Origin of the sequence: Bradyrhizobium sp. BR 10261, from assembly GCF_019455395.1 — a bacterium.
In the GTDB taxonomy this organism is placed as follows: Bacteria; Pseudomonadota; Alphaproteobacteria; order Rhizobiales; family Xanthobacteraceae; genus Bradyrhizobium; species Bradyrhizobium manausense.
In genome coordinates this window covers 1-55287 of the sequence record NZ_JACOFQ010000024.1, presented here as the reverse complement: position 1 = coordinate 55287, position 55287 = coordinate 1, and the positions used below count along the sequence as shown (strand labels likewise).

Genomic DNA, 55287 nt, shown 5'->3' with positions numbered 1-55287 from the left:
GGGCGGGCAAGTCACGCTCAAGCTGGCAGGCAAGGAACGAGAGCTGAAGGCTGGCGGTTTCGCCTATCTGCCGCCGGGATGCGCCTGGAGCCTGCGCAATCGCGGGACGGCGCCGGCGCAGCTGCACTGGATCCGCAAGCTGTACCAGCGCGTGCCTGGTCTGGCCGACCCCGAGCCGATCGTGACCAACGAAGACTCGATGACACTGGTGCCGATGCCGGATACGGACGGGCGGTGGGCCACCACACGCTTCATCGATCCCTCGGACATGCGCTATGACATGCACATCAACATCGTGACGTTAGAACCGGGAGCAACGATCCCCTTCACCGAGACCCATGTGATGGAGCACGGGCTGTACGTCCTCGAAGGCAAGGCGGTCTATCGCCTCAATCGCGATTGGGTGGAGGTGGAGGCCGGCGATTACATGTGGCTGCGCGCGTTCTGCCCGCAGGCCTGCTACGCAGGCGGCCCCGGCCGCTTCCGCTATCTGCTCTACAAGGACGTTAACAGGCACATGAATCTGCGGCATGGCGCGCCGCTGATTTGACGTGGCGTGCGCCGGCGGCTGTCGTCAGCGCTCCCGCAGCCTGTTTTTGGCACTCCCCTTGCTCAGTCCGCACCAAAACCAGGCCTCATCGGAGAGGCCGTTTCAGGTTGAGGCAAGTGATGCAGGAAATGTTCCGTTCTGGTGCAGTTGGAGAGCTCAAGCTCGACGCGTTGATCGCCGATTTGTGGTGGCGCGTTCGGCTGCTTAACACCGACATTCTGGAGGAAGAGGCCAAGGCCGGGGTGTTTGACCCGCAACAGCCGACCTATCCGCCGCTCGCGGCGAGCCTTCGCACGCGACGCGACAATCTGGTCGCGACGCTCGGCATGCTCGAGCAGCGCGCGGCGTCGGCACACGAGGCGGCTTGAGACCGCATCGCTGCCTTTCCTGCCCCGCCCTCGTCAGGTCCGCCGCCAGCTCATCGCTTCGGACCGGCTTTGTCGTAGCGCCAAGCCAAGATCCGTTCCTTGGCGGGCCTGCACTCAGGACCCCACAGCGCGCGGGGCAGCCTTCCGGTTCCATGACGGGTGTTTCGCACCACTCGTGTGCTATGACCGCTGCGCGCAACGATGCGAGGTCGACATGCTCCCCATTCCCGCCGACATCTTCACCGAGCCCGAGGACGTTTCCCCCGATAGCCTTGCCAATCTCGGGCCGCTGCGCGGGCTCGCCGGCACCTGGCAGGCCGACAAGGGCATCGATATCAATCCGAAGGCAGAGGGACCGGAGCGGCGGACCTTCATCGAGCACGTCAGGATGGACCCGATCGACCCGCAGGCCAACGGGCCGCAGCTGTTTTACGGCCTGCGCTATCACATCCACATCAATACACCTGAGGAAGACATCACCTTCCACGACCAGGTCGGCTATTGGCTCTGGGAGCCGGCGACCGGCTTGATCATGCAGACACTGGCGATCCCGCGCGGGCAAGTGCTGCTCGCCTCGGGCCATGCCAAGCCGGACGACAGGACCATCTCAGTTGCAGCGAAGCGCGGCGACACGACCTACGGGATCTGCTCGACCGACTTCCTGGAACAAGCCTTCCGCACTGATTCTTACCGCTGCGATATCACCTTCAACGACGACGGCAGCTGGAGCTATCAGATCCAGACCGCGTTGTTCGTCCGCGGCGCCCCGTTCAATCATCACGACAGCAATACGCTCAAGCTGGTCGCGCCGCCAAAACTCAATCCGCTCGCGCTGATCGTGAACGGTCGCGAGAAGGGCAACCAGCCGGCTTGAGAAGCTGTCGCGGAGAATGTGCATGAAGCCTTACGTCATCTGCCTGATGCATGCGAGCCTCGATGGCCGCACCCATCCCAGCCGCTGGCGCCCGAAGGGCGGCCACGGCGACTGGTTCGAGAAGATCCATGACCGGCTCGGGGGCGATGCCTGGGTGATCGGCCGTGTCACCGGCTCGGAGTTCGCCAAGGGCAAGCCCTATCCGCAAACGTCGGGCGAAAAGTTCCCGCGCGAAAACTGGTTCGCGCGGCGCGATGGCGACACCTACGGCGTCGTGCTCGACGCGCATGGCAAGATCGGCTGGGGCCGCTCGGATATCGGCGGCGATCCGATCGTCGTGGTGCTGACCGAGAGCGTGCCGGATTCGCATCTCGCCGGCCTGCGCGGCGAGGGCGTGTCCTACATTTTCGCCGGCAAGTCCGAGATCGACCTCGCAATGACGGTCGAGATCCTCAATCGCGAGCTGGGCGTCAAACGCCTGCTGGTCGAGGGTGGCGGCGTTGCCAATGGCGCGTTCCTGCGCGCCGGCCTGATCGACGAGTTCAATTTGATCCTCAGCCCCGCGATCGACGGTGCCAGGGGCGCGCCCTTCGTGTTTGATTCGACCGAGGCCGACAGCGACAAGCGCGCGCCGCTCAGCGCGATGACGCTGGAGAGCACGCAGGATCTCGGCGGCGGCGTCCTGTTGCTGCGCTATCTGATCCAGAACGATCCCGCGCGCCATCTGCAGCATGCCTGACACGTCCGAGCACATCGTCATCGTCGGCGCGGGCGCTGCCGGCCTGATGGCGGCGCGCGAGCTCGCGCGCGGGGGAAGACGGGTCACGATCCTGGAGGCGCGCGAGCGCTGCGGCGGGCGCATCCATCCGCTGCCGGCGTCGGAGTTCGGTTATGCCGCCGATGCCGGTGCCGAGTTCGTCCATGGTGAGGCGCCGGTGACGCGCGGCCTGGCGCGCGAGGCAGGGCTGACCGTGCGCACGATCGGCGGCGCGCAATGGAGCTTCGACGGCACGACATTCTCGCGCGAGAACCCGCGCGAGCCCTACGGCGAACAGCTCCATGCGGCAGTGAAGGACTTGAAGGACGATCTCACCGTCGCCGAGTTCCTGCGCCGGTATTTTGCCGGGCCGGAGTACGCGCGACTACGGCACGCGGTCGAACGCATGGTCGAGGGCTACGATGCGGCCGATCCCGCGCGCGCCTCGACACTCGCCCTGCGCGATGAATGGATGAACGACGGACATGCGATGCAGGCGCGCCTCGACGGCGGCTATGGCGGCCTGATCGATTTTCTCCTCGCCGACTGCCGGAAGTCCGGCGTTGTCCTCCACCTCGGAGCCGTGGTCACTGACATCGAGGAGGAGGCAGGCAAGGTCATCGTCCGCTGTGCCGACGGTGAGTTGCAACACTGCGATCGGGTGATCCTCACCGTGCCGCTGCCGCTGTTGCGCGAGATCGCGCTGCCCGCGGCTGCTCGTGCGAAAGCGGCGGCCGCAGACGACGTCGGCTTCGGCGGCGTCATCAAGATCCTGCTGCGGTTCAAACAAGCGTGGTGGCGCGAGCAGCGCGAAGAGCTTGCCGACATGCTCTTCCTGCTGTCGGACGAGACCATTCCCGTGTGGTGGACGCGCCATCCGGATCAGCATCCCGTGCTGACGGGATGGTTAGGCGGTCCGCGAACGGCGGGGCTGGCGCATCTCGATCGGCAAGGACTGATCGATGCCGGCATCGCCTCGCTCGCCGCCATCTTCGACCTGCCGCGCGAACATATCGCGCGGGACCTCGTGGCGGCGGCCGCCGCCAACTGGGCGAATGATCCCTTTGCACGCGGCGCCTATTCTTGGGCGACGCCCCGGACGCGGGCGGCGCAAGAGATTCTCGCGCGCGCCGATGGTTCGATCTTGTTTTCCGGTGAGGCGCTCTATCGCGGGCGCGACATGGGAACGGTCGAGGCCGCGCTTGCGAGCGGCCTGGAAACGGCCGGGATCATTTTGCAACGTTGAGAAAGCAGGCCCGCATCTCTGCGGGCCTGGGGTCTCACCAGCGGCTGCCGCCGTAGCTGAATGTCACGCCGGGACCGCGACCGCCGTAATAGCCGTAGGGGCCGCCTCCGTAATAGCCGTGGTGCCGCGGGTAATAGCCATAGCTGCGATGGTGCCGGCGATCATAGCCGTAGTGATGCGGACGCCAGTGGTGATGGCGATGACCGTGTCTGTGCTGCGCACTGATGTCGGTTGATTGGCCGAGTTGCGCGTTCGGCCTGGCCTTTCCACCACTCGCCGCGTTGGCCGCCGACGCGGTGAGTGCAGCAGCGCCGATGGCCATCGCGACAAAGAGATATTTCATGTCATCACTCCAGTTGAGATATCGCGTGACAACAGATGGGGGCTACCCGCGTTCCGGCGAGAGTGGGCGTCGAAACGACGCATGCGATCGTCGCGAAATCGCGCTGAGATTTATTGTCGCACCGCTTTGAGCGAGGCGATCACCTCGTTCGTGGTCACGATGCGGGCAAATTCGCCGTTGAGATTCGACAGCGTCATCGCATGGATCGATTCGGCCGCATGCGTTTCGCCATCGGCGCCGATGCGGTCGAACGTCCAGGTCGCATCGCGCACCAGTTGCGCGTTGAACCCGAGATTGCCGGCCATCCGTGTCGTCGTCTCCACGCAATGATTGGTGGTGGCGCCGCAGATCACGAGCGTGGCGATGTCACTTGCGCGCAGGCGCTTCTCCAGATCTGTGCCGATGAACGCGCTGTTGACGCGCTTGACGATCACGGACTCGCCGTCCTGCTCGCGCGCCTCGTCCTTGACGGCGTAGCCGGAGCGCGAGGGCAGGAATGTCGAGTTCGGCTTGGTGCCTTCGTGGCGGATATGAAAGATCGGCGCGCCGCTCGCCCTGAACGCGTCGAGTAGGTCAACGATGCGCGCAACCGCATCCGGATTGTTGCGCCGCTTGCCCGCCGCCTCCCATTCATCGAACGCGCGCTGGACGTCGACGACGATGAGGGCGGGAAGGGGATCGGGCATGGCGACGGATTCCGCAATTTTGCAGACTATGCCGGGCGCTCGCCGGCTCAGGCAATGCCGATTATCCCTCGTTTCGGGACGGCATCACGGATGCGGCTCGGGAAAGCCGTGGCGCTCCGACAGCGCGGCAATGATGGCATCCTTGTCGTTGATGAAGGCGCGCCCCTGATGGCTGCCGGTCTGATGAGGCGAGGTTGTCCCGTCAGCGAGGACCAGCACTGGCAGCCACTGATTCTCCTCGCCGACCAGTGCGATCACGTCCTGCCGAGGCTTCGGCCACGCGATGCGCTCGACGTCCAGTTTTTGTGCAAGCGTCGGAAAGGAGGTGAGCAGGCCCTCGATCAGCGCACAGTGCCAGCAAAAGAAATGGCGTCCGGGAAGGGCAGGGTCTTCGAAACCCTGGCGCAGCAAAAACAGGCGGTCACGCGTCATGGGGCGCTCCGAGAGAGAATCGAGGCCGTCGCGAGAGAACTCCATGCCATGGCCGCCCAGCCAACGGCAAGGCGTGAGCCTTCACTTCGATTTGAAACGCACCATCCCCGGCACTTGATCCAGCGCAACTTTCCGCGTCGCTATCAGATGCAATGTCGCGCCGATCAATCGGGCTGCAATCGAGGCAAGGCATGAAGGCGTATTTCATCGGCGGTGGCGTCGGATCGCTCGCAGGCGCGGCGTTCCTGATTCGCGACGCGAAAGTGTCGGGACGCGACATCATGATCTATGAGGCGCAGCCGCTGCTCGGCGGCAGTCTCGACGGCGCGCTACTTCCGAACGGCGCCTATTCGCTGCGTGGCGGTCGCATGCTCACCACCGACCATTACGAATGCACCTGGGACCTGCTGTCGGACATTCCCTCGCTCGAACGTCCGGGCCACAGCGTGCGCGACGAAACCGTGGCGTTCAACGAGGACAACCCGGCGCATTCGCGTGCACGCCTGGTCGACCGGAACCGCTTCAAGATCGACGTCTCGCATATGGGCTTCACCGCCCGCGACCGGCTCGAGCTGTTGCGGTTCACAGAGGCGTCGGAAGAGACGCTCGGGAACAGTCGTATCACCGACTGGCTGTCGCCGGGATTCTTCAAATCGAATTTCTGGTACATGTGGCAGACCACCTTTGCCTTCCAGCCTTGGCACAGTGCGGTCGAGCTGAAGCGCTATCTGCACCGCTTCATGAACGAATTCCCGCGCATCGAGACGCTCGGCGGCGTGAAGCGTACGGTCTACAATCAGTATGACGCGATCGTGCGGCCGCTCGAGGATTGGCTGAAGCGGCAGAGCGTGCAATTCGTGCGAGGGACGCGCGTCACCGACATGACCTTCGAGCAAGCGGGCGAGAAGCTGCGGGTAAGCCAGCTCGTGCTGGACCGCGACGGCCGCACCGGCAATGTCCGTCTCGAGGACGGCGATCTCGTGTTCTTCCAGAACGGCTCGATGACGGATGCTTCGAGCCTGGGCACCATGAGCGAGCCCGCGCCTTCCCTGACCAAGGACGACAGCCAGGGCTGGGCGCTCTGGGAGTCGATTGCCAGGGGGCGTCCCGAATTCGGCAATCCGGCGGTGTTCAACAGCTCGATCCCCGAATCCTACTGGCTGTCCTTCACCGGCACATGCCGCGACCCGCGCTTCTTCGACCAGATGGAAGCATTCTCCGGCAACAGGGCCGGCACCGGCGGGCTGGTGACATTCAAGGATTCCAACTGGCTGATGTCGGTTGTGCTCTATCACCAACCGCATTTCGCAGGCCAACCTGACAACGTCCAGGTGTTCTGGGGCTATGCGCTGCATCCTGACCGCATCGGCAATTTCGTCGCCAAGCCGATGTCGGATTGCGGCGGCGCCGACATCCTGAGAGAGCTCTGCGGTCATCTGAATTTCGACCGCGCCATATTCGAGGACGCGATCTGCATTCCCTGCCGCATGCCCTACATCACCAGCATGTTCATGCCGCGGCATCTGACCGATCGGCCGCTGCCAGTGCCGAAAAATTCGGTGAACCTCGCTTTCGTCAGCCAGTTCGTCGAGATTCCCGACGACGTCGTCTTCACCGTCGAATATTCCGTGCGCGCAGCGCAGATGGCGGTCTATCAACTGATGAAGATCGACCGCCGGGTCCCCGCCGTGACCCGCCACGACAAGTCGCTCGCCGTGATCTTCGCGACGCTGGAGAAGGCGTTCGCCTGAGCGAACCATCCCGACGCGACCAGCGGCAGGCTGATGTGAAAGACCGCGCCGCCCGAGGGCGTATTCTCGGCCCAGGACCGCCATGCGCCTCGACGATGGTGCGCGCGATCGACAGGCCGATGCCCATGCCTTGCGCCTTGGTCGTGAAGAACGGCTTGAAGATCTCGGCCAGCTTTCCGGCAAGGATGCCCTCGCCCGTATCGGCAATGGAGAGGATGGCATGATTGCCCTTGGCGAGGCTGGTCCGACCCTGGACGTTCGGCACCGCCTCGATTTGCAATCGGCCTCCTCTTGAGGACGCGCGAAGGAGGATACCCAGCTGAGGCGGAGTTTCAACGGACGCAGGCACGTCGCGCCCCGATGAACAGGCGGTGCGACGAGGGGTCGTTACTTGAACGGATCCTGGATCGAATGCGACGACTGCCTGATGCGGCGCACGCTCACCGGCTTACCGTCGGAGACGAACAGCAGTTCATATGTCCGGCCTTCGCTGTCGGTCGCCGAGCAGGTGACGTCGTTCACCTTCCTGGCGGCGAAATTGCCGGTCTGGCGGCAGGTGCCGATCGAGGCCTGCGCAGCCGGCACCGGCAGACCGTCGACCTTCGGCCGGTTCTTGGAATTGAGCAGCATGCGATCGACCGGCAGCTCGTAGGAATTGTCGTCGGCGCGCTTGCCGTTCTCGCCGGAGAACGACACGACGTGGTTCTCGTCGCTGGGGTCGTCGACGGCAACGGCGAAATTGACCCGGCCCTTGTCGTCATGGGCGAAGGCCACGGTCTTGCAGGCAAAGCGACGGCCGGCGACCTTCAGCGTCTTGCAGTGGCCCGACATCAGCGCCAGCATGTCGACAAGCGAATTCTGCTGGGCCGGCGGATTGTTCACCGGGATCGCGGTGGAAGGCTCGGCAAAACAAGGGCTTGCGAGAGAGACGAGGATTGCAGCCAGAACCGGTCGGGGCAGGCGCATCGTCAGGCTCATGTGCCATGGGGCCACGGACGGGCGTGAGTTCCGTCCACCAACCATCGAATCGCAAATTGGTTGCGATCCCGTTTGCTCGACCAGCCGCTCGACAAAACCCGTCTGGAATACCACCGCGCCACCCATCGGCGATTCTCCCCCGGTCGCCCCAACCGTTCTGGCGGACACTTGTCGTCAGGCCGATGTTTTTTTCGTGGCAGGGAGGGGAGAGGCGTCAGGCGGCCTGCATCATGGTCAGCGCAAAGGCCGGGTAAGTCTCGGCCAGCTCGTCGAAAATCCGCCCAAAGCAGCGCCAGCGTGGCGGTATCCGGCCGCTTCGTTTCGGGCTCGACCTCCGGGCTGTCTCCGCAAGTTCACGCTGTCCGCGCGCGACGTCCCTCGATCGGGTAGGCGGGGTCATTGTAGCCCGGTGTCGAGGGATGGCCCGGCACCACCAGCCGGTCGATCAGCGCCTCGTCCTCGGCGGTGAAGCGATAGTCGAGCGCGCCGATATAGCCGTCCCACTGCTCGTCAGTGCGCGGCCCCGCGATGATCGACGAGACGAAGGCGGAGTTCAGCACCCAGGCCACTGCGAACTGCCCCGCAGTGATGCCCTTCTTCTCGGCGAGAGTCTTGATCTCCTGCGCCAGCTGCAGGGACTCCGGGCGCCACTCGGTCTGCATCATGCGGGCATCGTTGCGGCCGGCGCGCGTGTCCTTCTCGGGGGCAGCGTCGGGCTTGTACTTGCCGGTGAGCACGCCGCGCGCCAGCGGGCTATAGGGCACGATGCCGAGGCCGTAATAAGCGCAGGCCGGAAAATGCTCCACCTCGGGCATTCGGTTCATCGCGTTGTAATAGGGCTGGCTGACCACGGGACGGTCGATGCCGAGCCGGTCGCAGATGTTGCAGATCTCGGCAACGCGCCAGGCGCGGTAGTTGGAAACGCCGAAATAGCGGATCTTGCCTGTGCGGATCAGATCGCCCATCGCGCGCACCGTCTCCTCCAGCGGCGTCGCATGGTCTTCCTTGTGCAGATAGTAGATGTCGATATGGTCGGTGCCGAGCCGCGTCAGGCTCTCCTCGGCCGCCTGCAACACCCAGCGGCGCGACAGCCCGGCGCGATTGGGATCGTCCCCCATGGGGTTGGCGAGCTTCGTCGCGAGCACCCAATCGTGACGGTTGCCGCCGATCGCGCGTCCTACGACCTGCTCCGAGCCGCCTTTCGAATAGGCGTCCGCCGTGTCGATGAAGTTGATGCCGGCGTCATGCGCCTTGGCGATGATGCGCGTCGAGGTCGCCTCATCCGTCGGCCCACCGAACATCATGGTGCCGAGGCAAATCGGCGAAACCTTCAGGCCAGAGCGGCCGAGCTGGCGGTATTGCATGGGCTGTTTCCTCAACAGTTCTGTCGTGAGACACCATAGCCAGCCGCGCTCGTCATTGCGAGCGTAGCGAAGCAATCCAGAGATGCGTCCGCGGAGGGATGCTGGATTGCTTCGCTGCGCTCGCAATGACGAGATGAGCACACCCATGCCACACATCAGGTGTCATCGCCCGACTTGATCGGGCGATCCAGTATTCCAGAGGCAGTCGAAACAGAGTCGAGCCGCCGCGGCGTACTGGGTCGCCCGATCAAGCCGGGCGACGACAGCGGACGGCGCCGATTGCAGCGCTGGCCCTGATCGCGGCCTACGCCGGCCCCTTCAAGATCTTGAACACGCCATTGGCCATCACGATGCAGCGGTCGTCAACGGTGACCTCGGTGCTCATGAAGATCAGGCTGCGCGTCGAGCGCACCACGCGGGGGCGGGAGATCAGGATGTCGCCGATCTGGCCGGCCTCGACGAAATGGGTGTCGAGCTGAACCGTCGCCATGTACTCCTTGCCGGCGACGTAGCGGGCGGTCATGCCGCAGGTGCGGTCGGCGAAGGTCATCATCACGCCGCCCTGGACCATGCCGCGACGGTTGTGATGCTTGTCTTCGGTGGCGAGCGCGAATTCGTATCGGCCATCGACCTTGCGCTCCCACAAGGGGCCGACGAGGTGCATGAAGCCCGTGGTTTCCAGGATGGTCCAGCCGTCTGATTTGAGCTTTGCTGCGGCCTTGCTGGTCATCGCTTCATCCATCCTGGCAACGCTTGATCTCTCCTCGTTTCATCAGATGCGGTCCTGGTGTAGTCAAGCATCATGAGAGCTTTCGACGATGCCACCAGACGGAATATCGAAGCCGCCTGCGCTTCATTTGCGCGGCTGCCCGATGCGACTGAACCGTCGGCGCTGAAGCGCGCCGCGGTGGTGCTGGCGCTGACGGCATCCAACGACGGCGACGACACGGCGTTTCTGCTGACGAGGCGCGCATCGAGTTTGCGCTCGCACCGCGGTCAATGGGCGCTGCCGGGTGGTCGCTGCGATACCGGCGAGACGCCGGTCGAGGCGGCGCTGCGCGAGCTCGACGAGGAACTCGCGCTCAAGCTTCCACCCGATGCCGTGCTCGGCCTGCTCGACGATTACCCGACGCGCTCCGGCTATCTGATCACGCCCGTTGTGGTCTGGGCTGCGAACAGCGCTGCGATTGCCCCGAACCCGGACGAGGTCGCCTCCGTCCATCGCATCGCGCTCGACACGATCGAGCGCGACGATGCCTTCGACTTCACGGTGATTCCCGAAAGCAGCGGCCGCGTGATTCGCTTCCATCACCAGATGAGCCTGATCCACGCGCCGACCGCGGCGCTGATCTACCAGTTCCGCGAAGTGCTGGCGGGGCGGCAGACCCGCGTTACCGACCTGGAACAGCCGGTTTTCGCCTGGAAATGAGATGGTAAACGGCGTGTTAACGTGACGGTTACCGGATGCCTGCTAAGAGGGCGGCATGCATCATTCGATTCGAACCCATCTGGCGCTGGTTCCACTGGCGCTCATCCTGCTCGTCCCCGCCGCGCGTGGCGGGGAGTTCGACGCGCTGCCGCCTGCCGTCAGCAATGCCAACGCTCAGCTGCTCTCGCAGTTTTTCGGGCAAGGCGGCGCCTCGCCGGCCGTGCTCGAATATCGCCGCAAGCTCGCCGAGTATCAGGCTATCAGGGGCGCCTTTGACCAGGAGGCCGCTGCCTATTGGAGCCAGGTCTCTGAGAAACGCAAGGGCCGCAATGCCAAGCGGCGAAGCGGGCAGCAGATCACGCTCGACGATTACGTGCTGGAGCAGCCGCCTGTCTATACCGGGCCGAAGCGGCCGGTGAACCCGGAGCCGGAGGAAACGCCGGAGCGACCGCCCCGCAAGCCGTTGCCGGTGGCCTCCGATCTTCTGCGCGCAGCGCAGGATCTCTATCAATTCACGCCGCAGCGGCCGACGAGCGAGGTCGAGTTCAAGCGCGCCTATGCGCGCTACGCACTCGCCTCGGGGCTGACGCGGGAGCAGGCGGTGCGGGTCTATTCCTTCGAGACCGGCGGCACCGGCAATTACGACGTGCAGGCGGGCATCGAGAATGGCGGCAAGCGCGCGATCTCGACCGCGATGGGCTACAACCAGCTGCTCACCACCAACAGCGTCGAGCTCCTGGCCGAGCAGGGCCACGAGTTCGTCCGCGCGCTCGCCGACAAGGTGGCGCGCACCTCAGGGCCGGCGCGCCAGGCGCTCGAGCACAAGCTCGCCGTTCTGAAGAAGATGGTGGCGCATGCGAAGTCGGTGCCGGACACCTGGTCCGAGCACGAGAAGATCGGCGACACCGCGCAGGGCTGGGCCATGCATGCGATGGTGCTGGACATCGACGTCGGGCCGATGCTGCAAACCCACAAGCTCTTGACCTCGGTGCTGTTCGCCCGCGCCAAGGGCTACACCCGTCCGCTGACGGCAGCCGAGCTCGAGATGATGAACCTCACCGGCGACGGCACCGGCCTCGACATGGTGACGATGCCGCTGGCGATGCGCGAGCAGGTGCCGACCTCGAACTTCTTCCAGCGCAGCGGCTACGAGCGCAATCCCGTCGCGATCCGCCACAACACGGTGGCGAAGCTGCTCGCGGTGACGGATGACCGGATGGACTCGAACAGCAGCAAGCCCGGCGCAAGGGAACTGGCAGCGGCGTTCTAAGCCGCTAGGCCTGCCGCATTCTCTTCTGTCATGCCCCGGCTTGACCGGGGCATCCAGTACGCCGCGGCTTCTCGGTTCGATCACAACGGACTCTGGAATACTGGATCACCCGCTTTCGCGGGTGATGACACCGAGAGTGTGGCGACGCCGTCGCCTGCCGCTTTCGTCCTCTACTGGTCCGGCCCGAACTTGAACCTGCCGTCGCCTTCCAGATATTGGCCGCTGCGCATGTAGAGCTGGCCGTTCTGGCCGATGAAGAACAGCGTGCCCTTCGGCACTTTCTTGGCGCCCTTCAGCAGCTCGCCGGCATTGCTGGTGCCCATCTTGTAGGAAAAGGTCTTGCCGTCCTTGTCATAAGCATAGCCGGTGTCCGGTTTGAGCTCCCACGGCGTCGCCGCGTTTTGCGCGAGAGCGGGCGCGGCGAACGCACCCAGCACGGCTGCGATTGCAAATGTCTTGATTGAAAATGCCATCATCCATCCTCCCCATGTCGGGGTGCCCTTTTGAACAAATCACGAACGATGTATCTGGGTCAATCTGCGAAGACGCCGCAGCGCATCACGTCTAGACCAGCAGTTTGTGATTTTCCGTTCGTCCCCTCGCGACTATGTTCCGCTTTCAGTCTAGAACGCAACACGACAAAGATATTGGTGGGGATGATTCGAATGCGTCACGTCGTAAAAGCTTGCGGGATTGCCTTGATGTCAATGACGGCGGTGGCGCCGGCGGCACGGGCGGATGACTACCAGCTCAGCCACAACCAGCGGATTTCGTGCAGCCGTGGCCTTGCCCCGGGCAAGCTCAACACCGCGACCTGCAAGTCCTACACCTATCTCTTCAACACCAGGACCTCGGAATATTTCCGCTGCCAGGTCTCGCTGGCGCTGACCCGCGACAACAAGGAGGTCATCAACGTCCAGACCGACGGCGGCTGCACCAAGAGGCCGCGCATCTTCGAGACCGACGGCCACTACGATTTCGACGCAACCGAGACCGAGCCGCCGAACACCAACTCGTTCTTCGGCCCGGGCGGCTATTCGATCTGGGCCGCCGACATGACGGCGCAGAAGATCCGCGGCTGCATCACCATCTCCTCGGGCCTCGGCTCCGACATCTCCAAGTGCCTGGACATGACGTTCCAGTGACGGCTTGCGAATGACGCGTAGCCCCGGATGGAGCGAAGCGAAATCCGGGGACTGTGAACCCGGATTGCGCTGCGCTCCATCCGGGCTACAAGAATAACAATCAGGGAGAGTGCGATGGACCGGCTCAAGGGCAAGGTTGCGATGGTGGTGGGCGCCGGCTCGATCGGGCCGGGCTGGGGCAATGGCAAGGCCACCGCGGTGACCTTTGCGCGTGAGGGTGCGCAGGTGTTTTGCGTCGATCGCAACGGCGCGGCCGCCGAGGAGACTGCCAATATCATCACCGGCGAAGGCGGCAAGGCGACCCCGTTCACGGCCGACGTGTCGCGGCCTGCCGAGATCGAGGCGATGGTTGCCGCATGCCTGAAGGCCTATGGCCGCATCGACGTGCTCGACAACAATGTCGGCATTGCCGAGATGGGCAGCGTGGTCGAGGTCACCGAGGAGAGCTGGGACCGCGTCTTCAGCGTCAATCTCAAGAGCGCCTATTTCGCCATGAAGCACGTCATTCCGGTCATGGTGAAGCAGGGCGGCGGCTCGATCATCAACATCTCCTCGATCGCCTCGATCCGCCACATGGGCATCTCCTACGTCACCTACGGCACGTCGAAAGCGGCGATGAACCAGATGACGCGCACCACCGCGATCGAGTTCGCGAAGCACCATGTGCGGGTGAACGCGATCCTGCCCGGCCTGATGAAGACGCCGATGGTGGAGCATTCGGCCGGTCTCGCCAACAGCTACGCCAAGGGCGACGTCGAAGCGATGTGGCGCGCCCGCGATGCCCAGGTGCCGATGGGCCACATGGGCGACGCCTTCGACGTCGCCAATGCCGCATTGTTTCTGGCGTCGGACGAGTCGAAATATGTGACGGGGATAGAGCTCGTGGTCGACGGCGGGATCACGTGCAAGGCGGGGGCTTAGGGTCTAGCTGTCGCCTCAAACTCCACTGTCGTCCCGGACAAGCGTGCCTCAGGCGCGCGCAGATCCGGGATCCATGACCACAGGGCGTGGTTTGGCGCGAAGCTGGTGACTCCGAATCTTCGCAAAACTGTTGCTTAGGCGTATGGATCGCGGATCGGCGCGCGCTTTTGCGCGCTTGTCCGGGACGACAAGCAGGGTTTGCCGCGCGATAGCGCCTCATCCCCCCGCGCTCAGCTCAGCCCGATCGAGCTCTTCCTCGAGCCGGTGAAACGCGTCGTCCCCGATCACCTCGGTGGCACGGAGATCGAAGATTGACTTGCGCGCGGCCTCGATGGCGCGGCGGCGCAGGGGATCGGCCGGCAGCTCGCCGTTGGGAATGCCGCCATGCGGATCGTCGCCCGCCTGCATCAGGATGGCGCGGTATTCGAGCCTGAGGATTTCAGCCTCTTCCGACGGATCGTCCTCGATCGCATCGAGTGCGGCACGATAGGCGATGGCGCGGGCGCGCGCGACCTCGATGCCGACGGGATCGTCATCCCTGAGGCCGAAGGCCAGGATCAGCGGCCGCAGCGTCAGGCCCTGGATCACCAGCGAGCCCAGCACCACCGCGAAGGCGATGAAGACGATGAAGTCGCGATAAGGGAAGTTCTCCGGCAGCGCGAAGGCGGTCGCGAGCGTGACGAGGCCCCGCATGCCGCACCAGGAAATGATGAGACCGCCCTGGGGCGAAGCGACCTGGTTCGGATCCTTGGGGTGATAGATCCCGTGCGCGATCAACAGGCGCAACGTGGCACGGTAGAACGTGACCCAGAGCAGCCGCACCAGGATGACCGTGAGCAGAATCCAGCCCGCAGCCACGCAATATTCCCAGCGCACGTCCGCATCCAGCTTGGTCCAGATCGGCCGCATCTGCATGCCGATCAGCATGAAGGCGAGCACGTTCAGCACGAACACCGTCGTTTCCCACACCGCATAGGACGGTACCCGCAGCCGCGCCGGCATCCGCGCCGGTGCAGCGCGCGCCATCGTGATGGCGAAGACCACGATGGTGAGGATGCCCGACAGGCCGAGATGTTCGGCACCGATCCAGATCAGGAAGGTGGTGGCGAACTGAACGATGATCGAGCTGGGAGCCTCGGTGATGCGCTTGAGGATCAGCGGGATGATGCGGCCGGCGATGAGGCCTGCGACGACACTGCCGACAAGTGCCAGCGCCATGGTCGGCGCGACCTGGCCCCACGTCAGATGCTTGGTGGCAACCGCGCCGACGGCGATACGGTAGATCAGGAGTGCGCTGGCGTCGTTGAGCAGGCTCTCGCCCTCGAGCACCTTGACCATGCGATAAGGCAGCTTCACCTGGCTCAGGATCGCGACGGCAGCCGCCGCGTCCGGCGGCGCGACGATGGCGCCGAGCGCCACGGCGGCGGCCCAGGGCATGTCGGGGAACAGCCGGTGCGCGACATAGGCCACGCCAGCCGTGGTCAGGCCGACCGCGACCACGACAAGCGTCGAGACCGGAACCCAATTCTTGCGCAGGTCGCGCAGCGACGTATCGTAGGCCGCATCCAGCAGCACTGGTGCGACAAAAAGGGCCAATGCCAGGCCTGGATCGAGAGACCAGGACGGGCTGTTTGGCACGAAGGCGATCAACGCTCCGCCGATGGCGAGAAAGGTCGGGTAGGGGACCTTGATCCGCCGCGCCAGCGCCGATAAGGCAACGGCGCCGAGCAGAAGCGCGATGATCCATTCGAATGTCGACACGACGATCCCCGAAACCGGTGTGAGCGGCGCCACAAGCTAGCACCAATCCGGCCGTATGATGGATAGTGCGGCCTCAAGGCAAGACCTTCCAACTGCAACGAGCATGCGTTTTCACAAACTCATCCAGATGTCGGCAGCCGTCGTGCTTGCAGCGGTCTCGCCAGGTGCGGCCCATGCCGCGACCGGCGGCGAGCCGGCAGCGGTCGCGCCGATCGACGTCGTGGCATGCCTCACCGCTGCCGCTGCTGATGATATGGACAAGGCGGGTGCGGCCTGCGCCGCCGTGATCGACAACGACAGGACGGCCAAGCCCGATCTGGTCAAGGCGCTGGTCGCGCGCGGCGCGCTTTATGCCCGTCATGACCAGATCGATCGCGCCGTCGCCGACGACAGCCGTGCTCTGCTGCTCGATCCGACGCTCGCCGACGTCTTCAACGCGCGTGGCGAGCTGTGGCTGAAGAAGGGCGACAAGCCCAAGGCGGTGCAGGACTTCGGCGCCGCGCTTCGGATCGATCCGAACCACGACAAGGCCAGGGCCAACCACAAGGCCATCGCGCGCGAGCTCGAGCGGATCGGTGCCCAGATGGCGGTTGCCGGCAAGCCGAGCTTCAACTGCGCCGGCGCGCGGCGCCCGGTCGAGAAGGCGATCTGCGCCAATCGCGAGCTCGCGGATCTCGATCGCGAGGTCTATGCCGCCCATGCGCGCGTGATCCGCGAGGCGCGCGATCCAGGTGAGGCCAAGAAATTCCAGCACGAGCAGGATGACTTTATTGCTCGTCGGAATGCCGGATTCGGCCGCCCGGGATATGATCTGAAGAAGACGATGCAGGAACGGCTGCAACGGCTGAATGGAGTGGACGGGTATTGACGTCTTCGCTTCATAAGAGGTCGTTATGCCCGGGCTTGTCCCGCCTGCGCGGCCGAAGCCGCTTCGGCGCGGCGAAGGCCCGGGCATCCACGTTCCTTCGGGGCAAGCCAAGACGTGGATGGCCGGGTCAACCCGGCCATGACGGCTGAATTGAACCCACACTCCCCCCGCCGCGACAACGGGAAAACCTGATGTCACGGAGCTTTACACCATGTGCGGCACGCGTTCTTCCGCGCAAATGTCCTCGATCACACATAGCCGGCTGCGCACCTTCCTCCTCAGCGCCGCGCTCAGCCTTGTCCTCGCCGCCCCGGCATCGGCCGCCGATTGCGTGATGGACAGCAAGGCCGCTCCAGCGGACATCATCTCCGCGTGCGGCGCCATCATCGACCAGACCTCGAATCCGAATTCCGACCGCGTCGCGGCGCTGCTGGTGCGGGCCGATGCCAATGCGCGGATATCCGGCGGCCTCACGCAGGCGCTGCGGGACATCGACCGCGCCATCGCGCTCGACGGCAAGAACGCGCGGGCCTGGCGGCTACGCGGCAACCTGTTGCGCGAAGCGGGCGGCGATCTCAACCGTGCCACGTCCGATCTCAGCAAGGCAATCGAGCTCGATCCGAAAGATGCCGAAGCCTATGAGCAGCGCGGCGTCGCCTACACCAACCAGCACCGTTACGATCGCGCGATCGCCGATTACGACCAGGCCATCAAGCTGAAGCCGGATGATGCGCAGGCCTGGTCCGACCGCGGCGCGACTTACTACCTCAATGGCGACAACGAGAAGGCGGTTGCCGATCTCAGCGAGGCGCTGCGGCTCGATCCGAACCGGGCGCGCAGCTATACCAATCGCGGTGCCGCCTACAAGAAGCTCGGCCAGCTCGACAAGTCGGTCGCCGACGACAGCGAGGCGATCAGGCTCGATCCGAAAGTGCCTGAGTATTACGACAATCGCGGGCTGACCTACGCTGCGATGAAAGACTACGACAAGGCGGTCGCCGATTACGACCAGGCGCTGCGGCTGGCGCCGCGGGCGAACTTCTTCACAAACCGCGGCGATTCCTATCAGTACAAGGGCGAGTTCGGTGCGGCGCTCAGCGACTACGAGGCCGCGCTGAAGCTCGATCCTGACTTCGCGAAGACCTACAACAACCGCGCGGTGCTCTATTCCAAGATGGGCGAGCGCAAGAAGGCGCTGGCCGATTACGAGACCGCGCTGCGGCTCGACCCCGGCAATGCCAACGCCGCAGACGGCCGCCGCACCATGGTGGCGGAGATCGCCAGGTTCGGCGCCGAGGCGCCTCACCCGCTGGCCGCGAATTCCGGGAACGGCCCATCATTCGATTGCGCCTCGGCCAAGCGCGAGGTGGAGAAGGTGATCTGCGCCGATCCGCAATTGGGCGCGCTCGACCGCCAGCTTGCGGAAGCCTATGAGCGCGTGCTGAAATCGATGAACCGGCGCGCTGCTGCAGGCTTACGCAAATCCCAGCACGAGTTCCTCGCCACCCGCGACGCCAGCTTCCGCCGCCCCGGCTACGATCTGAAGAAGGTCATGCAGGACCGGTTGCAGCGGTTGAATGCGATGGAAGGGTAGTTTCAGCTTGAACCGCGGCCCGTTCCCGGGAAAATACCCCCAAACACGGTCGGCACTTGATCCCTGTCATGGCGGGACTGACGTCCTGGCGTCAGGTCAAGGCGAGGCCAATAAACGGAACGGGAGCGCCGGGAATGAATGTCCAGGGAAAGACCGGGTATCACGAGGTCCATGCGCGCTCGCTGGCCGATCCCGAAGGCTTTTGGGCCGAGGCGGCCAAGGAGATCGACTGGATCGAGCCGCCGAAGAAGATTTTCGATCCCTCGCAAGGCGTCTACGGCCGCTGGTTCGCCGGCGGTGTCGTCAACACCTGCTACAACGCGCTCGACCGCCACGTCGAACGCGGCCGCGCCGACCAGGTCGCCCTGATCCATGATTCGCCGCTGACCGGCTCGGTCACCAAACTCACCTATGCCGAGCTGCTGACTGAGGTGCAGGTGCTCGCCGCGATCATGCAGGATTTCGGCGTCGCCAAGGGCGACCGCATCATCCTCTATATGCCGATGGTGCCGGAGGCCGTGGTCGCGATGCTCGCCTGCGCGCGCATCGGCGCGGTGCACTCTGTGGTGTTCGGCGGCTTTGCCGCCAAGGAACTCGCGACCCGCATCGACGATGCGCAGCCAAAGCTCATTCTCTCGGCGAGCTGCGGCATCGAGCCCGGCCGCATCGTGCAGTACAAGCCGCTGCTGGACGAGGCGATCAAGCTGGCGTCCGCCAAGCCAAAGGCCTGCATCGTGCTGCAGCGTCCGCAGCTGACGTGCGACCTCACGCCGAAGCGCGATTATGATTGGGCGAGCCTGCGCCGCAAGGCGATGAACGAGGGCAAGAAGGCGCCTTGCGCGCCGGTTGCCGCCACAGATCCGCTCTACATCCTCTACACCTCGGGCACGACAGGCATTCCCAAAGGCGTCGTGCGCGACAATGGCGGGCATATGGTCGCGGTGAAGTGGTCGATGTTCAACCTCTATGGCGTCAAGCCGGGCGAGGTCTGGTGGTGCGGCTCCGATATCGGCTGGGTCGTCGGCCACAGTTACATCGTCTACGGCCCGCTGCTGCATGGCGCGACCTCGGTCATGTATGAGGGCAAGCCGGTCGGCACGCCGGATGCCGGCGCGTTCTGGCGCGTGATCTCCGAGCACAAGGCGGTCGCGCTGTTCACCGCGCCAACCGCCTTCCGCGCGATCCGGAAAGAGGACCCGGACGGAAAATTCATCCGGCGATATGACCTGTCGAAATTCCGCACGCTGTTCCTCGCCGGCGAGCGCGCCGATCCGCCGACGGTGGAATGGGCGGAGCAGCAACTGAAGGTGCCTGTGATCGACCATTGGTGGCAGACCGAGACCGGCTGGTGCATTGCCGGCAATCCGGTCGGCCTCGGCCAATTGCCGGTGAAGCATGGCTCGCCGACGGTGCCGATGCCGGGGTATCAGGTCGACGTGGTGGATGAAGCCGCAAAGCCCGTGCCGGCGAACAGCATGGGCTCGATCGTGATCAAGCTGCCGATGCCGCCGGGCTGTTTGCCGACGCTGTGGAATCAGGATGAACGCTTCAAGGAGGCGTATCTCAGCGAATTCCCCGGCTACTACAAGACCTCGGACGCCGGTTACAAGGACGAGGACGGCTACGTCTTCGTCATGGGCCGCACCGACGACATCATCAATGTCGCCGGCCACCGCCTCTCCACCGGCGGCATGGAAGAGATCCTGGCTTCGCACCCGGATGTCGCCGAATGTGCCGTGCTCGGCGTCAAGGATGCGATCAAGGGCGAGGTGCCCTGCGGTTTCCTGGTGCTGAAGGCCGGCGTGAAACGCTCTCCTGGTGAGATCGAAAAGGAGATCATCGCGCTGGTGCGCGACAAGCTTGGCCCCGTCGCCGCTTTCAAGCTCGCCATCACCGTTGGCCGCCTGCCCAAGACGCGCTCGGGCAAGATCCTGCGCGGCACCATCAAGAAAATCGCCGACGGCGAGGCCTGGACCATGCCGGCCACGATCGAGGACCCGAAGGTGCTGGACGAGATCGGCGAGGCGCTGAAGGGGAGGGTGTGACGCGAAGCGGCAAGCCGGCGAGGGGCGGGGCTGTGGCTCCGATCTCAGCTGTCAACACCCGCGAAGGCGGGTGATCCAGTAATCCATGGCCGTTGTGTGAGCCATGACCGCCGCGGCGTCCTGGATTCCCCGCCTGCAGCCTGCAAAAGCTCCGGCGCGCCCAAGACCGAAACCTCGGCGAAGCCTTGGCGTAGCCAGCCTTGACGTAGCCAGCCTTGACGTAGCCAGGTCGCGGGGAATGACAGGGAGTGAGGAACAGCCTCCTCGGACTTACAATCTCCTCATTCCCAGCTAAACAGGGCCGGCCAACAGGGGACCTTCTATGTCACTCGCCACCGCGCCGCGGCTGCTCGTTGCCGTGGGCCTCGCCATCGTTCTCTCCGCCTGTGCGGGGCGTTACCAGACGCCAACGGCAATGGGTGGCGACGACGATGATGCGGTGTGCCAGGGCCGCGGCCTCGCGGTGGGCTCGCCGGAATATGTGGCCTGCCGCAAGGACCGCGACGTCCAGCGCAATGCGGCGCTCGCCCGTTCCGACCGCCGCCAGCGCGATCTCGGCGAATACATGCTGAACCATCCGGAGCGGCCCTGACATCGGCTGCGGTACTATCCTGCGCGCGACGGCTGGCCTTGACGTGACTCATCTGCAACGCCACGGCCAAATCGTGTCGCGCCCGTCCTGATTTGATCGGCATCAAATCCTTCGCCAGCGCCTTTCTGCTCTGACCCTGATGTCGCGCAACGAAGCGCGCTTATGGTTGAAGGGGATTGAAATGCAGAGAACGATAAGAAACTTGGCGCGGCTGGCGGCGCTTGGCGCCGCCTTCGCGGCGGCTGTTGAGGTCGCGCAGGCGGCCGACTTGCCTGTCTACACGAAGGCCCCGCCGCCGCCGGAGAGTTTCAATCCCTGGATGATACGCCTGCGCGTGCTCGGCGTCCTGCCGGATGCCGGCGGCTCGACCGTCAATGTCGCGGGCGTCCCGACGCTGTCGTCGCCGAATTCCGGTCTGTCGATCAGCAACCAGGCTGTGCCCGAGCTCGACATCAGCTACTTCTTCACGAAGAACATCGCGGCCGAGCTCATCCTCGGCGTCACCAGGCATTCCATCAGCGGCACCGGTTCGCTCGCCAACCTGCCGATCGGCAAGACCACGCTGCTGCCGCCGACGCTGACGCTGCAATATCACTTCGACAATTTCGGTGCGTTCAAGCCCTATATCGGCGCCGGTGTGAACTATACGGTGTTCTTCAACAACTCGGCCGCCAACATCCCCGCCGCCATCGTCGGTCCGCCCGCCATCGTCGCCACCACGACTGCGCTGCATGTCAGCAACCAATGGGGCGGCGCCGTGCAGTTCGGTTTCGACTACATGCTCGACCGGCACTGGGGCCTCAACGTTGACGTGAAGAAGCTCTGGCTGCGTCCAGATTATTCGGCGACCGTCAGCGGCCTGCCCGTGACGGGCACCGCACATATCGACCCATGGCTGGTCGGAGGCGGCGTTACCTACAAGTTCTGATGACGTTTCGCGGTGCCGGGACAACCCCGGCGCTGCGACCCTTGTCGTCGTTCGCCGCGGCGAGGGGCGCGCGGCTATCTCGCATGCATGGTCCGCGGATGCCGCTCGTGCAAGAGCTTCGCCAATGCGTCGCGATCCTCCGGGCGGTCTTTGACGGCAATTTCGAAAAGGGCTTCCTGGACATCGCGGGGCATATCGCCCCACACAGCCAGAGCAACGCGCCCCAGCATCAACGCAAAAACGTCTTCATCATCCCGCATCGTGATCCTCCGCGTTGGACACAATGCGAGGTCAGCCGCAACGTTCCCTGCGCAAGCCTGCGAAGGTTCCGGTGCGCAAACAAAAACGCGGCGGATCGCTCCGCCGCGTTCGAACCGGATGAGAGGGAGGGAGCCTACTCCTCCTCTTCCTCGTGCTTTTTGCCGCCGAGGGTCTTGAGCTTGGCGAACACGGCGTCGACGTTGAGGTCGTCGCTCGACTTCTCCGACGACTCGTACTCGTCCTTCTTGGTGGTCTCGGACGCCGGCAGCAGGGTGGCGCCGCCGTAGTTCGCGTCAACAGGCTTTTCCTTGGCGGCGCGCGCCACTTCGAAATCGAGCTCGATCTGCGAGCAGAGGCCGAGGGTCACCGGGTCGATCGGGGTCAGCTGCGAGGTGTTCCAGTGGGTGCGGTCGCGGACGCTGGCGATCGTGCTCTTGGTGGTGCCGACCAGGCGCATGATCTGGGCGTCCTTGAGCTCGGGATGGCTGCGCAGCAGCCAGAGGATGGCGCTGGGACGCTCGTGACGGCGCGATACCGGGGTATAGCGCGGGCCCTTGCGCTTGGGCTGGGGCGGCAGCACGACCTTGCTCTCCTGGAGACGGAGCCGGTAGTCCTGGTTCTTCTCGCCCTTCTCGATTTCCTCGCGGGTCAGCTGGCCGTTGGAAATCGGGTCCATGCCCTTGATGCCCTGGGCGGCGTCGCCGTCGGCGATCGCGCGCACCTCGAGGGGATGCATCTTGGTGAAATCGGCGACCTGGTCGAAGGTCAGCGCGGTGTTGTCGAGCAGCCAGACGGCGGTCGCCTTGGGCATCAGAGGTGCGTTGCTCATGGCAAATCTCCTTTGTGCTTCGCCCACCCCCTCAGGAGGCGAAACCGGTGGTCATCAGCGATGACAGGGAATTCGCGCTATATAAGCCCGGAGGGGGTAGCCACGCAATGGTTCTGCTATAGATAGTGCCTTGACAGCGTCTGAAAGGGGGCCCAATTCCCTCTGAAGCCGCCGTAGGCACTTAAGCTTTAGCCCCTATTCCATCCACCGACCGTCTTCCGCCCGTATTGCCGGGTGATTCGGTCCCGAGATCGCTCAATGTCAGCCAAACCAGACCTCAAGATCGTGCTTTGTTCTCCCCGCGGCTTCTGCGCCGGGGTGGTCCGGGCGATCGACACCGTGGAACGGGCGCTCGATAAATATGGCGCCCCCGTCTATGTTCGCCATGAGATTGTGCACAACAAATATGTCGTCGACGGGTTGAAAAAGAAGGGCGCCATCTTCGTCGAGGAGCTGGCTGAGATCCCGGAGAACACGACCGCGCCGGTGGTGTTCTCGGCCCATGGCGTGCCGAAGTCGGTTCCCGCCGACGCCCAGTCCCGCAATCTGTTCTCGCTGGATGCGACCTGCCCGCTGGTGACCAAGGTCCACCGCGAGGCCGCGATCCACTTCAAGCGGGGCCGCGAGATCTTCCTGATCGGCCACTCGCATCATCCTGAAGTGGTCGGCACGCTCGGCCAGCTGCCGGTCGGCGCGGTCACCCTGATCGAGACCGCCGAGGACGCCAAGACCATCAATCCGAAGGACCCGAACAATCTGGCCTTCGTGACCCAGACCACGCTGTCGATCGACGACACCGCGGAGATCGTGGCGCTGCTCAAGGAGCGCTTCCCGAACATCAACGGCCCGCATAAGGAAGACATCTGCTACGCCACCACCAACCGCCAGCTCGCGGTGAAGAAGGTGGCGCCGGTGGTGGACGCCCTGATCGTAGTCGGCGCGCCGAACTCGTCGAACTCGCAGCGCCTGCGCGAGGTCGCCGAGCGCGAGGGCTGCAAGATCGCCGTGCTGGCGCAGCGCGCCGCCGACATCGACTGGACCAAGTTCGGCAACATCGCGAGCCTCGGCATTACCGCGGGCGCGTCGGCGCCGGAAGTGATCGTCGAGGAGATCATGGACGCCTTCGCCGAGCGCTACACGCTGCATGTGGAGACGGTCTCGGCCGCGGAAGAGAACGAGTTCTTCCCGCTGCCGCGCCAGGTGCGCCCCGAAGCCGCCGCCGAGTAGTCTTGCATGGCGGTCTACACCGACGTTGCCGCCGACGAGCTTGCGGATTTTCTGAAGCAATACGATCTCGGCGAACTGCTCTCCTACAAGGGCATCGCCGAGGGCGTCGAGAACACCAATTTCCTGCTGCATACGACCAAAGGGTCGTTCATCCTCACGCTCTACGAAAAGCGCGTGGCGAAGAACGATCTGCCGTTCTTCCTCGCGCTGATGACGCATCTGGCCGAGCACGGCGTGAGCTGCCCGTTGCCGGTGAAGGCCAGGGATGGCGAGCCGCTGCACGAGTTGCAGGGACGGCCCGCCGCCATCATCACTTTTCTCGAAGGCATCTGGCCACGCAAGCCGAACGCTGTGCATTGCGCCGGCGTCGGCGAGGGCCTCGCCCGCATGCATCTGGCCGGCGCCGATTTCGCGATCAAGCGGGCGAACGCGCTGTCTGTCGCGGGTTGGCGGCCGCTGTTCGATGCAGCGGCGGATCGCGCCGACGAGGTGCAGCCGGGCCTGCGCGCGTTTCTTTCGGCCGAGCTCGACTATCTCTCGGGCGGCGTCTGGCCGACCAATCTGCCCGAAGGCGTGATCCACGCCGATCTCTTCAACGACAACGTCTTCTTCCTCGGCGACAAGCTGTCGGGCATCATCGACTTCACCTTCGCCTGCAACGACATGCTGGCCTATGACGTCGCGATCTGCCTGAACGCCTGGTGCTTCGAGCCGGATCATTCCTTCAACGTCACCAAAGCGCGCGCCTTCCTCAACGCCTACGGGCGGGTGCGCAAGCTTTCCGAGGCCGAAGAGGCCGCGCTGCCGCTGCTGGCGCGCGGCGCCGCGATCCGTTTCCTGCTGACGCGGCTGGTCGACTGGCTCAACGTGCCGCCGGGCGCGCTGGTCAAGCCGAAGGATCCCCTCGAATATGTCCGCAAGCTGCGCTTCCACCAGAGCGTCTCCAGCGCGCGGGATTATGGGCTGATGCCGTCAGGACTGGTCGCGTGAGCGAGCTCCCCAATGTCACGATCTTCACCGACGGCGCCTGCTCGGGCAATCCCGGGCCCGGCGGCTGGGGCGCGATCCTGAAGTTCGGCGACAAGGAAAAAGAGCTGAACGGCGGCCAGCCGCACACCACCAACAACCAGATGGAATTGATGGCGGCGATCTCCGCGCTCGAAGCGCTGAAGAAGCCGTGCACCGTCGATCTCTACACCGACAGCCAGTATGTCAGGCAGGGCATCACCGGCTGGATCCACGGCTGGAAGCGCAACGGCTGGCGCACCGCAGACAAGAAGCCGGTGAAGAACGTCGAGTTATGGCAGCGCCTCGATGCGGCGCTGAAAGCGCACCAGGTGCGCTGGCACTGGGTCAAGGGCCACGCCGGCCACCCGGAGAACGAACGCGCCGATCAATTGGCGCGGGACGGGATCGTGAAGGCGAGGCTGCAGCAGCGGCTGGCGGAGTAGGCGCGCGCTGTCGCGCCACCCTCAACTGTCATCGCCCGCGAAGGCGGGCGATCCAGTATTCCAGAGACGCTTGTGGTTTGGCCGAGGAGCCTCGGCGTACTGGATGCCCCGCCTTCGCGGGGCATGACAGTATCGTTTGTGGCTAGGAGTTGGGCCGCCTTACAGCTGCCCGAGCAGCGTATCGCCGCCCGACACCTCGACCTTGCCGGGCATCGCCTCGAGGTTCAGCTTCTTGACCACGCCGTCCTCGACCAGCATCGAATAGCGCTTGGAGCGAATGCCGAGGCCGTTGGCGGAGGCATCGAGCTCCATGCCGATCGCCTTGGTGAAGTCGGCATTGCCGTCGGCGAGGAAGATCGCCTCGTCGCGCTGGTCGGTGTCGCGCTTCCAGGCATTCATGACGAAAGCGTCGTTGACAGAGACGATCGCGATGGTGTCAACGCCCTTGTCCTTCATGGCGTAGGCGTTGAGGAAAATGCTCGGCAGATGCATCTTGTGGCAGGTGCCGGTGTAGGCGCCGGGCACGGCGAACAGCGCCACTTTCTTGCCCTTGAAGATATCGTCGGTGGTCTTCACCTGCGGACCTTCCGCCGTCATCACGCGGAATTTCGTCTCGGGCAGCTTGTCGCCAACTTGGATCGCCATGGTCGTTTCTCCATTGAAAGAGGCCGGCAGAGTTTCTAGAGCATTTTACCGCCGGAGGGAAACGGCTGTAATGAGCCGATGCTGCCAATTTCTCGTCATTGCGAGCCAACGGGTCCGCGCGAAGCGCGGCCCGATGACAGGCTCCGCGAAGCAATCCAGGCTGTGTCCGTGGAGGGATCCTGGATTGCTTCGTCGCAAGAGCTCCTCGCAATGACGACGGGGCGCGTCGTCGCTCCCCGTCGTACCCGTTGGCGACGCCTTACGCCGCCTGGGCCTTCTTCTGGTCGCGCAGCTCGCGGCGGAGGATCTTGCCGACATTGGTCTTGGGCAGGTCGGTGCGGAATTCGATGTGCTTGGGCACCTTGTAGCCGGTGAGCTGCTCGTGACAGAACTTGATCACGTCCTCGGCCGTGAGGTTCGGATCCTTCTTCACCACAAAGGCCTTCACCGCTTCGCCCGATTTGGCGTCGGGGATACCGATCACGGCGCATTCCAGCACGCCCGGATGGCTTGCGATCACTTCCTCGATCTCGTTCGGATAGACATTGAAGCCGGAGACCAGGATCATGTCCTTCTTGCGGTCGACGATCTTGGTGTAGCCCTTCTCGTCCATGATGCCGATGTCGCCGGTGCGGAAATAGCCGTCCGCGGTCATCACCTTGGCGGTCTCTTCCGGCCTGTTCCAGTAGCCGGCCATCACCTGCGGGCCCTTGGCGCAGATCTCGCCCGGCTGGCCGAGCGGCACCTCGTTGCCCTCGTCGTCGCGGATCGAGATGTAAGTCGACGGCACGGGGATGCCGATGGTGCCATTGAACTCGGCATTGGTCGCGGTGTTGCAGGTCAGCGTCGGCGAGGTCTCCGACAGACCGTAGCCTTCGGCGATCGAGCAGCCCGTGATCGCCTTCCACTGCTCGGCCACCGGCCGCTGCACGGCCATGCCGCCGCCGTTCGAGATCTTCAGCTTGGAGAAGTCGAGCTTCTTGAAGTCAGGGTGATGCATCAGGCCGTTGTAGAGCGTGTTGACGGCCGGGAAGCTGTTGACCTGATATTTTGCCAGCTCCTTGATGAAGCCGGCGATGTCGCGCGGGTTCGGGATCAGGAGATTGCAACCGCCGGCACGCACCGCGAGCAGGTAGCAGGCTGTCAGCGCGAAGATGTGATAGAGCGGCAGCGCGCACACGATCATCAGCTGCTCGACATGCGGCGGCTGAGCCAGCGCCGGCTGCAGCCAGGCGTCGTTCTGCAACACGTTGGCGACGATATTGCGATGGAGCAGCGTAGCGCCCTTGGAGACGCCGGTGGTGCCGCCGGTGTATTGCAGGAAAGCGACGTCGCCGGGCGAGAGCTTTGGTTTGTTGAAGGTCTGGCCGCGGCCGGCCGCGAGCGCGTCGTTGAAGGACACTGCGCCCGGCAGCGCGAAGGCTGGCACCATCTTCTTGACGCGGCGGACGACGAGATTGACGATCACGCCCTTGAAGCCGAGCAGATCGCCCATGCTGGCGACGATGACGTGCTTGACCGGGGTCTTCGCAATCACCTGTTCGACGGTGTGGGCAAAGTTCTCCAGCACGATGATGGCTTCGGCGCCGGAATCCTTGAGCTGATGCTCGAGCTCGCGCGGGGTGTAGAGCGGGTTGACATTGACCACGGCAAAGCCGCCGCGCAGCACGGCTGCGGTGGCCACGGGGTATTGCAGCACGTTCGGCATCATGACCGCGACACGGGCGCCGCGCTGCAGGCCGCGGCCCTGCAAATAGGCGGCGAGCGCCAGCGACATCTGGTCGAGGTCGCGATAGGTGATCGCCTTGTCCATGCAGACGAACGCCTTGCGGTCGGCGAACTTCGCAAAGCTCTCCTCCAAGAGATCGACCAGCGATGCGTATTGCGTCGGCTCGATATCAGCGGGCACGCCGGGCGGATATTGCTTGAGCCAGATGCGCTCCATGGAAACTCCCCTCTCTTAACGTCAGTGCCCGTTGTGTCCCGGGCTGCCTCATTGCCGCCAGTATCGAGCCTGCCGGAACGGCTGGCAAGCGTTCGAGGCTTAGGGCAAAGGCCGGGAGGTGGCTACTGGAATCGTCGCAAGTCGCTGCCGCAGGTGCGAAGTGCGGCCAAGCCTGGAGCGTTAACCTAGCTGTTGTTGGGCGCGGGCTTCGACGCAGGCTTTGTCGCGGCCTTGGGTTTTGCAGGTTTCGCAGCCTGATCGCCGCTCGCCGCCGCCTTGTCCGCAGCGGGCTTGTTGGCAGCAGGCTTGTTCTCAGCAGGTTTGGCCGCGGCATGCTTGCTCGCGGCCGGCTTTGCCGCGCTCTTTGCATCACTTTTCGCCGTGGCGTCGGGCTTGGCGGTTGCCGTCTTGGCTTCGCTGCCGGCGTCGGGCTTCTTGGCCACGCGCGACTTCTTGCCACGCGCCTTCGGCGTGGCCTGCTGGTCGGCGTCGGCTGCGACGGCCGCGACGAGGGCCGCGCCTGTGCGGGTCGGGCCGGTATAGACCACCACGGGCTCCACAGCCTCCGCGGCCGAGGCCATCAGGTCGGACGCCTTCATCAGCGGCGGCTGGAGGCCGGCGGTGAAGAACGTGACCTTGGCTTCGCCGCCGGTCAGAGAGGTCGATCCGCTGCCATTGGTCGCGATCAACGCATCATCGTCGTCGCTGGCCGGATGTTTGCGGTGACCACCGCACATCTCCTCACGCAGGTTCGGCGGCGAGGCATCGACGGGCACGAGGTTTTCGACAGTGCCGAGCGAGGGGCGCAGCCACGACAGATTGTCCTGGCTGAAGCCGCGCTCGAGCAGCTGCGCCGCCTTGACCGCGCGCGCGGTGCCGGAATTGGCGCCGAGCACCACCGCGATCAGGCGGCGGCCGTTGCGCGTGGCTGAGGCCACAAGGTTGTAGCCGGAGGCACAGATGAAGCCGGTCTTGAAACCATCGGCGCCGGGATAGCGGCCGATCAGCTTGTTGAAGTTCGGCGTGATCCGCTTGCCGAAGCGGATCGCCGGGATGTGCACGAAATACTCGTATTCGGGCAGGTCGCGGAGGAACGAGCGGGCGAGAATGCCGAGGTCGCGCGCCGAGGTGACGTGTCCGTCCGCGGGCAACCCGTTCGGATTGACGTAGTTGGTCTGCGTCATGCCGAGCTTCTTCGCGGTGTCGTTCATCATCACCGAGAAGCCGTCGATCGATCCGCCGAGGCCTTCGGCCAGCACCACGGCCATGTCGTTCGCCGACTTGACCATCATCATCTTCAGCGCGTTGTCGACGGTGAGCTGTGTTCCCGGACGCAGGCCCATCTTCGAGGGCGACTGCGAGGCGGCCGTCGGCGACACCGTCAGCAGCGTGTCGAGGGTGATCTTGCCGTCCTTCACCGCCTTCAGCGTCACATAGGCGGTCATGATCTTGGTGACGGAGGCCGGATACCAGGGAATGGTGGCGTTCTCGGCCTGCAGCACCTTGCCGCTGTCGGCTTCGATCAGCAGCAACGCTTCGGCATTGACGGCACGCGGCACGACAAGCGCACCGACGGCGATCGTCGCGGCGAACAGGTTGAACAGGGATTTGCGAAGCAGCGGGCGAAAGGCGTGCACTATCCGATTCCGGTCCTTGGAGAGCCGCTGGTTCCACGCGGTTCTCGTGATCTGATGTTCGGTTTTGAAATCCAGCGCCGCCGCTCGCGGCAGCGCAAACCTATACCGGCTCGTGCGTCGAGAATAGGGGCTTCAAGGCGGTATTCCGCAATGAAATAGGCTGAATTTCGACAGTGCTACGGGGACTTGACGGCAGCGGAAGCTGCCTCCGCGGCACTTGCGCTGCCCCGCGCGGCCTGGGCTTGTTCCTGCACCATGAACTGGGCTCTGGCGAGCTCGGCAAAATGGCCGCCTTTGGCGACGAGTTCATCGAAAGTTCCGCTTTCGATCACCCGCCCGTTCTCGAACACCAGGATCCGCGTGGCATTGCGGATGGTGGAGAGGCGGTGGGCGATCACGAAGGTGGTGCGGCCCTTCATCACTTCATCGAGAGCGGCGTTCACCTTGGTCTCGGTCACGGCATCGAGCGCGCTGGTCGCCTCGTCCAGTATCAGGATCGGCGGGTCCTTCAGCAGCGCTCGTGCGATCGACAGCCGCTGCCGCTCGCCGCCGGAGAGCATGCGGCCGCGCTCGCCGGCATTGGTCGCAAAGCCGCCGCTGCGCTCGATGAAGTCGAGCGCCTGCGCGCGCTCCGCCGCCTTGCGCATCTCGGCTTCGGTCGCATCCGGCTTGCCGACGCGTAGGTTCTCCTCGATCGAGCGGTTGAACAGCAGCGCCTCCTGGAACACGACGCCGATATTCCGCCGCAGCGATGTCAGCGTCACGCCGCGCACGTCCATGCCGTCGATCCTGATGAAGCCGGATTGTGGATCGAAGGCACGGTGCAGCAGCGCGATTGCGGTCGACTTCCCGGCGCCGGTCGGGCCGACCAGCGCGATGGTCTGGCCAGGCAGCGCTGTGAAGGAGAGATCCTCGACCGCAGGCCGTTTGCCGTCATAGGAGAAGGTGACGTCGTTGAATTCGACGAGGCCGGAGAGCCGGCCCGCATCGATCGCGTCCGGTCGGTCGTGCACCGCGGGCACGGCATCGAGCACATTGAAGAACTCGCGCAGGCGCGGCGCCTCCATGAAGACGCTGTTGATGAAGCTCACCACCTGCTCCAGCTTCTGGATCAGCAGTGTGGCGAAGCTGACGAACATCACGATCTCGCCGACCGAGGTCAGGCCTTGATCGTGCAGGGCGATGCCGAGCGTGAAGATCGCGAGCACGGTGATGGTGGTGGAGGCGCGTGTGATCACCGTGACCAACGCCCACCACGACAGCACCGGCATTTGCGCCGCGAGCAGCTCGTCGGCGACCGAGCGCAAGCCCTTCACCTCGGATTCGACGCGCACGAAGCTCTGCACCAGCGCGACATTGCCGAGCGCGTCGGAGGCGCGTGCGGAGAGCTCGCTGTAATGCTCCTCGACCGCCATTTGCATGCCGAATGTCCTGCGCACGACGAAGGTTGTCAGGGCGGTGAAGACGACGCAGAGCACGAACAGGAGGATCGCGAGCCGCCAGTTCAGATAGAGCGACAGCGGCAGCAGCACCACGACCGAGAGGATCGCGGCAAAATGCTCACGGAAGAAGCCGAGCCAGAGCCGCCACAGCGCGTCCGTGCCGTTGAGCATGACCTTCATCAGCCGTCCCGAATGGGTGCCGGAGTGGAAGGTCAGCGGCAGCTGCAGGATGTGCTCGAAATAGCTGGTCAGCACCGCCTGGCGCTGGCGATGGGAAAGCCGGTCGGCTTGCAGGGCCACGAGCGCGCTGCAGGCGATGGTGAATAGTCCGAAGGCGACCCAGGCGGCGAGGAACGGCCAGGCCGAGTTCGAGCCTGCGACCGTCTTGCCGGAGAGCACGTCGACGATCCGCCCGAACAGCACCGGTTCGGCGAATTGCGAGCCGGCCAGCAGCAGATTGGCGAATGCCAGCAGCCAGCCCAGCCGCGCCTCCTTGCCGAGCAGTTCGAGAACGCGGGTGTAGAGACGGAAAATGGACATGAGGCAGGCGCTGACCCAGGCAGGCGGTATGATCTTGAGATGACATTCTAAACTGGGATCGCCGGCGAGATACAGCGGAAGCTTGGTCTATCCGCCCCATCTCTCGCCGGCGGCGCCGAGACGCGGCATTCCGGGGTTTGCCAGTATCACCTAACCTGAACGGGAGATGAGCGGCGGTTGCGTCATGATCACGCAAGCCCGTTCAGCTTGTGTTGGGATTGGGGAACCTAACTTGGGCAACAGGTGTTTGAGAGCATGAGCCTGTCTCGAGGCACCAGTGTAGGTCCCAAGGAGGGTCCAGGACATGTTTGACCGATTTTCAAAGTTTGCCGGCCGCAAGGCCGTTCTCGCCACAGCCGCGGTGCTGGCACTGACCAGTGTCGCCCCCACCGCCTCGTTCGCCGGCGGCCGCCACTGGCATGGCGGCGGCGGCGCGGCCTTGGCCGGTGCAGCGATTGCCGGCGCCATTGGTACCGGGCTTGCGATCGCGGCGACCCGCGACGCCTACGCCTATGATCCGGGTCCGGGCTACTACTACGACAGCGCCCCGGCCTACTACAGCGGCCCCGGCTATGGTCCCAATCATTATTATTATGGACCGGGCTATGCAGAGCAATATGGGGGCTACACCAAGGTCTGCTCCCACGGCTGGTCCGGCTACGCTTGCTATTAGTCGGTCGGCCACAAGCCCATCTACAAACAGGCCGGCGCGCTTGTCGCGCCGGCCTGTTTCTTGCTTTTGATTGTCGCGCGTTAACGCGCTCTCCATTGGTTTAGAGTAGTTTTGCGTAAATGAGTGATTCGCTTGAGCGGCTATATCTGGCTGTGCTCGCGGCCAGGGATCTTGATCCGGCAACATCGCGCACCGCCCGGCTGTTTCAGCGTGGGCCCTCCAAAATGGCGAAGAAGCTGGCCGAAGAGGCGATCGAGGTCGTGATCGATGCGGTCAATGGCGACGCCAAGGCCGTGGTCCGGGAAAGCGCCGATCTGCTCTACAATCTCACTGTGCTCTGGGCATCCGCAGGCGTCCGCCCCGAAGACGTCTGGCGCGAGATGTCGCGGCGTGAGGACATGCTCGGCATCGCCGAAAAGCTGCCGAAGTCGCCGATGAAGCTGCCTAAAGTCGCCTCACCGAGCATCTCCAGGCGGCGGCCTATTGTCGCGCTCGAAGGCCGCGCGGCACGAAAAAGGCATTAAACCGTCACAAAACTCGCGATGGACAAATCCCTCCCATGGTGCTTCATCGCGGCGCCATGCTGAAACGTATCTACGACTGGTGCATCGACGCCGCCCACAAGCCTTACGCACTCTGGATCATGGGTGCCGTGGCTTTCGCCGAAAGCTCCTTCTTTCCCGTCCCCCCGGATGTGATGCTGATCCCGATGTCGCTGGCGCGCCCGCAACGCGCCTGGATCTATGCGGCGGTCTGCACGGTCACCTCGGTGGTTGGCGGCCTGCTCGGCTATGCCATCGGCGCGCTGCTGTTCGACTCGGTCGGCCACTGGCTGATCCAGGTCTATGGCCTCGGCGACAAGGTCGACGCTTTCCGCGCCTCCTATGCCGAGTGGGGTGCCGTCATCATCCTGCTCAAGGGCCTGACGCCGATCCCCTACAAGCTCGTCACCATCACCTCGGGCTTTGCCGGCTACAATCTCGCTCTTTTCGTGCTGTGTTCGATCGTCGCCCGCGGCGGACGCTTTTTCATCGTGGCGATCCTGCTCAACCGCTATGGCGACTGGATCCGGGAGCGGATCGAGCGGCATCTCGGTCTGTGGGTCGCGCTCGGTGCTGCCGTGCTGGTGCTCGGCTTTGTTGTGGCGATCAAGCTGATCTGAACTTTGCCGCCGCGCCGGCTTCGGCTACGGTTGCCCGCATGATGGTTCGATCCGGCAATCCGGCCGTGAGGCTCGGGACGCTGACGTCAGCAGTGCTGCTGCTCCTGCTCGGTGCCGGCGGGACCGGGTGGGCGCAATCGGTGCCGCAATCGCTCGGCGTGCAGGAGCAGGGGCCTCAGGCCGCGCCGCCGCCCGCGCCAGCGGAAAACCCCGGGCTGATCAATGAAATGGGCAAGCTGTTCGACAAGCTGCCTTCGATCCTGCCGCCGATCAAAAGCCCGAGCGAGACCATGAACGACCTGTCGCGGCTGGCGACGCCGTCGACCATGGTCTCCGGGCGCGCCGCCTGCCCGGTCTCCTCGAACGGTGCGCCCGACTGCAAGCTCGCCGCCAACCAACTCTGCCAGAGCAAGGGCTACAAGGAAGGCAAGAGCCTCAACACCGATTCCGCCGAGAAGTGCTCGGCCAAGGTTCTCATTCCGGGCAGGCAACGCAAGCCGGATGATTGCCGCACCGATACCGTCGTCACCAGCGCGCTGTGCCAGAACTAGGGACGTCGCGCGAGCAGCAGGGAGCGCCCATGAGCCGTACGGAGCAGGATTTCCTCGGACAGCGTGAGATCGCCGACGACATCTACTACGGCGTCCAGACTATCAGGGGGAAGGAGAACTTCCACATCACCGGCATTCCGATGAGCCAGGAGCCTTACTTCGTGAAGGCGCTGGGTTACGTCAAGAAGGCCGCGGCGATGGCCAATCGCGACCTCGGCGCGATCGACGCCAAGGTCGCCGATGCCATCATCCTCGGCTGCGACCGCGTCATCGCCGGCGACATGATGGACCAGTTCGTCACCGACTTCATCCAGGGCGGCGCCGGCACCTCGACCAACATGAACGCCAACGAGGTGATCGCCAACCTCGCGCTGGAATCGCTCGGCTTCCACAAGGGCGACTACCAGCATGTCAGCCCGAACGATCACGTCAATTACGGCCAGTCGACCAACGACACCTATCCGACCGCGTTTCGGCTGGCGCTGATCCTGCGCCTCGAGAGCTACATGACGGCGCTGCGCCAGCTGCAGGAGGCCTTCTTCGCCAAGGGCCGCGAATTCGACCGCGTGCTGAAGATGGGCCGCACCCATCTGCAGGACGCGGTGCCGATGTCGCTCGGCGCCGAATTCCGCGGATGGGGCACCACGATCGGCGAGGAAGTCGACCGCATCTCGGAGGCGCGCGCGCTGCTGCGCGAGATCAATCTCGGCGCAACCGCGATCGGCACGTCGGTGACGGCGGCGGTCGGCTATCCCAAGCTCGCTGTCAGGCATTTGAGCGCGCTGACCGGCATCGATTTCATCCTCGCCGGCGACCTCGTCGAGGCGACCTCGGACACCGGCGCCTATGTGCAACTCTCCGGCGTGCTGAAGCGCACCGCGAGCAAGCTGACCAAGATCTGCAACGACATCCGCCTGCTGGCCTCGGGCCCGCGTGCCGGCTTCAACGAGATCAACCTGCCGCAATTGCAGCCGGGCTCATCGATCATGCCGGGCAAGGTCAATCCCGTGATCCCCGAGGTCGTCAACCAGACGAGCTTTCTCGTCATCGGTCTCGACACCACGGTGACGCTGGCCGCATCCGCTGGCCAGCTCCAGCTCAACGTGATGGAGCCGGTGATCTCGTTCGCGCTGTTCTTCTCGATCCGCACCATGGAGCGCGCGGTCAACAGCCTGCGCGAGAATTGCGTCGTCGGCATCACCGCCAATGAGGAGCACACCCGCAACATGGTGCTGAACTCGCTCGGCATCGTCACCGTGCTGAAGCCGCTGCTCGGCTACAAGCAATGCGCCGAGATCGCGCGTGAAGGTTACAAGAGCGGCAAGTCGCTGCACCAGATCGTGGTGACTGAGCGCAAGCTGCTGACGCAGGAGAAATGGGACGAGATGTTCTCGTTCGAGCGGCTGATCAATCCGGATTTGATTTCTTGACGTCATGCCGGGGCGCGCCTCTTGGCGCGAGCCCGGAGTCCATTTTGCAACTCGCGCCGAGGCCCGATGGATTTTCGGGCTCGGCGCTGCGCGTCGCCCCGGCATGACGGGAGCAGAATTCCGCGGCTTGGAATTGCGGTAGCCACGTCGCGCGCGACCTCACAACGCAATACTTGACAGTGGAAAGATTGCCTTGTTGGTATGGTCCCAACCTCTCATGCCTCCGCCAGCAAAGGATCGCGCCGCAATGTCCATGCCTGCTCTGTTCAAGGGACGCTTGTCGATCCCTGTGATCGGTTCGCCGCTCTTCATCATCTCGGTGCCGGACCTGGTGATCGCGCAGTGCAAGGCCGGCGTGGTGGGCTCGTTTCCGGCGCTGAACGCGCGGCCTCCGGAGCTGCTCGACGAATGGCTGGCGCGGATCACCGAAGAGCTCGCGGCCTATGACCGCGCCCATCCCGACAAGCCGTCGGCGCCGTTCGCGGTCAACCAGATCGTGCACAAGTCGAACAACCGGCTCGATCACGACATGCAGCTCTGCGCCAAGTACAAGGTGCCGATGATCATCTCCTCGCTCGGCGCGCGCGAGGAGCTGAACCAGGCCGTGCACGGCTGGGGCGGCATCGTCTTCCACGACGTGATCAATCAAAAGTTTGCCCACAAGGCGATCGAGAAGGGCGCCGATGGCCTCATCCTGGTCGCGGCCGGCGCCGGCGGCCATGCCGGCACCATCTCGCCGCTGGCGTTCGTTGCAGAGACGCGCAAGTGGTTCGACGGCCCGATCGCGCTCTCGGGCGCCATCGGCAATGGCAGGGCGATCCGCGCCGCGCGCGTTCTCGGCGCCGACTTCGCCTATATCGGCTCGGCCTTCATCGCGACCAAGGAAGCCAACGCGGTCGATAAGTACAAGGAGATGATCGCGGGCTCGACGGCCGACGACATCGTCTATTCCAATCTCTTCACCGGCGTGCACGGCAATTACCTCAAGCCGTCGATCCTCGCCGCCGGCATGGATCCGGAAAACCTGCCGACGTCGGATCCCTCGAAGATGAATTTCGGCACCGACGCTTCCGGCGAGCGTGCCAAGCCGAAGGCCTGGAAGGAGATCTGGGGCTCCGGCCAAGGCATCGGCAGCATCGACGGCATCATCCCCGCTGCCGATCTGATCGCGCGCTTCAAGAAGGAATACGACGAGGCGATCGATCCCCCGTTGTGATGGCGCTCGCGATGAGCGCCATCTACCGCGTCGACGGCAACAGCGTCGTCACCAGCCCTGATGCCGCCGGCCCCTGGGACCGGCGCATGCAGCACGGCTCGGCGCCGTCGGCGCTGGCGACGTGGGCGGCGGAGCGAATTCCGACGCTTGTGCCGATGAACATCGCGCGCGTTACCATCGATTTGATGCGGCCGGTGCCGGTTGCGCCGCTCACCATCGAGACCGAGGTGCTGCGCGAAGGTCGTAAGATCCAGCTTTGCGAGATCAAGCTCTTCGCCGACGATGTACAGGTCGTCGGCGCCACCGTTCTCAAGATCAGGCAGCAGTCACGGCCGTTGCCGGATGTCGTCAGCGATCTGCCTGTTACCCTGCCGTCGCCCGAGGACTCGCTCGTCGAGGACGGCCACGGCGCGATTAGTCCGTTCGCGGGCATGGTCTCGATGCGCGCCGCGCGCGGCCGTTTCGGCCAGGCCGGCGCCGGCGCGATCTGGTTTCGTCTCGACCATCCGCTGGTCGAAGGCGAAGCGGTCTCGCAGGCGATGCGCGCCGTGGTCGCCGCCGATTTCTCCAATGGCACCGCCTCGACGCTCGACTTCCGGGCCTGGACCTACATCAATGCCGACCTCACGGTGAGCCTGGCGCGTCAGCCGGTGGGCGACTGGATCTTGCTCGATGGTGATTCCTGGATCGGCCCCGATGGTGCCGGCCTTGCGATGTCGCGGCTCGCAGACCGGCAGGGCTACTTTGGTCGCGCGGTGCAGAGCCTGGTGATCGAGAAGCGGTGAGCGTCACGGCAAGCACTGCCGTTGCTGCTGGGCCGATTGAACGGCAGGCTTCCGCCGCCGCGGAAGGGATGCTTGGTCATTTTCGACTTGGCATCCTGCCGGTTCACAATCCGTAGAAGATCTTGATCTCCCACAGCACCACGATGATAGCCGTGATCAACGTGACCGCGGCGACTGCACTTTCCAGGGAAGCGACTCTCATGTCCCACTCCGCTTCCCAGCCCCATCAGCGGTCTAGTTGATTCCTCGATTCGCGGGCAATCGCGCAGGACGCGCGGACACGCATTCGGCCGCGCATTGTGGTGTCGGGGCCACAACAGCACCGTATAATCCCGGGTGAATGGGCTCAGGACTCCCGGGATTTCGCGCAATGCGTGTCATCCGAACCGGTCGCTGCAATCAGGGAGATCACCCCACCATCCGGTCCCGCCCGCTCCAGAAGCCGGCGCGCAGCACCTTCTTGTCGACCTTGCCGACGCCGGTCATCGGCAGCTGCTTGACGAACTGGATCTGCTTCGGCGCGTGGGCCGAGCCCTTTCTCGTCCGCACCATGTTGATCAGCTCGTCCGGATCGGGCTTGGTACCCTCGCGCGGCACGACGATGGCGGTGACGGCCTCGCCCCATTTTTCGTCGGGCACGCCGACGACCGCGACCATCGCGACATCGGCATGTTGCGACAGCACGTCCTCCACCTCGCGCGGAAAGATGTTGAAGCCGCCGGTGACGATCATGTCCTTCTTGCGATCGAGGATGAACAGGTAGCCCCGCTCGTCCTGACGCGCGATGTCGCCGGTATGAACCCAGCCGTTCTTCAACGTCTCGGCGGTGATGTCAGGCCGCTTCCAGTACTCCGCCATCACGTGCGGCGCACGCACGCAGATCTCGCCGGCTTCGTCAATCTTCACCTCCTGGTCGCTGTCGTCGAGGATTTTGACCTCGCAGGCCGCGATCGGGAAGCCGCAGGACAGGAACAGCTCTGGCGTCCTGGGATCGTGATCCTTCTTGCGCAGCACCGAGACCGGATAGCATTCCGTCTGGCCGTAGAGCTGCGAGAACACCGGGCCGATGCGCTCGATGCCTTCGACGAGCCGGCTCGGCGACATCGCCGAGGCGCCGTAGAGCACGAGCTCGAGCGAGGACAGATCGGTCTTATCAAGCGCGGGATGATCGAGCAGCACATAGATCATGGTCGGCACGAACAGCGTGAAATTGATGCGCTCGCGCGCGATCGTCGCCAGCACGGCCTCGGGGTCGAAACCCTTCAGCATGTGCACGGTGCCGCCGCGCATCAGCGTCGGCAGCACCTTGGTGCCGGCGACATGGCTGATCGGCGCCACCGTGAGATAACGCGCCGCGTCGGGGATCTCGAAGTCCGCAAGAATCGCGCCGGCCGCTCCGGCGTTTTCGCGGTGATAGCGCAACGCGCCCTTGGATTTGCCTGTGGTGCCGCCGGTGTAATTCAGTGTGGAGAGATCGTCGAGAGTTGCGAGGCACCGCGCGCTGGCGTGTCCAGCGCTCTCGATCGCCGCCAGCAGATCGACGCCGTACTCGGCCGGCCCCATCGTGAAGACAGCCTTGAGCAAAGCCGCCTTCGCGGCGAGCTCGCCGCCGCGATCGCGGAACGCAGCCACATCGACCACCAGCACCTCGGCCTCGGAATCCTCGAGCTGAAACAGCTGGTCCGTCTCCGATCCCAGCGGATGCAGCCAGGTGATGCAGCATCGCGACAATTGCGCGGCGACACCGGCGCACCAGGCGTCGGCGCGGTTGGCAGTGAGGAACGCGACGCGCGCCCCCGGCTGTAGGCCAAGCCGCATGAATACGCCCTGGACGCGGCCGATCAGATCGAGCGTGCCCTGATAGCTCAGCGATCCCCCGGGCCATGCGAAAGCGGTGCGGCCGGGATAGCGCGCCAGAGCCCGTAGCGTCTGCGCACAAGTCGGGGACGATGCGTGGAGCGGATCGGACATATGTTTCCTCGTTGCTTTGTCATCGGCTTCTCGCGTGCCAATGTTGCCGGTGACGCTAGCACAGAGCATGCGGAATGGAACGAGGAGGCGAGAGTGACGTCCGATCGATTGCAAATTTTTCGCGATCGTCTCAGCCTTCCGCTGATCGCGGCGCCGATGTTCCTGGTATCGGGCGTCGAGTTGATGGTCGCGGCTTGCCGGAGCGGCGTCATCGGCAGCTTCCCCACCGTGAATTGCCGCAGCACGGAACAGCTCGATCAATGGCTCACCGAGATCGCAACGCGGTTGCGGCACCACGAAGATCAGACCGGCCGAACGGCTGCGCCGCTCTGTCCGAACCTGATCGTGCATCGCTCCAACGCGCGGCTCGAGCAGGATCTCGCCGTGCTGCTCAAGCACAAGCCTGAGATCGTCATCACCTCGGTCGGCTCGCCCGCGCCCGTGGTGAAGCCGCTGCATGACGCAGGCAGCCTGGTGCTGGCCGACGTTGCTTCGATCCGCCACGCCGAGCGCGCAGCGGCCGCAGGCGCCGATGGGTTGGTGCTGCTGACGGCGGGCGCCGGCGGACAAACCGGCTGGCTCAATCCGTTCGCCTTCGTCCGCGCGGTGCGCGCGTTCTACGACGGCATTGTCGTGCTCGCCGGCGGCATCAGCGATGGCCGCGCGCTGCATGCGGCCGAAGTGCTCGGCTGCGATCTCGGCTACATGGGCACGAAATTCATCGCGACGCGCGAGAGTATGGCGGACGACCGCCACAAGCAGATGCTGGTCGAGAGCAGCGCCGACGACATCCTGCTCACCACCGCGTTCACTGGCTTGCAGACCAGCATGCTAAAGCCGTCGATCATCGCGGCCGAGCTCGACCCCAATGACCTGCCGGCGCGTGGCGGCATCGACATCGGCAAGGACATCGACGTCGGCGCGCGCGAGATCAGGCCGAAGCGCTGGCGCGATATCTGGAGCGGCGGGCACTCGACATCTGGAGTCACTGACGTGATGGCGGTCGATGACCTCGTTGCGCGAACGGTCGCGGAGTACCGCGCCGCAAGGGGGCGTTAACGTCCCGCGCCGCCCAGCACGGTTAATCCCGTATGGCTCCGCAAGCCCGCATTTAACGGCAGATTAACCATCGCCCGCCAAGAATTCCCTCACGGCCGCCAATCAGGACGAGAGGGACAGGCGATGGATTTCGATTTTCTCAACAGCAAGACATCAGCCACGCTCGACGAGATCCGCGTCCGCGTCGCCCATGCGCTGGCCCGTCACCCGCTCTGCCGCAATGTCCGCTTCGACATCGTCCGCGTCCCCCGCACCCGCCGGGGCGGCAATTGGACGGTGACGCTGCAATCGGTCGAGCCGCGCGCGGTGTGGGAGGCCTCCGAGATCGTCGCCGACATTCAGGACGCCTACGTTCTCGGCATAGCGGCTTGATTTCGTGGAGCTTTTTGGCTTTGTCGCCTTGGGCAGGCCGATTGTCGCCGCAAAGGCACACTCAAGCCTTAATTCGTGCCTTTTTGCCCGGCATCCCTAACAACATCGTGAAGCGGTCCTTCCGGAGAGACGTTTGTCCAGAGCCATCACCATCACCGTGCTGACCTGCATCCTTGTCCTTGGTGCCGCCACCACTGCCATCCTCGGCCGCGATAGCGTGCCGAATGTCAGTGCCGAAATGATCACCCAGGCTCCGCCGAAGCCGCTTGCTACCAACCGTGCTGCCAAGGCGGACCGGCTGGTTCCAACCCTGGCGCTGGCCTCGGCGGCCATCGACCCGGTCCAGGTTCCTGCCGACAGGCTGTCGCAGGCGCCGGTGCTGACCGAGCCGCTGCGTCAGGCCTTTGCCGCAGCCGGGCCGTCCGATTTCCCGATGCCGAAAGCCGTTGAGACCAAGGTCCTTGAGACCAAGTCTGGCGAGACGAAGGTTGCGTCCTTGGAGGCGCCAGCTCCCGCAGAGACCACTGCCGCGCTCGAAGCACCGGCAAAGCCGAAGCCGATCGCGAAGCCGCAGCCACAAAAGACCTACTCCCTGCTCTCCGACGTGCAGATCGCCGGCATCCGGGATCGCCTGAAACTGTCCTCGTCGCAGGAATATTACTGGCCCTCGGTCGAGACCGCGTTGCGCAACGTCGTCAAGAAGATCTCGGCGAACAAGCTCTCCAATCCCAACGGGCCCAACGTGCAGATCGATCCGAATTGCGATGAGGTCCAGCAGCTGAAGTCTGCCGCAATGCCGCTGCTGTTCCAGCTGCGTGACGACCAGAAGGAAGAAGTGCGCAAGCTCGCCCGCATCATCGGGCTGGAGAAGGTCGCGCAGCAGATCTAACCTCGTTCCCTCCCAGGGAACTGCGTCTTTCAGGAACATCCGGCAATCCCAACGCGTTGCTCGCTCCAAACAGGGAGTGGGCCAATGCGCGCCTCGACAGCTTATTTCGTCGGTGCCGGATCGATCGTTGCTGCCATTGCTATTGGCCTCGGCGGCGGCATCGTTGCCGGCAACATCATGAATCCAATCGCGCCCAAGCATGGGCCCGACACCAGCAAGGTGGCACAGCGCACTGAGGCCAACGCGCCGGTCATGAAGAACGCGCCGTCGGAGCGTGTGCAATATCTCACGGGTTCGCAGGTATTCGGTACGATGGTCGCCGCGCCGGCGCAGGCCGAAGCCAAGCCGGACGCGAAGCCAGAAGCGCCGGCCAACGAGGCCAAAGCTGAACCGCCGGCGCCGCCGCGTGCGCAGACCGCAGCAGCCGAGCCGCCCAAGCCCGCGCCTTCACCGTCTCCGCAAGGGACAAAGCCCGCCGAGCAGCAGGCCTCGACGGAGCCGGCACCCTCGCCCGAGAATGCCTATGCCAAGGCCAGGGATTCCGACGTCAAGCGCGCCGCATCCGAACGACGCCGGGTGGAACGGCGGGAGCGCTGGGCCGAGCGCCGTCGCTATGAACAACGCGATGCGCGTGGCATGCGCGACCAGACCAATTGGGATGATGTCGCGCGCAGCGTCCGCGAGGATTCTGAGGCGCGTGACTTTGCCGGTCGGCCGCGCAGCGGCTTCCCGCAGATCAGGCTGTTCGGGGACGATGACGACTAGGATGTGATGCCGCGCACACGAATGTGAGCGGCATGCGATGCTTCCCCTCAGCATTGCGGCGGCGGCTGTAAGCCGCCGCCTGCGCAACATATGTCAGCCGCCGTGCGACTCCACCACCTTGCGGCAGCCGTCTGAAAGCTTTGTCTTGTTCTCGCGCAGGCAGGCATTCATCTCCGGCGGCTTGCCGATGTGCTCGGCGCAGAACTTGCTGGCGTCGCCGCGGCAGGCCATCTGCTCCTGCGGCGTGGGGCCGGATTGCGCCGCGGCTGACAGGACAGCGGCGGCGAGCAGCAGCGCGGCAAGAATTGAAGTCTTCATAAAGCACCTCTTTGCAATTGCGGTGGTCCCGCTGGGGATCGAGCGGGGCGGACCATCTCGCGGAGATCCATGGCCGGTCCATGCCATGTTCATGGCATCGGCTCGCTGGTTTGCCTGCCGCACCCCCATCTTCATGGCATGTCTTGGTAGTCAGTCTTTTGCCATTGAGGCTGCACGTCGGCCGCAAGATCAGGTGATTGCACCAGGGCGCCGAACGGGAAGCAGGAGAGCAAGAATGTCGAAGAGAGTGGGAGCGCTGAGCGCCGGGTTGACGGTGATGATGCTGGCGGGTGCGGCGACGGTTTCGCTGGGCACGAGCCCGGCGCAGGCGGTGGTCTATTGCAAGACGGTCGGCGTGCCCAAGGGTTGCGTGGTGCGACCGGATGCGGCGGTGGTGGTTGCACCGGGAGCGCCGGTCGCGGCTGCAGCCGTGGTGACGCCCGGCGTGGGCGCGCCGGGTGTTCGGTGTCCGCGCCGGCACGCCGATGAATCGTGGCGGCCCGGTCAATCGCGTCGGCGTGCGCTGATGACTTTGTTGGATTGAATTGATTGCTTCGGGCCAAGGGCTGCGGACGAACCCCCGTTTCGCAATCCTACATCCCGGCCCGGCCCCTCTCCCCGCACGTCCCCTGGGCCCGGGGAGGGGGCATTTCAGCCGCCCGCCGCATCATTGTCGGGAAAGATCTGCGGCAATTGCAGCCGTACGCGTGTGCCCGATCCATCCGAGCTCAGCTCGAGCACCGCGCCGCAACGTCTTGCTCGGCTTCTCATGTTGTGCACGCCACGCGCGGTCTGGCTCGCACCCGCAGCTCCGCCGTCGTCGCCAAGCATAAAGCCGCGGCCATCGTCCGCGACACTGATCACGCCATATGGTCCCTGGCCGTCGTTGCGAGTCTCCACCGTCACGGTGATGTGGCGCGCGGCCGCGTGCTTGACCGCGTTGGTCACGGCTTCGTCCAGGATGCGCACGACCTGGATGACGTGCCAAGGCCGCAGCTCGGGGTGCAACGGCAGGCCCTGCGGCGTTGCCACGCGCCAATGAAGCGCAATCTCATGCGGCCGTAGCTGCATGACCGCGCGCTCGCGCCAGGAACCGAGCGCGAGCATGAGGTCCCCGCCGATGTCATCCATGGAGTCGATGACCAGGCGCAGATCCTTCAGCGCGGCGCGCGCAGCGTCCGTGATGGTCGCGCCCTCTTGCCCGCGCTCGGAGAGCGCGACGATACTGATGAGCTGGCCGCCGAGGCCGTCATGCAGGTCGCGCATCAGCCGGGTGCGCTCGTTGGCCAGCGCCGCGGCCCGGGCGCGCGCCTCCTCGCGCGCAAAGCTCGCTTTCAGCCGTTCCTCGGCCTCGCGCACGCGTGCGACGAGCTGGCCGGCAAAGCTGTCGACCTGGTTCAGCGCCCGGGCGAAGCGCCAGGTCAGGCCGGCGCCGATCGCGATCAGCAGCGCCGAATAGGACAGTCGCGAGACGAAGGTGCGTTCGTTGGGCAAGATCTCGAACACCGACAGCATGTCGTGGGCCCAGCAGGTCAGCACGATGGTCGCCGCGCAGCCAAGCGCGAAGCTGACGACGTCCTGTCTTCGGAGCACGGCGTAGGCCGCGATGCCGGCCATCAGGACCAGACACAATCCAACCGTGGGGATACCCAGAAGCATGAAGAGAATGCGCGGCAGTGGCGGACCAGCGATGAGGCCGCCCGCGATCACGATGAGCCCGGGCACGAACAGCAGCACGCCATGACGCGGCCAGCGCCAGCCGAGGAACAGCACGGCCGACGCCACGATCAGTGCGCTCTCGATCGGCGCGGAGGAGAGCAGCACTGCGACAAGTCTGGACGAGGCGGCCGGCGGCACCGGCGGCGTGATGAAGGCTTGCACGACGCCGAGCACCATCGCCGCCGCGAGCACGCCGTAGACAGGCTCGTGGCGCCGCATCAGCCACATGATGGCGAGGATGACGGCGAGGATCGATTGCCAGGCGGAGAACACCACGGGCAGCGTGACGAACAGCAGCGTGCGGGTCTCGTAGGCCGGGCGCAAGGCGGCGTCCGGGCCGACATAGACCGTGTCGAGGAAGCCGCGCAGCGGTCCCCACACGAACAGCCGCACGGTGATCTCGTTGCTGCCTTCGTGCAGCAGTGAAGCCGGGATCACCGCGATCTCCGGCGTATTGCGGTCGGGCCGGTTGGCCGTGGGATCGCGCCGGGAGTCCAGGATCGCGACGCCGTTGATCGCGACCTCCACGCCGTTGCTGAAGCGTGGCAGGAAGACCGACCAGGTCGTGTCAGCGCCATCGGCCTTGAACACGAAGCTGCCCGAATAGAGCGGCGGATCGGCGAGCGAATAGCGCGACGCGGTGAATTCAGGCAGCGTCACGGGCCGTGTCGCGCCGGCCTCGCGCAGTGAGAATTCGCTCACGGCAAATGCATCGGGGTCGCGCGGCTGCAGCAGCCGCAATCCGAGCAGAGTGGCGATCACGATCAGGATCTGGAGCAGCAGATACGGCACAATGCGCGCGGGCCGCAGCCCGTGCCCGATGATCACAGCCTTCGCAGCGATCTCGCTCACAGCTTGATCAGGCCCTGCTGCACGGCCTCGAACACCGCTTCGCTGCGCGTGTGCACCTCGAGCTTGCGATAGATGTTCTTGATGTGGCCGGGGACGGTCTGCCTGGACAGACCGAGGTGGCTTGCGATTTCGGCGTAGCTGAATCCCTTGGCGATGCCCCAGAGGATGTCGATCTCGCGCGGCGTCAGCTTTGCGGTGTTGAGCGCCGGCCCCGGCGGCGGCTCGGCCGAATTCTGCGTTCGTCGCACGATGAAGCGCGCGATCGAGGCCGAGATCGGCGAATGTCCGGCGACCAAGTCTCGCACGGTTGTCGCGATGTCGGTCGGGAAGGCGTCCTTGAGCAGATAGCCGGTGGCGCCGACGGTGATGGCGGAGATCACGCTTTCCTCGTCGCCCAGCGCCGAGATCACCATGATCTCGGTGTTGGGAAAGCGCTGCCTGGTCTCGCGGATCAGCTCGACGCCATGGCCGTCAGGCAGCCGCAGATCGGTCAGCAGCACGCGGGGCGCGCTGGTGGCAAGCGCGCTGCGGGCTTCGCCGAGCGTGCCGGCGGTGCGCACCTCGTAGCCGGCCTTGGTCAAGGCGTCCTGAAGGCGCCAGCAGGTCGGTGCGTCGTCTTCGACGAGGAGGATGGTGATGGCCTCACCGGTCTCGTCCTGGTCCGTCATGATCAAGGTCCCGGCCGCGTGTCCCCCGCGGCGTGTGCGGCCAGTCTAGCGGCGGCAGGATGGGCGCGACACCCATAATCATGGGGGCGGAGCAATGCGTCGAGAGCCCAACGGTTTCGTTTACCCAATCCGCCCGCCGTTACTTGCTCGCCAGCGGCGAGGTGGTCTTCGCAACGGGCAGCACAGGGGCGGGCAGACGCTGCACCGAGATTTTCGCCGTGCCGGTGTTGTTGCGATAAAACAGGTCCGGTGGGCCCTGGATCGCCATGAGCCACGGCGGCACCATCGATGCCGGCAGGAGCTGCGGAAAGACCTGCACCGCATCGTTGACATAGAAGAACAGCTCGCCGGAGTCAGGGGCGATGAACTCGGCGACGATGCGGTCGGTCAGCCCTTCGTTCCGCCAGACTTGAGCTGCATCCGCGAGCATGTCCTGCGGGATCGGCTCGAAATTGCCGAGCGTTCTCAGCTCGTCCTTGAACCGGTCGATATCGTCGAGGCTGACAGGATATTGATCCCGTCCTTCGACATCGTCTTCCGCAGGAAGCGTCGGCTTGGTCCGCCGCGGCAATGCGTCGGGCGGGATCACGTTGATCGCCTGCAAGGGAAGCTCAGTCACCCCTTTGGTCCCGATGCGAACCACAGGTTGGAACCAGTTTGCCGCATACAGACGCAACTCGGGCAAAGCGATGGTATGACGCAGCCCATGCGTCCGGAAGCCATTCGCTCCGCTCAAGGTGGTGCGGTCGAACCAGGGCTCCTTGACATCGATGAAGACGCGATACTTGCGGCCTTTCTCGACCGCGAGCCCGCTCCACCAGCAGAACGTCCTGGTATCGAACAGCGCGATCGCATCGGTCGGCTCGTCACGCACCGGCGTGCCGATCTGAGGTGATCCGGCAGCATCCTGGCTCGCGGAGCAGACCTTTCCGAGCGCAACGCGTCCGGTAAACAGGCTGTTCGACAGGATCAGAGCCGTCGAGCCGAAAATCGTGAGCAGGAAGATGGCCGGCACGAGGCCCCTGGTGATGACGAGTCCTGCCGGACCGGCGTTCGTCCGCATCCAATGGCCGAACCTCAGCAGCGGGCCCGGCTTGTCGACATGGCTCAGGCTCGCCTTGCGGCGGGGCGTATTCCAGGCGAGGCGCGCGCGCTCCTGGATGGTGTCACGCAGCTCCGAATTCTTGTTCCAGATCCACCAGGTCAGGCTCCCCACGATCGACGTCATGAACGGATAATAGATCGCAATGTCGAGCCAGGGAGCCGCATAGGACGGCATCACGGCCCTGACGAGATTGGCGAACGGAGCCACCACGGCTCCCAGCACCCAGTCGATGTTCGCGATGAGGGAGATCCCCTCATGGCCCACCGGTTGTTTGGACCATTGTACCAGCGGATAAGAGATCCACGGCCAGGCGGCGATCACGCCGACCATGAATAGCAGGGCGAAATAGGCGACGCGCCGCCACCATACGGTGTCGCGCGCGAGCGAGGCCATTTCGGCGTCGGGCATGCTCATCGCGGTGAACGCCTCGGCTTCCTTCTGCCGTCGCGATCCCCTGGCCTTCGTCAGATAGGCGCCTTTCATCGCCTCGCGCGTCCCCTCGTCGGTGAGGTCGAGCTTGGTGCCATCAGGCATCAGCACCCTCGCGTCGGCGGGAAGCATGATCGGCGCATAGTCGTCGCAGCCGTGCAGCATGCGCTCGACCACGGCGAAATGCACCACTGGCGTACCGCCGTTGGCCTTGCCAGCCAGCACCGGACGCGGGCCATAGCGATACAGCACCGCCGCCCCGCTGCGGGAATCATGCATCGGCCCGATCGCCGATTGATAGTCCCTGAAATGGTCGACGGTGCCCTTCTGGAAGCGAAGCTTGTTGCCGAGCTGGTCGACCATCCAGACCAGTGGAACGAAGGACAATGTGCAGTCCGGATAGCCGCCGCCGATGTCGGAATGGACGCCGGCGAACCATACCTCGTTGACCGTCTGGTCAGCCGCGAGATCACTCTGATCGATCCGCAGCGGATGGAAGGTGGTGCGCTCGTCGTCGAGCGCAAGCGCGTGACAGATGTGCTTTGCTTTGTGTGAAGGGCGGTGGTTGCGGAAAGAGATCGGCCAGATCGCCCAGTCGATCGCAACGCGCAGCTCCTCGATCGGGACGCCGAAGGCCTCGACCGTGTCGAACAGCCCAAGGAAGTCGATATTGACGTCCTTGCGGCCGTTCATCGCCGCGCGGACTTTGCTGTAGGAGCGGTGTCCGCAGATCAAATGATAGACGTAGAGGACGATGTCCCGGATCAGGCGCGCGATCCAGATCGTCGGCAGGCTCTTCTTCCGCGGCACTGTCTCGCGGCGGTATTCGCGCCAGGCGGACATGGCGTTGCGCTCCATCTCGGCATGCGAGACGGGCTCGTCGCCGATCACCGCCGGCACCAGACCCTGGCTTGCGATCAGGGCCGCCAGCGTGCGCGCGGTGAAGGCACCGCGGCTGAAGCCGAAGATGTAGATCTCGTCGCCCGGCCGCCAGTTCCAGCACAGGAAGCGATAGAGCTTGCGAACGTTGGCCGGAACGCCGATGCCGGTGGCGCCATCGAGCGCGGCGAGTGGTGCCCAGCCGGCGGTGCCGACCCCTTTGATGTAATAGGCGATCTGGTCGGGCTGGGTGTGGTCGAGCGCTTCATAGAGCCGCCAGACGCTGGACTCCTGGGTCGTGAAGGCGTTGCCGGTGCCATCGGCGAACAGCACCAGCTTGCGCGGCGCTCGGGCGCCCGGTGCAGTCGTACTCCGATCAGCCTGCGGCTGGTCCGGTGCCGCAGGACTGCCGTGCGGCATTCCATCATGGTGGGTCATGGGCCGCTCCGAAATTCCGTTCGGGGATGCTTCAAACCCTGACAGGGTGGCATCCTCTGAATTCAATCGATAGACGCACTATGAAATATTGGATGTAATTTGTCTGCTAACGCGCTGAGGTAGCAACAAGGATGGCGCTGTTTCGCTCGGGCCGTCTATGAACCAGGCCACAGTCGGCGAAAGAAATGCCCCGGCAAGTTCCTGGATCTCGTCGGGTCAGTGGGCGGCTGAGAAAGCGATGCTGGCGTGCATTTCGGCGAATGCCTCTACAACGTCTCTACCTTCGGCGGCGGATAGCGCCGTGCCAGCATCGACAGCGGCAGGCGCCGCTCGTCCATCGGCAATTCCAGCCAGGCCAGCACTTGGGGCCGCTTCCAGTCACCCACGCCAAAATCCATGGCCACCCATTTCTGCGGCTCCGGCCCTTCGAGCCCGCGCACCCAGACGAAATAGCGGGGCAGGTCGTCGGCATCCGCTTGGGTCGGGGGTCTCCTGGCCATCACTTGCTCGCTGCATCGACACGCGTTCGCCTTAGGATATAGGTAGGTACTGGCCGGGAGAAGTCGAACGCGTCGCTTGTGGGTCTGGCCCGTGGGATATGACTGAAACTGTGACCGACAATTGGGGTGATGCCTCCGAGGTGATGAAGCGGCTGATCGGCGCCTGGTCGTTCAACAGGCTCATCGCGGGGCAGGGGAGCATGCAGGGGCTTGCGACCTTCACGCCATTGGACCCGGACGGCCTCGCCTATCGCGAACAGGGACGGTTGAAGCTCCTGACCGGCACAGAACTCGAGGCCGAGCGCGAATACGTCTTCCGCGAGCACGGCCGCGGATTCGACGTCTTCTTCAGGGAGACCCCGTCACGGCTCTTCCAGGCGATCGAACTCGCTGGGTCTGATGACGGCGTCTTGACCGGAAGTGCCGACCATCTGTGTCATTTCGATCGTTATCAGTCGACCTACACCTTTCGCCCCGAAGGCAGCTTCGCCATTCGCCACGTCGTATCAGGTCCGCGCAAGGACTACATGATGATCACGACTTATACGCGGGCGGCGTGAGGCCCGCTGTCGCTTCGCGACATCGGCAGGCAATTCACGCGCCATGCGCCGGAAGAATTGCGCGGGATCTCCCTCGTTCGGTCTCAGGCATCACAAAGAAGGGACAGGCGGTCCTGCAAAAGCCTCTGGCAGCAAGCGAAGTTCGTCGGTTAGGTGAAGATCGCGCGGGGTGAGGACGACGCCGGTAGAGAGTTCGGGTGTTTCGTGCATCGCCTGTCGCGAGGCGGCAACTCATCGATGATACGTCTTACCGATTGCGAGCATCGTCCGCACCTGACGGTGCATCCCAGGCAGTCGTAGACCTGAGCGGGCGAAAACAGTGCGTCGTCCGTCGCGACGACCGCGTCCCTGATGTCGTGATCGCTGATGATGTTGCAGGAACAGACGATCATGCCGGATTCCGCTGCGTGACGCGTCGTGTGGCGTGGAGCCTGAGAGCGGCGATGGTGGTGTTGGCGATGGCGCGTCCGCGGTCGTCCGTTCCGGTCCACTGGGCATCGCGGCCGCGCGGATCGATCTCGAGCAACTTGACGCCGGCCGGCACATCGCTGCCGTCGCGGGCGATGCCGCGCAAGACACCGTCGCGCGGCGCGAGCAGCGGAGCACCGGAGAGATGGCCGAGCACGAGATCGCGGTAGACGCGGGTGCCGATCTCGATCGGCGTGTGCCAGCGTCCCGCGAATTGTGAATAGACGAAACGTTCCGCGCCGACGTCGCCCAGCGAGCTTGCTACGCCATCGGCCGCATCGGTCCAGCGCGTGTCGGTCACGAGCCCGATCTTGCCGGGCCTTGTCTCCACTGCAACGTCGCAATTGAAGTTCGTCGAGAAGCCGGGGCCGAGCCCGATCGTCAGGCGGGCGAGCCGCCTGAGGTCGGGCGTGATCCGGCGCTTCTGCAGGCGCGCGTCGATCAGAAGGTCGATGTGACGTACCGGCAGCAGATCGAGCAGCCCGAGCCAGGTGACCATGACGCGTGGCGTCCCGCGTAGCGCCTGATAGACCTGTACGCCCCCATCGACGCGCTCGGCGACGACGTCCTCGACCTGCATGGTGTCGATGAAGAGGGCGTCATGAAATGCCATCTTGCGCCGGATCACCGGCGGGTCGGGATCGTGGGACAGCACAACGCAATATCCGGAGCGCACGAGTCGGATGGCGACTGCAGATGCGATCTCGTTGGTGCCGAGGATAACGGCGAAGAGCTGGTGGTCATTCGGCTGGAGCATCTGAAACCGCGTTTGCAGGGAAGGTGCAGCGAGGCACATCGAGCTTTCAACGGAAGGAGCAAGAGCCGGGCCATTTAGAACGCTTGAAAACCGCCCCTCAACTGCCGGCCAACATTGACAAAGGAGAAGAACGCAACGACCGCGCCGCTTGGTTCGAAAGAGCACGTGCGCATGTTGCAAATCCTGCAGCGTGTCGCGAAGCCGACACAAGGCGGCGAAAACCTCAGCGATTGGGTGGCCGCCGGTGGCCCAATTCCTGCAAACTTCCCCGCGTCGCCATTGTACTTGCGTCCAGTCGGGCGCAGTGAGGAGCTTCCGTGACGCTTGATCTGCTGGATCGCAATGCTGCGCCGGCCGGCCAGCCGGCATCCGACGTCGCGCTGTGCCCGTTCCACGGTGACAAGTCGCGCGCGCAAGCTGGCGAGCGGAAGACGCTGGTGCTGACCGGTGCGTCCCGGGGCATCGGCCACGCGACGGGAAAGCTGTTCTCCGAGGCCGGCTGGCGGATCGTCACCTGTTCCCGCCAGCCCTTCGACGGTGGTCTGTGTCCATGGGATTCGGGGGCGGACAACCATGTGCAGGTCGAGTTGAGCGACCATCGCGCGCTGCCGCGCGCGGTGGCCGAGATCAAGGAGCGGCTCAACGGTGCCCCGTTACATGCATTGATCAACAATGCCGGCATCTCGCCCAAGGCCGCCGATGGCACGCGATTGAATTCGCTGACGACGCCGGTCGATACCTGGATGAGCGTGTTCCACGTCAACCTGCTTGCGCCGGTGCTGTTCGCGCAGGGCCTGGTCGACGAGCTGAAGCGCGCCAGCGGCGCGATCGTCAACGTCACTTCGATCGTGGGCTCCCGGGTGCATCCGTTCGCCGGCACCGCCTATGCGACCTCGAAGGCCGCGCTCGCCTGCCTCACTCGCGAAATGGCGCACGACTATGCGCCGTTCGGTATTCGCGTCAACGCGATCGCCCCCGGGGAGATCAAGACGGACATCCTGTCGCCGGAGACCGAAGCCAGACTGGCGCCAATCATACCCCTGCATCGTGTCGGTACGCCCGACGAGGTCGCGAAAGTGATCTTCTTCCTATGCTCGGATGCGGCGAGCTATGTCACGGGTGCGGAAGTACCGATCAACGGCGGGCAGCACGTGTGATCGCCATTCGGATCGGTCGCAAAAAGAAGCTTGTTCGATTTGCGCTGGATCAAGGCGGAAATCTCGTTTTTGTGCCCGCCGCGCATTGCGATGGTAAGATCCGCGAAACGGCTGAGAAAGCGGGCAAGTGCGACGGAATCTTTTTGCAGCAATGCTGACAAGTTGAGCGCGACTCCCGACACGACATGAATCACAATACGACAAATTCTGGAAAACAGGTTGGGGAGGATGGAACAGGCAACGGAGATTCCGTCATGCTGCATGCTGCTCCCGTGGTTGAACGACAGAAGGCCGAACACACCGCGCCGATCGTGCCGCTGAACGAGATCGCGCTCACCGGCATCTTCGAGATCTCGAAGATACTGACCGCGCCGACACGCCTGGAGACCACGCTCGCCAACGTCGTCAATCTCCTGCAATCGTTTCTTCAGATGCGTCACGGCGTCGTGGCCCTGCTGGCCGACGATGGCATTCCCGATCTTACGGTCGGCGCCGGGTGGAGCGAGGGCAGCGACGAACGGTACCGTGGACGGCTGCCGCAGAAGGCGGTCGACCAGATCGTTGCAACCGCGATGCCGCTCGTCGCGGAGAATATCGCCACCCACCCCGCCTTCAGTCCGGCGGACATGGAGAGTCTCGGCGCTTCGGAGGCGACGCGCGTATCGTTCATCGGCGTTCCCATTCGCAGCGACGCCAAGGTCGTCGGCACGTTGACGATCGACCGGGTCTGGGACGAAAGGTCGATGTACCGGCTCGATTCAGACGTGCGGCTGCTCACGATGATCGCCAATCTGATTGGGCAGACCGTGAAGTTGCACCGGGTCGTCGCGCAGGACCGTGAACGGCTGATGCATGAGAGCTATCGTCTCCAGAAGGAGCTGTCGGAGCTCAAGCCCGTGCGGGACCGCCGGAAGGTCCAGGTCGAAGGCATCATCGGCGACAGCCCGGCGCTGCGGGGGCTGCTCGAGAAGATTGCGGTCGTCGCCAAGTCGAATTCGACCGTGCTGCTGCGCGGCGAGTCCGGCACCGGCAAGGAGCTGATTGCCAAGGCCATCCACGAGATGTCGCCACGCGCAAAGCGGCCGTTCATCAAGATCAACTGCGCCGCGCTGCCGGAATCCGTGCTGGAATCCGAGCTGTTCGGGCACGAGAAGGGCGCCTTTACCGGCGCGCTCAATTCGCGCAAGGGACGGTTCGAGCTCGCCGACAAGGGCACGCTGTTCCTCGACGAGATCGGCGAAATCTCGCCGTCCTTCCAGGCCAAGCTGTTGCGCGTGCTCCAGGAGCAGGAGTTCGAGCGCGTCGGCGGCAACCAGACCATCAAGGTCGACGTTCGCGTCATCGCCGCGACCAACCGTAATCTGGAAGAGGCGGTGGCGCGCAATGAATTCCGCGCCGATCTGTATTATCGGATCAGCGTCGTGCCGCTCATGCTGCCGCCGTTGCGGGAGCGGCGCAGCGACATTCCGCTGCTGGCCAACGAATTCCTCAAGAACTTCAATACCGAAAACGGCCGCTCGCTGACCTTCGATGCGCCGGCGATCGAAGTTCTGATGCATTGCGGCTTCCCCGGCAATGTGCGCGAGCTCGAAAACTGCGTGCAGCGCACGGCGACGCTGGCACCGGGCCCGGAAATTGTCCGGAACGATTTCGCTTGCTGTCACGGTCAGTGCCTGTCGGCCATGCTGTGGAAAGGCGGGTCAGAAAGCCTCCCGCCGTCCCGCCAGCTTCCGATCGTCCCGCTCTCGGTCACTCCGACCGCTGGCCCGGTAGATGTTGCTGCCACGAGCGCAGCATCGGCTTCGCCTGCCGGTGGCGAGCCGATGACGTCAGCGCCCGGTTCGACCAGTGCCGCAGGTGGTGTGAAAATGACCGACCGCGACCGCGTTATTGCTGCAATGGAAAAGTCCGGCTGGGTCCAGGCAAAGGCTGCACGCCTCCTCGGATTGACGCCGCGGCAGATCGGCTACGCGCTGAAGAAGTACGGCATCGAGGTCAAGCAGTTCTGACGGCGACTGTCGCAGATGCGACATGCTGTCGGGCCCACGACAACGCGCGTTTAGCAAATAGTCTTGAGGTTTCAGGCCCTTCGCGGTTGGCACGACCCTTGAAAGAGCATGTCAAACGGCATTGCTCCCAGGAGTCGCAACACATGGCCCTCAAGATCATCGCCTCGCAGTGCACGGTTTGTGGCGCATGCGAGTTCGAGTGCCCCAACGCCGCAATTAGCCTCAAGCGCGACATGTATGTCATCGATCCGAAAAAGTGCACGGAGTGCGAAGGGCATTTCGAGACGCCGCAATGCGCGGTGGTCTGCCCTGTGCCCGACACCTGCGTCCCGGCGTAAGGGGGCGTCGATGCCTCGATCGATATCAGGGCGGATCGCGATGTTGAAAGCGCAGGCTCGGCGGCATGCCTGGCGGTGTTGGCAACTCGTGGCAGGCCCGGATCTGCATGTAACCCTGGTGATCGCGCGTGCGGCCAGCCGGGCGCGCATGCGCGGCGCCGGCAGGGGATTTCTCACTGCGCGGACGGAGCGGTAGATGGCGGCGGTTCAGGAAACCATCGAACGGGTCCGCGGCATCGACGTCGACCAGTATCGTTATGGGTTTGAGACCCTGATCGACTCTGAGAAGGCTCCCAAGGGGCTGTCGGAAGAGATCGTCAAATTCATCTCGCAGAAGA

57 protein-coding genes and 1 pseudogene (1 of these 58 only partly in view) are annotated in these 55287 nt (G+C 64.4%); 34 read left to right on the top strand and 24 right to left on the bottom strand.

Translation table 11 applies throughout. The annotated features are described in order from the left end of the window. The 5 genes from HYH07_RS25545 to HYH07_RS25525 form a co-directional block, all read left to right on the top strand. On the top strand, positions 1–550 hold the 3' portion of the coding sequence (locus HYH07_RS25545; RefSeq protein WP_220005165.1) for a bifunctional allantoicase/(S)-ureidoglycine aminohydrolase. Its footprint begins 290 nt before the window's first position; the window shows 550 of its 840 coding nt (coding positions 291–840); its start codon lies beyond the left edge, outside the window; it ends in the stop codon at positions 548–550. 119 nt (positions 551–669) lie between these two features. Further along, on the top strand, positions 670–918 hold the full coding sequence (locus HYH07_RS25540; RefSeq protein ID WP_220005092.1) for a hypothetical protein: 249 nt from the start codon (positions 670–672) through the stop codon (positions 916–918). A gap of 214 nt (positions 919–1132) precedes the next feature. Further along, the gene (locus HYH07_RS25535) at positions 1133–1792 is read left to right on the top strand and encodes an FABP family protein (RefSeq protein WP_220005091.1); all 660 of its coding nucleotides are present in this window, start codon (positions 1133–1135) and stop codon (positions 1790–1792) included. A gap of 22 nt (positions 1793–1814) precedes the next feature. Then, the gene (locus tag HYH07_RS25530) at positions 1815–2531 is read left to right on the top strand and encodes a RibD family protein (protein ID WP_220005090.1); all 717 of its coding nucleotides are present in this window, start codon (positions 1815–1817) and stop codon (positions 2529–2531) included. Continuing rightward, a complete protein-coding gene (locus HYH07_RS25525; protein ID WP_220005089.1) occupies positions 2524–3795 on the top strand; it encodes an NAD(P)/FAD-dependent oxidoreductase in 1272 nt (423 codons plus the stop codon). The genes HYH07_RS25530 and HYH07_RS25525 overlap by 8 nt, the downstream gene beginning before the upstream one ends. Before the next feature lie 34 nt (positions 3796–3829). On the opposite strand, the gene HYH07_RS25520 is transcribed toward HYH07_RS25525, so the two are convergent. The 3 genes from HYH07_RS25520 to HYH07_RS25510 form a co-directional block, all read right to left on the bottom strand. Then, positions 3830–4138, bottom strand: a complete 309-nt coding sequence (locus tag HYH07_RS25520) for a hypothetical protein (RefSeq protein WP_220005088.1) — start codon at positions 4136–4138, stop codon at positions 3830–3832. Positions 4139–4248: 110 nt separating this feature from the next. Further along, positions 4249–4824: a cysteine hydrolase family protein gene (locus HYH07_RS25515; RefSeq protein WP_220005087.1), complete on the bottom strand. Its 576-nt coding sequence runs from the start codon at positions 4822–4824 to the stop codon at positions 4249–4251. Between the two features lie 84 nt (positions 4825–4908). Beyond that, entirely contained in the window at positions 4909–5256 is a 348-nt protein-coding gene (locus HYH07_RS25510; protein ID WP_220005086.1) for a DUF3088 domain-containing protein, read from the bottom strand. A 191-nt stretch (positions 5257–5447) separates the two neighbouring features. Between HYH07_RS25510 and HYH07_RS25505 the strand changes: the two genes are divergently transcribed. Further along, a complete protein-coding gene (locus HYH07_RS25505) occupies positions 5448–7007 on the top strand; it encodes an oleate hydratase (protein ID WP_220005085.1) in 1560 nt (519 codons plus the stop codon). Between the two features lie 136 nt (positions 7008–7143). On the opposite strand, the pseudogene HYH07_RS36405 reads toward HYH07_RS25505, so the two are convergent. The 4 genes and pseudogenes from HYH07_RS36405 to HYH07_RS25485 all read right to left on the bottom strand — a co-directional run. Then, positions 7144–7272 (bottom strand): annotated as a pseudogene (locus HYH07_RS36405) (hypothetical protein); the annotation flags it as partial. Between the two features lie 122 nt (positions 7273–7394). Continuing rightward, positions 7395–7973, bottom strand: a complete 579-nt coding sequence (locus HYH07_RS25495) for a hypothetical protein (RefSeq protein WP_220005084.1) — start codon at positions 7971–7973, stop codon at positions 7395–7397. 365 nt (positions 7974–8338) lie between these two features. Continuing rightward, the gene (locus HYH07_RS25490) at positions 8339–9349 is read right to left on the bottom strand and encodes an aldo/keto reductase (protein WP_220005083.1); all 1011 of its coding nucleotides are present in this window, start codon (positions 9347–9349) and stop codon (positions 8339–8341) included. 304 nt (positions 9350–9653) lie between these two features. Beyond that, a complete protein-coding gene (locus tag HYH07_RS25485) occupies positions 9654–10079 on the bottom strand; it encodes a PaaI family thioesterase (RefSeq protein WP_220005082.1) in 426 nt (141 codons plus the stop codon). A gap of 72 nt (positions 10080–10151) precedes the next feature. Here HYH07_RS25485 and HYH07_RS25480 point away from each other — a divergent pair, with 72 nt between their 5' ends. Further along, positions 10152–10778, top strand: coding sequence for a CoA pyrophosphatase (locus tag HYH07_RS25480; protein ID WP_220005081.1), 627 nt, complete (start codon positions 10152–10154; stop codon positions 10776–10778). A gap of 55 nt (positions 10779–10833) precedes the next feature. Next, positions 10834–12048, top strand: a complete 1215-nt coding sequence (locus HYH07_RS25475; protein ID WP_220005080.1) for a hypothetical protein — start codon at positions 10834–10836, stop codon at positions 12046–12048. A 170-nt stretch (positions 12049–12218) separates the two neighbouring features. On the opposite strand, the gene HYH07_RS25470 is transcribed toward HYH07_RS25475, so the two are convergent. Further along, the gene (locus HYH07_RS25470) at positions 12219–12521 is read right to left on the bottom strand and encodes a hypothetical protein (RefSeq protein WP_220005164.1); all 303 of its coding nucleotides are present in this window, start codon (positions 12519–12521) and stop codon (positions 12219–12221) included. Between the two features lie 192 nt (positions 12522–12713). Between HYH07_RS25470 and HYH07_RS25465 the strand changes: the two genes are divergently transcribed. Together HYH07_RS25465 and HYH07_RS25460 are read left to right on the top strand one after the other, a co-directional pair. Further along, complete coding sequence (locus tag HYH07_RS25465) at positions 12714–13193, top strand: hypothetical protein (protein WP_220005079.1); 480 nt, start codon at positions 12714–12716, stop codon at positions 13191–13193. 114 nt (positions 13194–13307) lie between these two features. Continuing rightward, positions 13308–14114, top strand: coding sequence for an SDR family NAD(P)-dependent oxidoreductase (locus HYH07_RS25460; RefSeq protein ID WP_220005078.1), 807 nt, complete (start codon positions 13308–13310; stop codon positions 14112–14114). 216 nt (positions 14115–14330) lie between these two features. Here the strand turns inward: HYH07_RS25460 and HYH07_RS25455 are convergent, their stop codons facing one another. After that, a complete protein-coding gene (locus tag HYH07_RS25455) occupies positions 14331–15908 on the bottom strand; it encodes a sodium:proton antiporter (protein ID WP_220005077.1) in 1578 nt (525 codons plus the stop codon). Between the two features lie 70 nt (positions 15909–15978). Between HYH07_RS25455 and HYH07_RS25450 the strand changes: the two genes are divergently transcribed. From HYH07_RS25450 to HYH07_RS25430, 5 genes are all read left to right on the top strand, one after another. After that, positions 15979–16743: a tetratricopeptide repeat protein gene (locus HYH07_RS25450; protein WP_220005076.1), complete on the top strand. Its 765-nt coding sequence runs from the start codon at positions 15979–15981 to the stop codon at positions 16741–16743. 211 nt (positions 16744–16954) lie between these two features. Next, the gene (locus HYH07_RS25445; protein WP_220005075.1) at positions 16955–18337 is read left to right on the top strand and encodes a tetratricopeptide repeat protein; all 1383 of its coding nucleotides are present in this window, start codon (positions 16955–16957) and stop codon (positions 18335–18337) included. Positions 18338–18471: 134 nt separating this feature from the next. Next, positions 18472–20382, top strand: a complete 1911-nt coding sequence (locus HYH07_RS25440; RefSeq protein WP_220005074.1) for a propionyl-CoA synthetase — start codon at positions 18472–18474, stop codon at positions 20380–20382. Between the two features lie 322 nt (positions 20383–20704). Continuing rightward, positions 20705–20974, top strand: coding sequence for a hypothetical protein (locus tag HYH07_RS25435; RefSeq protein WP_220005073.1), 270 nt, complete (start codon positions 20705–20707; stop codon positions 20972–20974). A 181-nt stretch (positions 20975–21155) separates the two neighbouring features. Next, positions 21156–21902 carry an OmpW family protein gene (locus HYH07_RS25430; protein ID WP_220005072.1) on the top strand — a complete coding sequence of 249 codons (747 nt, stop codon included), beginning with the start codon at positions 21156–21158 and terminating at the stop codon, positions 21900–21902. Between the two features lie 74 nt (positions 21903–21976). Here HYH07_RS25430 and HYH07_RS25425 read toward each other — a convergent pair whose 3' ends face one another. Then, entirely contained in the window at positions 21977–22162 is a 186-nt protein-coding gene (locus HYH07_RS25425) for a hypothetical protein (RefSeq protein WP_220005071.1), read from the bottom strand. Between the two features lie 134 nt (positions 22163–22296). After that, on the bottom strand, positions 22297–22992 hold the full coding sequence (locus tag HYH07_RS25420; RefSeq protein ID WP_057759654.1) for a DUF1013 domain-containing protein: 696 nt from the start codon (positions 22990–22992) through the stop codon (positions 22297–22299). Between the two features lie 258 nt (positions 22993–23250). Here HYH07_RS25420 and ispH point away from each other — a divergent pair, with 258 nt between their 5' ends. From ispH to rnhA, 3 genes are read left to right on the top strand one after another with little or no spacing between them, the layout of a single operon-like run. Then, the gene (gene ispH / locus HYH07_RS25415; RefSeq protein WP_220005070.1) at positions 23251–24219 is read left to right on the top strand and encodes a 4-hydroxy-3-methylbut-2-enyl diphosphate reductase; all 969 of its coding nucleotides are present in this window, start codon (positions 23251–23253) and stop codon (positions 24217–24219) included. 6 nt (positions 24220–24225) lie between these two features. Further along, the gene (locus tag HYH07_RS25410) at positions 24226–25209 is read left to right on the top strand and encodes a homoserine kinase (RefSeq protein WP_220005069.1); all 984 of its coding nucleotides are present in this window, start codon (positions 24226–24228) and stop codon (positions 25207–25209) included. Further along, a complete protein-coding gene (rnhA, locus tag HYH07_RS25405; RefSeq protein ID WP_057759646.1) occupies positions 25206–25670 on the top strand; it encodes a ribonuclease HI in 465 nt (154 codons plus the stop codon). The genes HYH07_RS25410 and rnhA overlap by 4 nt, the downstream gene beginning before the upstream one ends. Before the next feature lie 159 nt (positions 25671–25829). On the opposite strand, the gene HYH07_RS25400 is transcribed toward rnhA, so the two are convergent. From HYH07_RS25400 to HYH07_RS25385, 4 genes are all read right to left on the bottom strand, one after another. After that, the gene (locus HYH07_RS25400) at positions 25830–26315 is read right to left on the bottom strand and encodes a peroxiredoxin (protein WP_057759644.1); all 486 of its coding nucleotides are present in this window, start codon (positions 26313–26315) and stop codon (positions 25830–25832) included. A 259-nt stretch (positions 26316–26574) separates the two neighbouring features. Continuing rightward, positions 26575–28260, bottom strand: coding sequence for a long-chain fatty acid--CoA ligase (locus HYH07_RS25395; protein ID WP_220005068.1), 1686 nt, complete (start codon positions 28258–28260; stop codon positions 26575–26577). 185 nt (positions 28261–28445) lie between these two features. Beyond that, complete coding sequence (locus tag HYH07_RS25390; RefSeq protein WP_220005067.1) at positions 28446–29897, bottom strand: D-alanyl-D-alanine carboxypeptidase family protein; 1452 nt, start codon at positions 29895–29897, stop codon at positions 28446–28448. Positions 29898–30073: 176 nt separating this feature from the next. Then, positions 30074–31879 (bottom strand): glucan ABC transporter ATP-binding protein/ permease, encoded by a 1806-nt coding sequence (locus tag HYH07_RS25385; protein WP_220005066.1) that lies wholly within the window; start codon positions 31877–31879, stop codon positions 30074–30076. Between the two features lie 304 nt (positions 31880–32183). Between HYH07_RS25385 and HYH07_RS25380 the strand changes: the two genes are divergently transcribed. The 7 genes from HYH07_RS25380 (at position 32184) to HYH07_RS25350 (ending at position 37696) form a co-directional block, all read left to right on the top strand. Continuing rightward, on the top strand, positions 32184–32552 hold the full coding sequence (locus tag HYH07_RS25380) for a hypothetical protein (protein ID WP_220005065.1): 369 nt from the start codon (positions 32184–32186) through the stop codon (positions 32550–32552). 119 nt (positions 32553–32671) lie between these two features. After that, positions 32672–33076, top strand: a complete 405-nt coding sequence (gene hisE, locus HYH07_RS25375) for a phosphoribosyl-ATP diphosphatase (RefSeq protein ID WP_057759627.1) — start codon at positions 32672–32674, stop codon at positions 33074–33076. Positions 33077–33111: 35 nt separating this feature from the next. After that, complete coding sequence (locus HYH07_RS25370) at positions 33112–33714, top strand: YqaA family protein (protein ID WP_220005064.1); 603 nt, start codon at positions 33112–33114, stop codon at positions 33712–33714. Between the two features lie 38 nt (positions 33715–33752). After that, positions 33753–34265 carry a hypothetical protein gene (locus HYH07_RS25365; protein WP_220005063.1) on the top strand — a complete coding sequence of 171 codons (513 nt, stop codon included), beginning with the start codon at positions 33753–33755 and terminating at the stop codon, positions 34263–34265. Positions 34266–34294: 29 nt separating this feature from the next. Beyond that, a complete protein-coding gene (locus HYH07_RS25360) occupies positions 34295–35695 on the top strand; it encodes an aspartate ammonia-lyase (protein ID WP_220005062.1) in 1401 nt (466 codons plus the stop codon). 247 nt (positions 35696–35942) lie between these two features. Then, complete coding sequence (locus HYH07_RS25355; RefSeq protein ID WP_220005061.1) at positions 35943–36911, top strand: nitronate monooxygenase family protein; 969 nt, start codon at positions 35943–35945, stop codon at positions 36909–36911. A gap of 11 nt (positions 36912–36922) precedes the next feature. Further along, positions 36923–37696 carry a thioesterase family protein gene (locus HYH07_RS25350; RefSeq protein WP_220005060.1) on the top strand — a complete coding sequence of 258 codons (774 nt, stop codon included), beginning with the start codon at positions 36923–36925 and terminating at the stop codon, positions 37694–37696. Between the two features lie 408 nt (positions 37697–38104). Here HYH07_RS25350 and HYH07_RS25345 read toward each other — a convergent pair whose 3' ends face one another. Next, complete coding sequence (locus tag HYH07_RS25345; RefSeq protein ID WP_220005059.1) at positions 38105–39667, bottom strand: AMP-binding protein; 1563 nt, start codon at positions 39665–39667, stop codon at positions 38105–38107. A gap of 93 nt (positions 39668–39760) precedes the next feature. Here HYH07_RS25345 and HYH07_RS25340 point away from each other — a divergent pair, with 93 nt between their 5' ends. From HYH07_RS25340 to HYH07_RS25325, 4 genes are all read left to right on the top strand, one after another. Continuing rightward, positions 39761–40726: a nitronate monooxygenase family protein gene (locus tag HYH07_RS25340; protein ID WP_220005058.1), complete on the top strand. Its 966-nt coding sequence runs from the start codon at positions 39761–39763 to the stop codon at positions 40724–40726. Positions 40727–40849: 123 nt separating this feature from the next. After that, positions 40850–41098: a hypothetical protein gene (locus HYH07_RS25335; RefSeq protein WP_220005057.1), complete on the top strand. Its 249-nt coding sequence runs from the start codon at positions 40850–40852 to the stop codon at positions 41096–41098. Positions 41099–41231: 133 nt separating this feature from the next. Next, positions 41232–41987, top strand: coding sequence for a hypothetical protein (locus HYH07_RS25330; protein WP_220005056.1), 756 nt, complete (start codon positions 41232–41234; stop codon positions 41985–41987). A gap of 84 nt (positions 41988–42071) precedes the next feature. After that, positions 42072–42752, top strand: a complete 681-nt coding sequence (locus tag HYH07_RS25325; RefSeq protein ID WP_220005055.1) for a hypothetical protein — start codon at positions 42072–42074, stop codon at positions 42750–42752. A gap of 93 nt (positions 42753–42845) precedes the next feature. On the opposite strand, the gene HYH07_RS25320 is transcribed toward HYH07_RS25325, so the two are convergent. Continuing rightward, positions 42846–43070 (bottom strand): hypothetical protein, encoded by a 225-nt coding sequence (locus tag HYH07_RS25320; protein WP_220005054.1) that lies wholly within the window; start codon positions 43068–43070, stop codon positions 42846–42848. A gap of 235 nt (positions 43071–43305) precedes the next feature. Between HYH07_RS25320 and HYH07_RS25315 the strand changes: the two genes are divergently transcribed. Further along, the gene (locus HYH07_RS25315) at positions 43306–43614 is read left to right on the top strand and encodes a hypothetical protein (protein WP_228749758.1); all 309 of its coding nucleotides are present in this window, start codon (positions 43306–43308) and stop codon (positions 43612–43614) included. Positions 43615–43721: 107 nt separating this feature from the next. Here the strand turns inward: HYH07_RS25315 and HYH07_RS25310 are convergent, their stop codons facing one another. The 4 genes from HYH07_RS25310 to HYH07_RS25295 form a co-directional block, all read right to left on the bottom strand. Continuing rightward, on the bottom strand, positions 43722–45641 hold the full coding sequence (locus HYH07_RS25310; RefSeq protein WP_220005053.1) for an ATP-binding protein: 1920 nt from the start codon (positions 45639–45641) through the stop codon (positions 43722–43724). Next, the gene (locus HYH07_RS25305; protein WP_220005052.1) at positions 45638–46309 is read right to left on the bottom strand and encodes a response regulator transcription factor; all 672 of its coding nucleotides are present in this window, start codon (positions 46307–46309) and stop codon (positions 45638–45640) included. Before HYH07_RS25305 ends, HYH07_RS25310 begins: the two co-directional genes overlap by 4 nt. Before the next feature lie 139 nt (positions 46310–46448). Continuing rightward, positions 46449–49160, bottom strand: coding sequence for a DUF2235 domain-containing protein (locus tag HYH07_RS25300; protein WP_220005051.1), 2712 nt, complete (start codon positions 49158–49160; stop codon positions 46449–46451). 266 nt (positions 49161–49426) lie between these two features. After that, positions 49427–49660: a hypothetical protein gene (locus tag HYH07_RS25295; protein ID WP_220005050.1), complete on the bottom strand. Its 234-nt coding sequence runs from the start codon at positions 49658–49660 to the stop codon at positions 49427–49429. A 98-nt stretch (positions 49661–49758) separates the two neighbouring features. On the opposite strand from HYH07_RS25295, the gene HYH07_RS25290 reads away from it, so the two are divergent. Further along, the gene (locus tag HYH07_RS25290) at positions 49759–50220 is read left to right on the top strand and encodes a DUF6314 family protein (protein WP_220005049.1); all 462 of its coding nucleotides are present in this window, start codon (positions 49759–49761) and stop codon (positions 50218–50220) included. A gap of 149 nt (positions 50221–50369) precedes the next feature. On the opposite strand, the gene HYH07_RS25285 is transcribed toward HYH07_RS25290, so the two are convergent. After that, positions 50370–50612, bottom strand: a complete 243-nt coding sequence (locus HYH07_RS25285) for a bacterioferritin-associated ferredoxin (protein ID WP_220005048.1) — start codon at positions 50610–50612, stop codon at positions 50370–50372. Further along, positions 50609–51445, bottom strand: a complete 837-nt coding sequence (locus HYH07_RS25280) for a xanthine dehydrogenase (protein WP_220005047.1) — start codon at positions 51443–51445, stop codon at positions 50609–50611. Before HYH07_RS25280 ends, HYH07_RS25285 begins: the two co-directional genes overlap by 4 nt. Before the next feature lie 317 nt (positions 51446–51762). On the opposite strand from HYH07_RS25280, the gene HYH07_RS25275 reads away from it, so the two are divergent. Then, positions 51763–52602 carry an SDR family NAD(P)-dependent oxidoreductase gene (locus HYH07_RS25275; RefSeq protein ID WP_409363914.1) on the top strand — a complete coding sequence of 280 codons (840 nt, stop codon included), beginning with the start codon at positions 51763–51765 and terminating at the stop codon, positions 52600–52602. Here HYH07_RS25275 and HYH07_RS25270 read toward each other — a convergent pair. Next, entirely contained in the window at positions 52554–52865 is a 312-nt protein-coding gene (locus HYH07_RS25270; RefSeq protein ID WP_220005046.1) for a hypothetical protein, read from the bottom strand. The two genes, HYH07_RS25275 and HYH07_RS25270, sit on opposite strands and share 49 nt — an antisense overlap. Here HYH07_RS25270 and nifA point away from each other — a divergent pair. Beyond that, positions 52857–54611, top strand: coding sequence for a nif-specific transcriptional activator NifA (nifA, locus tag HYH07_RS25265; protein WP_220005045.1), 1755 nt, complete (start codon positions 52857–52859; stop codon positions 54609–54611). The two genes, HYH07_RS25270 and nifA, sit on opposite strands and share 9 nt — an antisense overlap. A 143-nt stretch (positions 54612–54754) precedes the next feature. Further along, on the top strand, positions 54755–54949 hold the full coding sequence (locus tag HYH07_RS25260; RefSeq protein ID WP_220005044.1) for a 4Fe-4S binding protein: 195 nt from the start codon (positions 54755–54757) through the stop codon (positions 54947–54949). Positions 54950–55287 lie beyond the last annotated feature (338 nt).

Excerpts from the sequence above, each read along its gene's own strand:
- HYH07_RS25400 (WP_057759644.1), bottom strand. The coding sequence starts at position 26,315 with ATGGCGATCCAAGTTGGCGACAAGCTGCCCGAGACGAAATTCCGCGTG.
- HYH07_RS25510 (WP_220005086.1), bottom strand. The coding sequence starts at position 5,256 with ATGACGCGTGACCGCCTGTTTTTGCTGCGCCAGGGTTTCGAAGACCCT.
- HYH07_RS25290 (WP_220005049.1), top strand. The coding sequence starts at position 49,759 with ATGACTGAAACTGTGACCGACAATTGGGGTGATGCCTCCGAGGTGATG.
- HYH07_RS25305 (WP_220005052.1), bottom strand. The coding sequence starts at position 46,309 with ATGACGGACCAGGACGAGACCGGTGAGGCCATCACCATCCTCCTCGTC.
- HYH07_RS25435 (WP_220005073.1), top strand. The coding sequence starts at position 20,705 with ATGTCACTCGCCACCGCGCCGCGGCTGCTCGTTGCCGTGGGCCTCGCC.
- HYH07_RS25470 (WP_220005164.1), bottom strand. The coding sequence starts at position 12,521 with ATGGCATTTTCAATCAAGACATTTGCAATCGCAGCCGTGCTGGGTGCG.
- HYH07_RS25360 (WP_220005062.1), top strand. The coding sequence starts at position 34,295 with ATGAGCCGTACGGAGCAGGATTTCCTCGGACAGCGTGAGATCGCCGAC.
- HYH07_RS25530 (WP_220005090.1), top strand. The coding sequence starts at position 1,815 with ATGAAGCCTTACGTCATCTGCCTGATGCATGCGAGCCTCGATGGCCGC.
- HYH07_RS25370 (WP_220005064.1), top strand. The coding sequence starts at position 33,112 with ATGGTGCTTCATCGCGGCGCCATGCTGAAACGTATCTACGACTGGTGC.
- HYH07_RS25270 (WP_220005046.1), bottom strand. The coding sequence starts at position 52,865 with ATGCAGCATGACGGAATCTCCGTTGCCTGTTCCATCCTCCCCAACCTG.
- HYH07_RS25385 (WP_220005066.1), bottom strand. The coding sequence starts at position 31,879 with ATGTCCATTTTCCGTCTCTACACCCGCGTTCTCGAACTGCTCGGCAAG.
- HYH07_RS25420 (WP_057759654.1), bottom strand. The coding sequence starts at position 22,992 with ATGAGCAACGCACCTCTGATGCCCAAGGCGACCGCCGTCTGGCTGCTC.
- HYH07_RS25475 (WP_220005080.1), top strand. The coding sequence starts at position 10,834 with ATGCATCATTCGATTCGAACCCATCTGGCGCTGGTTCCACTGGCGCTC.
- HYH07_RS25285 (WP_220005048.1), bottom strand. The coding sequence starts at position 50,612 with ATGATCGTCTGTTCCTGCAACATCATCAGCGATCACGACATCAGGGAC.
- hisE (WP_057759627.1), top strand. The coding sequence starts at position 32,672 with ATGAGTGATTCGCTTGAGCGGCTATATCTGGCTGTGCTCGCGGCCAGG.
- HYH07_RS25495 (WP_220005084.1), bottom strand. The coding sequence starts at position 7,973 with ATGCGCCTGCCCCGACCGGTTCTGGCTGCAATCCTCGTCTCTCTCGCA.
- HYH07_RS25535 (WP_220005091.1), top strand. The coding sequence starts at position 1,133 with ATGCTCCCCATTCCCGCCGACATCTTCACCGAGCCCGAGGACGTTTCC.
- HYH07_RS25260 (WP_220005044.1), top strand. The coding sequence starts at position 54,755 with ATGGCCCTCAAGATCATCGCCTCGCAGTGCACGGTTTGTGGCGCATGC.
- nifA (WP_220005045.1), top strand. The coding sequence starts at position 52,857 with ATGCTGCATGCTGCTCCCGTGGTTGAACGACAGAAGGCCGAACACACC.
- HYH07_RS25480 (WP_220005081.1), top strand. The coding sequence starts at position 10,152 with ATGAGAGCTTTCGACGATGCCACCAGACGGAATATCGAAGCCGCCTGC.
- HYH07_RS25410 (WP_220005069.1), top strand. The coding sequence starts at position 24,226 with ATGGCGGTCTACACCGACGTTGCCGCCGACGAGCTTGCGGATTTTCTG.
- HYH07_RS25430 (WP_220005072.1), top strand. The coding sequence starts at position 21,156 with ATGCAGAGAACGATAAGAAACTTGGCGCGGCTGGCGGCGCTTGGCGCC.
- HYH07_RS25540 (WP_220005092.1), top strand. The coding sequence starts at position 670 with ATGCAGGAAATGTTCCGTTCTGGTGCAGTTGGAGAGCTCAAGCTCGAC.
- ispH (WP_220005070.1), top strand. The coding sequence starts at position 23,251 with ATGTCAGCCAAACCAGACCTCAAGATCGTGCTTTGTTCTCCCCGCGGC.
- HYH07_RS25325 (WP_220005055.1), top strand. The coding sequence starts at position 42,072 with ATGCGCGCCTCGACAGCTTATTTCGTCGGTGCCGGATCGATCGTTGCT.
- HYH07_RS25335 (WP_220005057.1), top strand. The coding sequence starts at position 40,850 with ATGGATTTCGATTTTCTCAACAGCAAGACATCAGCCACGCTCGACGAG.
- HYH07_RS25320 (WP_220005054.1), bottom strand. The coding sequence starts at position 43,070 with ATGAAGACTTCAATTCTTGCCGCGCTGCTGCTCGCCGCCGCTGTCCTG.
- HYH07_RS25315 (WP_228749758.1), top strand. The coding sequence starts at position 43,306 with ATGTCGAAGAGAGTGGGAGCGCTGAGCGCCGGGTTGACGGTGATGATG.
- HYH07_RS25460 (WP_220005078.1), top strand. The coding sequence starts at position 13,308 with ATGGACCGGCTCAAGGGCAAGGTTGCGATGGTGGTGGGCGCCGGCTCG.
- HYH07_RS25395 (WP_220005068.1), bottom strand. The coding sequence starts at position 28,260 with ATGGAGCGCATCTGGCTCAAGCAATATCCGCCCGGCGTGCCCGCTGAT.
- HYH07_RS25485 (WP_220005082.1), bottom strand. The coding sequence starts at position 10,079 with ATGACCAGCAAGGCCGCAGCAAAGCTCAAATCAGACGGCTGGACCATC.
- HYH07_RS25300 (WP_220005051.1), bottom strand. The coding sequence starts at position 49,160 with ATGACCCACCATGATGGAATGCCGCACGGCAGTCCTGCGGCACCGGAC.
- HYH07_RS25465 (WP_220005079.1), top strand. The coding sequence starts at position 12,714 with ATGCGTCACGTCGTAAAAGCTTGCGGGATTGCCTTGATGTCAATGACG.
- HYH07_RS25515 (WP_220005087.1), bottom strand. The coding sequence starts at position 4,824 with ATGCCCGATCCCCTTCCCGCCCTCATCGTCGTCGACGTCCAGCGCGCG.
- HYH07_RS25520 (WP_220005088.1), bottom strand. The coding sequence starts at position 4,138 with ATGAAATATCTCTTTGTCGCGATGGCCATCGGCGCTGCTGCACTCACC.
- HYH07_RS25525 (WP_220005089.1), top strand. The coding sequence starts at position 2,524 with ATGCCTGACACGTCCGAGCACATCGTCATCGTCGGCGCGGGCGCTGCC.
- HYH07_RS25280 (WP_220005047.1), bottom strand. The coding sequence starts at position 51,445 with ATGCTCCAGCCGAATGACCACCAGCTCTTCGCCGTTATCCTCGGCACC.
- HYH07_RS25505 (WP_220005085.1), top strand. The coding sequence starts at position 5,448 with ATGAAGGCGTATTTCATCGGCGGTGGCGTCGGATCGCTCGCAGGCGCG.
- HYH07_RS25350 (WP_220005060.1), top strand. The coding sequence starts at position 36,923 with ATGAGCGCCATCTACCGCGTCGACGGCAACAGCGTCGTCACCAGCCCT.
- HYH07_RS25490 (WP_220005083.1), bottom strand. The coding sequence starts at position 9,349 with ATGCAATACCGCCAGCTCGGCCGCTCTGGCCTGAAGGTTTCGCCGATT.
- HYH07_RS25380 (WP_220005065.1), top strand. The coding sequence starts at position 32,184 with ATGTTTGACCGATTTTCAAAGTTTGCCGGCCGCAAGGCCGTTCTCGCC.
- HYH07_RS25425 (WP_220005071.1), bottom strand. The coding sequence starts at position 22,162 with ATGCGGGATGATGAAGACGTTTTTGCGTTGATGCTGGGGCGCGTTGCT.
- HYH07_RS25440 (WP_220005074.1), top strand. The coding sequence starts at position 18,472 with ATGAATGTCCAGGGAAAGACCGGGTATCACGAGGTCCATGCGCGCTCG.
- HYH07_RS25445 (WP_220005075.1), top strand. The coding sequence starts at position 16,955 with ATGTGCGGCACGCGTTCTTCCGCGCAAATGTCCTCGATCACACATAGC.
- HYH07_RS25365 (WP_220005063.1), top strand. The coding sequence starts at position 33,753 with ATGATGGTTCGATCCGGCAATCCGGCCGTGAGGCTCGGGACGCTGACG.
- HYH07_RS25345 (WP_220005059.1), bottom strand. The coding sequence starts at position 39,667 with ATGTCCGATCCGCTCCACGCATCGTCCCCGACTTGTGCGCAGACGCTA.
- HYH07_RS25450 (WP_220005076.1), top strand. The coding sequence starts at position 15,979 with ATGCGTTTTCACAAACTCATCCAGATGTCGGCAGCCGTCGTGCTTGCA.
- HYH07_RS25355 (WP_220005061.1), top strand. The coding sequence starts at position 35,943 with ATGTCCATGCCTGCTCTGTTCAAGGGACGCTTGTCGATCCCTGTGATC.
- HYH07_RS25295 (WP_220005050.1), bottom strand. The coding sequence starts at position 49,660 with ATGGCCAGGAGACCCCCGACCCAAGCGGATGCCGACGACCTGCCCCGC.